Raw genomic sequence first — 57,671 nt, 5'->3', positions numbered from 1 at the left:
GTCCGTCGACGCGGCCGATCGAGCCCGCAGGACGAAGCGCGGCCAGACCGGCGGCGTGTCCGCCGGCGGAGAACCCCACCAGCAGCACCCGGTCGGCTCCGGCCGCGCGCAGCTGAGCGATGCGGGCTCCGATCGCGTCGTGCGCGGCAGGATGCGGCATCCCGACGGGGTACCGCAGGATGTCGGCGTCGATTCCGAGACTGCGCAGCCACGAGGCGACGGGCTCGGCCTCGTGCGGCGCATGCCGGCGATAGCTCCCACCAGGGAGGACCAGGGCTTTGGAAGTCATCTCACACCTTTGAAACCGGTTGTTGCTCCCACAGCGTTGCATGTACGCTCGGGGACGGGCAACTCCGATGCGAAGATGCGGGGCCCGGCAGTGAGGAGCAAAGGTGCACGACGACCGGTCGCACGTACAGGCACGCCTGCGGAGGTTCACCAGGGAACGGCTCGAGCCCGCCGTCCACCCCGAGTTCCAGCCACTGCAGGTCGCACACTGGTCCGTTCCCGACGAGCCGGTCCCGTTCACGGACGCGGTCGACCGCGAGTACGAGCCGACCCCGGTCGGCTGGACGTGGGGCCGCGCCTGGAGCTCGACGTGGTTCCGCCTCTCCGGGCGACTGCCGGAGGGGTGGAGTCCCGAGCACACCGAGATCGTCTGCGATCTCGGCTTCACCGCCGATCGTCCGGGCTTCCAGGTCGAGGGTCTGGCATTCCGCCCGGACGGCAGCGTCCTCAAGGCGGTGTCGCCGCGGAGCCACCATCTGCCGTTCGAGGCGGATGCCGAAGGCGATGTCACCCTCTACATCGAGGCCGCCGCCAACCCGGACGTCGCCGGCGAGTGGACGTTCGCGGCCACGCCCTTCGGCGACAAGCTGACATCGGGCGACGTCGCGCTCTACCGGCTCGGCGCCATCGGCTTCGTCCGGAGGGATGAGACGGCCTGGGAGCTGCTGCAGGACATCCGAGTGCTCAGCGGACTGCTGCTCGAGCTCCCGCAGGACTCCCCCCGGCACCACGCCATCGTGCGGGGACTCGAGCGGATGCTCGACATCGTCGATCCCGACGACGTCGCGGGGACCGCGACTCTTGCCCGCGAGGCCATCGCACCCCTTCTCACCTCCCCCGCGCACGCGTCGAGTCATCGCATCGTCGCGGTGGGCCACGCACACATCGACTCCGCGTGGCTGTGGCCCACCCGCGAGACGATCCGCAAGGTCGCGCGCACCTTCGCGAACGCGCTGGAGCTCATGCAGCGGCATCCGGATTTCGTCTTCGCCGCCTCTTCCGCACAGCAGTACGCGTGGCTCGAGGAGCACCACCCTGCGCTGTTCGCTCGCGTTCGCGAGCAGGTGCGGGCCGGCAGGTTCGTGCCCGTCGGCGGCATGTGGGTCGAGTCCGACACCAACATGCCCGGCGGCGAGTCGATGATCCGGCAGTTCCTTCACGGAAAGCGGTACTTCCGCGAGCGGCTCGGCGTCGAGACCGAGGAGGTGTGGCTTCCGGACTCGTTCGGCTACTCGGCGGCGCTGCCTCAGATCGTCCGCGGGACGGGCAACCGCTGGTTCCTGACGCAGAAGCTGTCGTGGAGCCAGGTGAATCAGCTGCCGCACCACACGTTCTGGTGGGAGGGTATCGACGGCACACGCGTTTTCACCCATCTGCCACCGGCCGACACGTACAACTCCGAGCTGACTCCCGCCGAGCTGCTGCACACCGAGCGCAACTTCAAGGACGCCGGTGCCGCCACGACCTCGCTGGTGCCCTTCGGGTTCGGCGACGGGGGCGGAGGACCGACCCGCGAGATGCTCGCCGCGGCCGAGCGGTCACGCGACCTGGAAGGCCTTCCTCGCGTCGAGATCGCAGCGCCGAGCGGGTTCTTCGCGGATGCCGAGGCGGAGTATCCGGACGCACCGGTGTGGTCCGGTGAGATGTACCTCGAGTTGCACCGGGGCACCTACACCTCGCAGCTGCGCACCAAGCAGGGCAACCGGCGCAGCGAGCGACTCCTGCACGAGGCGGAGCTGTGGTCGGCGACGGCCGCGGTCCGCACGGGTGAGCCGTACCCCTACGACGAACTGCGACGAGCCTGGGAGAACGTGCTGCTGCTGCAGTTCCACGACATCCTGCCGGGCAGCTCCATCGCCTGGGTCCACCGCGAGGCCGAGCGCGACCACGCGCGGATCCAGGAGGAACTGACGACGATCATCGATCGCAGCGCGGCGGCCCTCGTCGGCAGAGGATCGACGCCGCTCGTCGCCAATCCGATGCCGCTGCCCGGCCACGGCGTCGACGCGTTCGCGATCGCCGCACCTGACGAGACGGCATCGGCGGCGACCTGGGAACGCCGACCCGACGGCGGCGTGCTGGTCGACAACGGCGTGCTGAGAGCCGTCATCGACCCGCGAGGTCTCGTCGTCTCGCTCGTCGACGCGGTCTCGGGCCGCGAGACGGTGGCTCCGGGCGGTGCGGCGAACCGGCTGGTGCTGCATCGCGACACGCCCAACGAATGGGATGCCTGGGACATCGACGACCACTATCGCCGCAACGCCACCCCGCTCGACGCCGGTCACCCCGATTCGCTGGACGTGGTCGCAGGCGACGACGGATCGGCGGCGGTGGTCGTGGTCCGCTCCTTCGGAGCGTCGCGGGTCACGCAGCGGCTCACACTCGCGCCCGGCGCGCCCGCGCTGGATCTCGAGCTGGTCATCGACTGGCACGAGAGCCAGAAGCTCCTGAAGCTCTACACCGACATCGACGTGCATGCCGACGTCAGCGCGGCTGAGACGCAGTTCGGCCACATCAACCGCGTCACGCACGAGAACACCTCGTGGGAGGCCGCGCGCTTCGAGTTCTGCGCGCATCGCTGGGTGCACATCGGCGAGCCCGGCTACGGCGTCGCGGTCGCCAACGACTCCACCTACGGGCACGACGCGCGCCGGACGCCGCGCACCGGCGGCGGGCGCTCCACCACGCTGGGCATGTCGCTCATCCGCGCGCCCCGCTTCCCCGACCCCGTGGCCGACCAGGGCACGCACACCCTGCGGATCGCGTTGCGGCCGAATGCCGGCATCCGTGATGCCGTCGCCGAAGGGTACCGGCTCAACCGGCCCGTGCGACGCGTGGTCGGCGACCACGCCGCCGAAGCCCTCTTCGCTCTTCGCAGCGAGACGGTCGTGGCGGAGACCGTCAAGCTGGCCGACGACGAGTCCGGCGACGTCATCCTCCGGCTCTACGAGTCGGCCGGCGGACGCGGATCGGTGTCGGTGACGGCGCTGTTCGATTCGGCGGGCTGCGAGCGCACCGACCTCCTCGAACGCCCGACCGGCGATGCGCACGACGCCTCATCGGCGACGCTCGAGCTGCGGCCGTTCGAGATCGTCACGCTCCGCTACCGACGCCGGCGCTGAGAGGAGAGGAGCTCGGACCCTCTCTCGTCGCGCATCTCCGGCCCCCGATCCCACGTCATCGCGCCACGCAGCTGCACCGGGAGCGGGATCGTCAACCCAGTGCGCGTGCCATCGCGGCGATGGTTGACGGCCCGATGCGACAGCATCCACCGATGAAGTGCGCGCCCGCCTCCGCCCACGCCGTCGTGAGGGCCAGGTCGAACTCCGCGTCGCCGGTCCATCGGCGTGCTGCGCCGTCCCATGTCTCGCCCGAGTTGGGGTAGGCGATGGCGGGTTTGCCGCTCGCGGCGGTCGCCGCCCGCACCGCCGGCAGCACATCGTCGGGTGCGCAGCAGTTCACCCCGACGGCCACGATGGAGTCATGGCCGCCGGCGAGGGCGAAGGCTTCGACTGCCGGCCGGCCGTCGCGAAGTCGATCCCCCGAGACCGTGCACGACAACCAGGCGGGGATCGCGAACTCGTCAGCGAGATCCAGGAGCACCGAGACCTCGTCGAGGTCGGGGATCGTCTCGAAGGCGAGCATGTCGGGCCCCGCGCTCGCGAGCAGTTCGATTCGCGGGGCGTGGAAGTCGCGAAGCGCTGCGCGGCTCAACCCGTACCGGCCCCGGTACTCCGATCCGTCGGCGAGCACCGCACCGTAGGGACCGACGGATGCCGCCACCAGACGCACGACGTCGTCACCGGCTGACTCGGCGACGTCGTCGCGCACCTCGCGGGCGATCGTCACACTCCGTGCGATGAGGTTCTCCGCCTCGGCGCGCGTCATGCCGCTGTGCTCGAATCCGGCGACGCTCGCCTGATAGCTCGCGGTCGTGGCGACCTGCGCGCCCGCGTCGAAGTACGCGCGGTGCACGGCAGCCACCTCGCCCGGAGCATCGCGCAGCAGTCGGGCAGTCCAGAGTTCGTCGGTGAGGTCATGACCACGTTCGGCGAGCGCATTGGAGAGTCCGCCGTCGAGCACGATCACGCGAGGTGTCGTCGGGTTCATCACCTGCTCATCCTCCCCGATCGGGTCAGGGCGGAGTCTGCGGCACGAGGCTCGACGAGGCACCCCGACGACGGGAACGTCGCATCGAGGGCCGCCTCGAGATCTGCGAGCAGGTCGGAGGTCTCTTCGATGCCGACCGAGAGACGCAGATGACCGAACGTGCGGAAGGGCAGCGGGTAGGTGGCGACGCGAGCGCCATCGGTTCCGGTGTGCACGATCAGTGAGTCGTCGTGCCCGAGAGAGAAGCCCGACGTGATGAGGCGGAGGTTGGCGACGAACCGGTTCTGGGTGTCGGGATCGCCGGCCACGGCGAAGGCGATCATCCCGCCGTACCCGCGACCGCCGAACTGCCGCGTCGCCAGGTCGTGTTCGGGGTGTGACGGCAGGCCGGGATAGTAGACGTACTCCACGCGCGGATCGCTCTCCAGGAACTCCGCGACGGCGAGCGCGGATGCCAGGTGCTGCCGGAGGCGCAACGGGAGGGTCACCGAACCGCGGTGGATCTGCCAGGCGTTGAAAGGCGAGATCACTCCCCCGACATCGACCATGGCGTCGGCCTTGATCGGCTCGATGAGTTCGCGCGAGCCGATGACGGCGCCGCCCATGGCGTCGCCGTGACCGTTGATGTACTTCGTCAGGGAATGGACGACGAGATCGGCGCCGTCGGCGAGCGGGCGGTAGAAGGGCGGTGGAGTGAACGTGGAGTCGACCATGAGGATCGCCCCGGCGGCATGCGTGATCTCCGCGATCGCACCGACGTCCGCCACCTTGGTGGTGGGGTTCGCGATCGCCTCGATGCAGACGATTCGGGTGTTGGGGCGCAAGGCTGCGCGCAGTGCGTCCAGATCGCCGACGTCGACGAATGTCGCCTCGATGCCGTATCGCTGCGGAAGGAGTTCGGTCCACAGTCTCCAGGTCGCCTCGTACGTGACGTCGCTCACGATGACGTGATCGCCGACGCGGACGTGCGTGAAGAAGACGGCGTGCAGGGCGGCGACGCCGGAGGCGAGCGCCACGGCGTCTTCGCCGCCGTCGAGGGCGGCGAGTTTGTCCTGGAGGCCTGCCTGATTGACGCCGGTGTTCCGGGTGTACAGCCCTGGCGCGGAGGCGGACCAGCTGATGTCGCTCGGATCGTCGGGAAGCTCGTAGGAGTTCGCCATCACCAACGGTGTCCGCAGCGCCTTCGTGGAGTCGAGGCGATTGCCGCCGTGCACGGCGAGGGTGAGGTCTGACAGGGTCTCAGCCCGTCGGCGGTCCGGCCGTTGCGACATTTCGTTCCTTACTCTCCCGCGAAGAGACGTGCCATCAAGGGGAGCCGTCTGCGACAGCATCCCGGTCTACGGTACTGTGTGACATTGACACTTGCAATTGCCAATCGCGCACGGAGGCATCGTGGCCGCATCGCATCTGGACGACATCGACCAGCAGCTGCTCGCAGCCTTGACCGCGGACGCGAGGATGCCGATGGTCGCTCTGGCGAGCAAGGTGCATCTCTCGCGCAATGCGGTGCGTCAGCGCATCGAGCGCATGGAGCGCGACGGCGTCATCGCCGGCTACAGCGTCATCAGGGGAACCGCGTCGCGGCCACGCGTGACCGCGCTGGTCATGGTCTATCGCGTCGACAGGATGCGCGACGATCGGGTGATCGCCGCGTTGCGAGGCATCCCGGAGGTCACTCGCTGCGACGTGCTGTCGGGAGCGTACGACCTGTTCGTGACGCTGGAAGCCGACTCGATGGATCGCGTGGGTCAGATCTGGGAGCAGATCGCGGCCCTCCCCGGCGTGGCCGACACCGTGACCGCGGTCTCGCTGTCGCGCGCGATCGATCGCCGGTGACGCTGCCGCCCGGGCATCCGGGCGGCAGCGCCTCAGTGCGCGAGGAGCGCTGCCGCCTCTTCCCGAGTGAGCTCCGTGTGCTGCGCCACCGCGTCGGCGATCGGGATGCCGGTGCGAAGCGCGTGCTGAGCCGCGTGGGCGGCCGCCTCGTAGCCGATGGACGGCACCAGGGCGGTCACCGTACCGACGGACGAGGCGACGTAGCGCTCGAGCACGGTGTCGTTGGCTTGGATGCCCTCCACGCAGAACCGCCGCAGCGCCGAGACGCCGTTGGTCACCCAGCTCAGCGACTGCAGGAGCGAGTGCGCCATGATCGGCTCGAAGGCGTTCAGCTGCAGCTGGCCGCCTTCGGCGGCGACGCCGATCGTCACGTCGGCGCCCATGACCGCGAAGGCGATCTGGTTAATGACCTCGGGGATCACCGGGTTCACCTTGCCCGGCATGATCGACGACCCGGCTTGCCTCGCTGGCAGGCGGATCTCACCCAGTCCCGCCTGCGGACCGCTGGCGAGCAGCCGCAGATCGTTGCTGATCTTCGACAGCTTGATCGCGCTGCGGCGCAGCACCGCGGACGACTGCAGGAAGGCGCTGGCGTCCCAGCTCGCCTCGAACAGGTGCGCCGCCGGGGTCATCGGGAGTCCGGAACGCTCACTGAGCCGTTCCAGAGCGATCTCGCGATAGCCGGCCGGAGCGGTCACTCCGGTTCCTACGGCGGTCCCGCCCAGGCTGCACTCCAGCAGCAGCGGCACCGTGTCGCCGATGCGCGCCACGTCTTCGCGGATGGCGACGGCGAACGCGGCGAACTCGTCGCCGAGCGTCATCGGCACGGCATCCTGCAGCTGGGTACGGCCGATCTTGACGATCGAGCCGAACGCGACGCTTCGCTCCTCGAACGCCGCGGCGAGCTCCTCCAGCGCCGGCATGAGCCGCAGCAGGCCCTTCGCCACGGCGATCTTGACCGCGGTCGGGTAGACGTCGTTGGTCGATTGGCTCCGGTTCACGTCGTTGATGGGGTGAACCAGGTCGTAGCGGCCGCGCGGCACCCCCAGGTGCTCCAGGGCGGCGTTGGCGATCACCTCGTTGGCGTTCATGTTCGTGCTGGTGCCCGCGCCGCCCTGCAGCACGTCGACACAGAACTGGTCGTGCAGTTCGCCGTCGCGCACCCGGCGGCAAGCGACCGCGATGGCGTCCGTCACGCCTGCCGGCAGCAGCCCGAGCTCATGGTTGGCGGCGGCGGCGGCATCCTTCACGATGACGAGCGCATCGATGAGATCGGGATGCTGTGAGATCGGCGTGCTGCTGATCGTGAAGTTCTCGAGGGCCCGGGCCGTGTGGATGCCCCAGTACGCGCCGGCAGGCACCGCCAGCTCGCCGAGCGAATCGCGCTCGAGTCGGGTCTCGGGGCGGTTCATGTGTTGATGCAGACGACCTTGGGCTGGGTCATCTCCTCGTACGCGAATCTCACGCCTTCGCGGCCCATGCTGCCGTACTTCGAGCCGCCGAACGGCATGCTGTCCACGCGGTAGTCGGAGGAGTCGTTGATCATCACGCCGCCGGCGTCGAGCTGCTCCGACACGCGCAGCGCACGTGTGATGTCGCGAGTGAAGGTGGCGGCGTGCAGCGCGTAGTCGACATCGTTCGCCTGCGCGATCGCCTGCTCCTCGGTGTCGAACGGCGACAGCACGACCACCGGCGCGAACGCCTCGTCGGCCCACAGCTCGCACGAGAACGGCACTCCCTCGACGACGGTCGGCCAGTACACACCCCCGTCCCGCCGGTGCCCTGCGAGCACACGCGCGCCCACGGCGACGGCATCCTCGACGAGCCGCTCAGCGGCCTCGGCCGACGCGATGGAGATCATCGGGCCGACATCGGTGGTTTCGTCTCGCGGGTCGCCGGCATTCAGGGCGACGGTCTGCGCCGCGAAACGGTCGCGGAACTCCTCGTACACCTCGCGCTGCACCAGGATGCGCTGCGCGCCCACGCAGTTCTGCCCGGCAGCCCAGAACGCGCCCGACACGCACGCCTCGACCGCGGCGGGAACGTCCGCGTCCGAGAACACGATGACCGGTGCGTTGCCGCCCAGTTCCATCGCCAGCTTCTTCAGACCGGCGTTGCGGGCGATCGCCTCCCCCGTCGCGAACCCACCGGTGAAGGAGACCATGCGCACCTCGCGGGCCGAGATCAGCGCCTGCGCCAGTTCACGGTCGCCGTGCACCACAGTGATGATCTCGTCGGGCAGGCCCGCGTCGATGAGCAGGTCCACGAGGAACCGCGCGGTCAGCGGGGTCAGCTGCGACGGCTTGAGGACGACAGAGTTGCCGCCGGCGATGGCCGGCCCCAGCTTGTGCGCGACGAGGTTCAGCGCGTCGTTGTAGGGGGTGATGGCGACGATGACGCCGAGCGGCTCGCGGGTGAACCACCCCCGGCGGTTCTCGGACCCCTGGAACGCATCGAAGGGGACGACCTCCCCGGGGTCGGAGCGGGCCGCGTCGGCCGACAGCGAGAGTGTCATGACCGCACGAGACACCTCTTTTCGTGCCTGCCGGACTGTCTTTCCCGCCTCACGCACGATCAGGTCGGCGGCGGTCTCCGCGTGCTCGCGCAGCAGCGCCGACGCCCGCTGGAGAATCTCGTGCCGCGAGAACCGCGACAACGACCGCGACAGCCGGAACCCGGTGCGAGCACGCTGCAGGATCTGCTCGAGCTGGGCCGGACCGCTCTGCGGCACGGCGCCGATCACCTCACCATCGAACGGGCTCGTGACGATCAAGTCGGGGTACCCGGAGATGATGGCCTGCGTGTCCTCCACCGTGCTCACCGGCCGGCCTCGACGCGAGCACGCTGGTGCGCGTCGATCGCGATGATGTCTGACAGCAGGGCGTAGGCGGTCTCGATGCGCCCCGCACCGGGGCCGGAGACGGTCACGGTGCCGAGCAGATCGGTGTCGAACGACACCGCGTTCGTCGGGCCGGTGACGCTGGCCAGCGGGTGCGTCAGCGGCAGCGCCACCGGCTCGACCTTGGCGGTGACCGTCCCGGCGGCGTTGCGGAACGCCGACCCGATCAGCTTGTAGCGCTTGCCCTGCGCCGCCGCGTCGATGATGTCGGCGGCCGAGACCTCGGAGATCCCCCGCCGGGTCACGTCGGCCGTGGTGATGTCGGCACCGAGGAGCTCGTTGGCGAGGATCACGACCTTCAGCTGCACGTCGGAGCCTTCGATATCGGCCGTCGGATCAGCCTCCGCGTAACCGAGCGACTGAGCCTCCGCCACCGCGACGTCCAGCGTCATGCCCGACTCCATCTTACCGAGCACGTAGTTGCTGGTGCCGTTGAGGATGCCCTCGACCGCGTCGATGCGCAGCCCCTGAAGCGTCTCGGAGGCGAACCGCAGGATCGGCGTGCCGCTGACCACCGAGCCCTCGTACTGGAACGTGAGGCCGTTCGCGGCCGCGAGGCGGTTCAGCTCGAGCCCGGCCAGCGCGACCGGGCCCTTGTTCGTCGTGGTGACACTCTTCCCGCTCTCCAGCGCGGCGCGCACGTGCGAGATCCCCGGCTCCCCGTCGATGGGGTTGGTGAAGGTCGCTTCGACCACGATGTCGGCCGTGCTGTTGCGGATCACGTAGTCGTTCTGCGGCGCCGCCGTTCCCCCGGGGCGGCCGGCGAAGGTCTCGCCGTCGCGCATGGCGAACACGTCGGCCAGGTCGATGCCGTCGGCCTGCATGAGCGATCCCAGACGGAGGTCCGTGATCGCCACGACGCGCAGAGCGAAGCCGAGGTCGGCGGCGAGTTCGTCGCCGCGGTCGAGGATGATCTGCGCCAGCGCACGGTTGACGCCGCCGAAGCCGATCAGCGCAATGTCATGACGGTCCACGTCGAGCTCCTTCAAAGAATCGGGAAGAGGTTCGACTCAGCATCCCCAGCGGTCGCGTCAGTCCGCGCCTGACGGATCGCTCGCACAGGATGTCAAACTGACCACCGCGGAGAAGGTCTGCCCGAATCGCCCCCGCGCGCCGCGAATTCCCGCGGATGTCTTGTGCACCGACCCCCGCGCCCCGTAATCTGCCCGACACGCGCGTCGTGCATCATAGACACATGGTTGTGATGATGTAGCACGGCGACATCCCCACACCGACTCCCGACTCGAATGCGAGAAGTCATGAGCCCGCTGCCCAAAGAGAGTGCGCTGCCGAACGCTCTCCCCCACACCACCGCGACCCAAGTGCCGCTGCGACGACTGCAGCGCTCGATGGACGCCCGACACCTGATCATGATCGCCCTCGGCGGGGTGATCGGCTCCGGACTCTTCTTGAGTTCGGGCTACACCATCAGCCAGGCCGGCCCGCTGGGCGCGATCATCGCCTACCTCATCGGCGCGTTCGTGGTCTGGCTGGTGATGGCCTGCCTCGGCGAACTGGCGCTGGCCTATCCCGTCTCGGGCGCGTTCCACATCTACGCGGCACGGTCCATCGGCCCCGCCACCGGCTTCACCACCGCGTGGCTGTACTGGCTGTGCTGGGTCGTCGCCCTCGGCTCGGAGTTCACGGCATCCGGCATCCTGATGCAGCGCTGGTTCCCCGGCGTGGACGTGTGGGTCTGGTGCCTGATCTTCGCGTTGGCGCTGTTCACCATCAACGCGATCTCGGCGAGGGTCTTCGGTGAGACCGAGTTCTGGTTCTCGCTGATCAAGGTGGTCGCGATCGTCGCGCTCATCGTGTTCGGCGGCATGGCGATCTTCGGCTTCACCCCGCTGTCGAGCGAGCACCCGGCTGCTCCGCTGTTCAGCAACTTCGTCACCCCTGAGGGCCTGTTCCCGGGCGGCGTCGCCGGCGTCGTCGTCACCGCCCTCGCCGTCTTCTACGCGTTCAGCGGTTCCGAGCTGATCGGCGTCGCCGCCGGTGAGACCAAGGACCCCGGCAAGAACATCCCCCGGGCCATCCGGTCGACGGTCCTGCGCCTGCTGATCCTGTTCGTGGGGTCGATCACGGTCATCGCCGCGCTTCTCCCCTACGAGGATGCCGGCCTGACCAGCAGCCCGTTCGTGGACGTGTTCGAGTACGTCGGCATCCCCTACGCCGCCGACATCATGAACTTCGTCATCATCACCGCACTGCTGTCGGCCGGCAACAGTGGCCTGTTCTCGTGCGCCCGCATGCTGTTCTCCCTCGCCGAGGAAGGGCACGCGCCGCGGGTGCTGCAGCGCCTCACCCGCCGAGGGATCCCGCTCGTGGCCCTCACGGTCAGCCTGGCGCTCGGCCTCGTCTCGCTGATCTCCAGCGTGATCGCGCCGCAGACGGTGTACCTGGTGCTGGTGTCGATCGCGGGTTTCGCCGTGGTCGCCGTGTGGATGTCGATCGTGGCGTCGCAGTTCTTCCACCGCCGCCGGTTCGTGCGCGAAGGCGGCGACATCACGACGCTGCCGTACCGCACCCCGCTGTACCCGGTGCTGCCCATCCTGGCGTTCGTGCTGCTGTCGATCTCGCTGGTGGCCATCGCGTTCGACCCGAACCAGGTCGCCGCCCTGTACTTCGGGGTTCCGTTCGTGGGGCTGTGCTACCTGTTCTTCTGGTGGCGCTACGGACGCCGCGGCGCGCGCCCGGTCGTCGCCGTGTCGGAGGAAGCTCCCGTGGACCTGGTCGACGACCCCGCCGCCGAAGAGCCCATCCGTCAGCCCCGCGGGTAGACCACGCCGACCAGGCCACCGCCACGCATGAGCACCACGAGTCCCGTCTGGGTCGAGATCGACGCCGGCGCCATCGCCCACAACCTCGACGTCGTTCGAGGCGAGGTCGGCATCACGACGCGGCTCTGCGGGGTGGTGAAAGCGGATGCCTATGGCCACGGCATCCCGGTCGTCCTGCCCATCCTGATGGCGGCCGGGGTCGACACAATCGGGATCACCTCGAACCAGGAGGCCGAGGAGGCCCGCCGGCGGGGATTCTCGGGACGCATCATCCGCCTCCGGGCGGCACTGCGCGAAGAGATCCAGGAGGGCGGCCGGCTCGATATCGAGGAGTGGGTGGGAGGCGGCGATCACGCAGGTGTCGTGATCGCAGCCGCCCGCTCGCTCGGGCGTCCTCTCAGCGTCCATCTCTCCCTCAACTCCACGGGCCTCAGTCGAGATGGAATGGACTGGGACGAGCCTCAGTCGCAGCCTCACCTCCGACGCATCGCCGCGAGCCCTGAGCTCGCCATCGTCGGAATCTGCTCTCACTTCCCCTGCGAAGACGCCGACGATGTGCGGGCCGGCACCCTCACCTTCCGGAACCAGGCCGGCGCGGCCGAGCGGGTGCTGGGTGCTCCGCGCGGCCGCTTCGAGAAGCACTGCGCCACCTCGTACGCGGCGCTGACCATCCCCGACTCGCGCATGGACATGGTCCGGATCGGTGCCGCGCTCTACGGCGACACGTCAGCCGCAGTCCCTGGATTGCGTCCGGCCATGAGGCTGGTGTCGCGCATCGCGGCGATCAACCCGTACCCGGCGGGCAGCACGGTCGGATACGACAGGGCCGCACGCATCGATCGCGCCAGCCGGCTTGCCGTCATAACCGTCGGCTACGCCGACGGGTACCCGCGCACGCTGGGCGGCCGGGCGCACGTTCTCGTCCACGGCACCTTCGCGCCGGTGATCGATCGGCTGGCCATGAACAGTCTCGTGGTCGACGTGACCCAGGTGCCGTCGGCTCAGATCGGCGACGAAGTGGTACTTTACGGGCGGCAGGGATCCGCACAGATCCGTTCCGCCGACATCGAACGGGCAAGCGGAACCATCGCCGCCGGCTCGTACACCGCGTGGGCTCGGCTGAACCCGCGCGTCGTCGTCGACGTGGCGGCTTCCGAAGCGGTCCCCACCCTGTGACCGGCTCCGCGTCCATCGGCCCAGAAAGCACCCCAGATCATGAGCGCCCCGTCCTCACTCCTGCAGGGTCTCGCGCTGCTGGACGCGGCGGTGGCCCAGGAGCGATCGGGAAGGCAGGGCCACAACGCCTCACGCCTAGCCGAGACCACCGGCATCGAGCGCAGTCGCGTCTCGCGCCTCACACGCGAGCTGCGAGACCTGGGCTACCTCGATCGCGACAACGCTGCGGTGCTCAAGGCGGGCGACGGCTTCTTCCGCGCCGCCGGGGCCCTGAGCCGTCCGTGGCTCCGAGCAGCACGCGAGAGTCTGCGCGTGCTCGCCTCCACGTTAGGGGTTCCGGCGCAACTGGTCGCCGCCGAGGGACCGGGCGCGATCCTGCTCCGTTCCGAGAAGGGCCCGGGAGTCTCCGCGGACTACCTGCGCCCCGGCATCCTGACCCCCATCTGGTGCACCGGACCCGGACGGGCCCTCCTGTGGGACCACACGCGCGATGACCTCGAAGCCCTCCTCGCCGACGTGCAGTTCGTCGGAGTCGGCGGTCCCGGCGCGGCAAGATCGGTCGATCAGCTCCAGCAGCTGCTCGAGCGGGACCGCGACCTCGGCATGGTGGATGCCCGCGAGGAATACGTCGAAGGCGTGCGGGACTTCGCACTGCCGATCCGCGATCAGCGCGGCATCGTGGTGTCTATCGGCATCAGCAGCGGCGCGATCTCGGAGCGCCGCACACGCGAAGCCCAGAGTGCGCTTCGCGACGCCTGCGCACGGCTGAGCCGGCTCATCCAGGAGCCGTGAGCAGCCCGCTCCGGGTCACTCGCCCCGAGCCTCGCCCGCGCCGAGCATCGCCGACAGACGCTGCGCAGCGTCGACACACGCCGCTCCCAGAGCCTCCGACCTCGACTCCAGGCGGTGCCGTTCCCCCACGATCTGCAGGCCGGCGATGACTTCGCCCCGGAAGTCCCACACCGGCGCCGAGACCGAGTAGAGGCCCGGCTCGGCCTCCTCCGCCACGATCGCGTAGCCCCTGGCCCGCGCCTCCCGCAGGCGCACGAGGAACTCATCGACCGACGCCGCCGCATTCGGGCCGGCGCTGCGGAAGCTCGTGCGGCTGAACACACCGCGGACCTCCTCATCGGAGGCATCCCACAACACCGCCTGGCCCGCGTCGCTGCAGAACGCCGGATACGCTCGCCCGATCCACGAACCGATCAACCGGGCGGCTGGCGGCACGCTCTCGACGATCGTGACCGTCGCATCGCCCTCGAGGACTCCGAGGAAGCACGCCTCCGCCACGGACTCTGACAGCTGGTCCAGGATCGTGAGACCCTCGCTGCGCAGCCGTCTTTCGACCAGCTGCTCCGCAGAGGCGTACCAGCCCCACGCCAATCGGTAGCGACCGTCGGGACCTCGCGACACCAACCGCTCATCCGCCAGCGCAGCAAGCGTGCGCGAGACCTGCGACCGATCGCGCTCCAGCGCTCGGGCGATGGCCTGCACCGACACGCCCTCCCCGCTCGCCGCCGACATGTCAGCCACGCAGGACACCACGTCCATCCCGCGGCCCATACTGGTCCGCTCGAGAGCGACATCGTCACGCGGGGTCACAAGGAGAGGATATCGAGGTGGGCCGTTGCGGCTCGGCTCACCAGGCGGGTCATGAAACACGGAATCGGGGATGCCGCGCACGCCGGATGCATTCCGCTATGGTGCTGAGGTGCTTCCCCCGGACACGGCAAGACTTCGCTTTCGCCAGATGGGGCGGGCCGACCTCGATGCAATGGCGGGCCTGCTGAGCGACCCCGATGTCATGCGGTTCTACCCCGCGCCGAAGACCCGCGAGCAAGCCGCGGCGTGGATCGAGTGGAACCAGCGCAACTACGCGGAGCACGGGTACGGGCTCTGGATCATCGAGACACACGAGGGCGACTTCGTCGGAGACTGCGGACTGACCTGGCAAGAAGTCAACGGAGTCAAGAAGCTCGAAGTGGGGTACCACGTCGCCACTCAGTGGCAAGGCCAGGGCATGGCATCCGAGGCTGCGCTTGCGTGCCGCGACTTCGCGCGCGAACACGTCGAGGCACGGGAGCTGGTCGCCATCATCCATCCAGACAATCGCGCCTCCGAGCGAGTGGCCGAGAAGGTCGGGATGCACCGAGTCGATGATGATCAGCAGGCGAACGGCTCACGCCGAATCGTCCTGAGCATGCGTCTCTGACCGCACGTTGCCGCGCAGCTGCCGTCCGCGACGTCGCGGCCCGGGCAGAAACGGGCTGACCCTGTGAGCGTGCTGCGTTCAGCGCCGGATGACGTCCCCCGAGCCCGACACGCGCACGTCCGTACCCGGGTCACCCGAGTACGTGACCTGACCGCTGCCCGAAAGGTCGACCGAAAGACTGTCGCTCGCAGCGACGTCGACCTCGCCGGATCCGGAGAGGTTGACGACGGCATCCTGCGCCTCGAGCTCCTCGGCGTCGACGGATCCGCTGCCCTCCAGGTCGACGGAGAGCTCGGCGGCAGAGCCCGTCAGCGTGACGTCGCCCGAGCCCGAGAGGCGCACCTCGACGCGATCAGCCGCGATGCGCGACCAGTCGACGTCTCCCGAACCGTCGATGTCGAGGCGCACGGTGCCGTCTGCCGACACCGTCGCCTCGACATCGCCCGAGCCGTTCAGTTCGATCAGCTCCAGGCTTGGCACGGTCAGGTCGTACCGCACGTCTCCGAACCCCATCGTGAAGCCGGGCTCAGCGGCCAGCACGAGGGTGTCGCCGTCCACCTCGGAGGTCAGGCGATCGATCGCCCCCTCCGGCGCGTGCACCGTGAGCGCCGGCTCCCCCTCAGACACGACGAGATCACCGGAGGTGTCGAGCACGACGCGCGACACCTCGCCGATATCCCGCTCCTCGGAGGTCATCGGCCCGACGGGGATCATCAGTGAGCACCCCGACAGGGCGAGGACCGACGCCGCGACGGCGAGGGCGCCCGGCAGTCGGCATCCGTTCTGGTTCATCGGTGACTCCTTCCGCCATCGAAGGTCTGCCGACAGGTCCTCAGCGGCCGTCGACCTCCCGTCGCCGGGCGAAGGGCGAACGCGTGGAGCCTGAGCGCTCCCAGCCACGCCCATCCTCACCATGATGGAACGACGAGCGGTCTCGCGCCACCCACCTCGGCACCGGCGCGCCGTCCTGGACGAAGTGGATGCTTCGCCGAACCGCGGCCTCGCTCCCCACCACGACGACCGACCCCGCACCTGATCGTGCGAGTTTCAGTCGGATTCAGCCGAACGCGACGTAGCGAGCGGTGGCACCGCGGAAGGTGCTCGCCGGGCCGGCGTCCGCATCTGCAGACGCAGCAATCGGAGCGGGCGGCATCGTAGAGCCGCGACCGACGAGTGTGCGGTGCACAACCTGACGGTCGCCTCGCAGACGGAAGAGCGCGCCTGCTCGAACGATGACCCGGGCGGGAAACGACGGCGCGGGTGCTTCTCCGGGATGAGCGCCTGCGGCCAGGACTCGTGCGACCGGCGGCACGGACGGGATATCGACCGGCTTGCGGCTACGCGGCTTCGGCATGGCTCTGACACTCGATGCAGGCGGCTGCGTGCGGGAGAACCTCGAGTCGCGCGGGTGCGATCTGACTTCCGCACCGGGTGCAGCGGCCGTACGTGCCGAGGGTGATGCGATTGAGCGCCGCGGTGATCTGCTCGATCGCGATCCGGTGGGATGCCGCCGACTGGTACGCGACGGGATCGACGCTCGGCAGAGCGAACGGCTCGAGCTCCTGGAGAACGGCGAGCCGTTCCTCGAGCTGCCGCTCGAGCTCGCGCTGCACGTCGGGGAGAGGGACGGGTTCGTGGGTTTCGATGGGCATCGATGCTCCTCGGGGTACAAAAAAAGCGCCGCAGGTGCGACGCGCTGGGTTGTCCGGTTGAACCGATCGATCGGATGGGTCATCACGGCGGCGCGACGCGACGGGTGGACTGCATGTGCAGAGCATCCGCGTCGCTCCGCCGGGGCGGCAGCACCTCGTGGCGAGCGCCCGCGATGTCGACCACAGCCGTCACCACGGAGGCGTCGGCGAGACGCTCCGTGCGGTGCGGGCGGGTCATCGGGGTCATGGCCATCACCCTAGCTCGCTTCCAGAAAAAGGCAAGTCAGCGGTTTTTTCTGCTCTCTGGTTACGCGAGTTGACTTTCCCAGGAAGACGGCTATGGTCGTGGGTTCACCCGCCAGCCAACAGGGGAAGCGAGTCCGCATGTCAGGCCGATCACCGCGAGCACGCGACACGAAGAAGGTCGCTCAGTCGTCACCGAAGGAGAAGCGCGCCGAGAAGCGCGCGAGCCAGGAGCCACGAGCGTTCATCAAGCCACGCAAGGGCGCGTCCGGTTGACGAACAGCGCGGGCTCCTCGCTGTGGGGGGCCCGCGGAACTCTTTCGATCACGTGGCGGCGATGCGGGTCACCACCACCACGAGCGGCCCTGCAGCATGTCGCCGAAGTCCTCCGGCTTCCCGCGCCCCGTGGCCCTCGCCCCGAGATAGCTGTCGACCACCGCGCGACCGAGGTCGTCCAGCTCCGGCGCCACCACATGACCGCCCGCCCGTCGCGCCAGCGCATCGATGAACCGGGCCAGCCCCGGATCCTCCCCCAGCCGGAAGAAGGTCGTCTGGGCGCCCATCCGCTGCACCGCATCCAATTCGCGCACCGTGACCGCCACCGTCCGCGAGTCCGGCGGATACGCGAAGAACACACTCCCGTCCGGACGCAGATGCGACGTCGGCTCGCCATCGGTGACGATGAGCAGCACGGGCTGCGCCGTGGGATTCTTGCGGAAGTGCCGCTGCGCGAGCAACAGCGCGTGCTGCAGATTGGTGCCCTTGTCCCACACCGAGTCCTTCGCCGTGAGCTGCTCGATGTCGATCACCTCGGCGTGACGCGCGAACGCGATCAGCTGCAGCTTGTCGCCTCGGAACCGCGTCGAGATGAGGTGGTGGAGGGCGAGCGCCGTGCGCTTCATCGGCACCCAGCGACCATCCAGCGCCATCGAGAACGACGTATCCACCAGCAGCGCGACGGCGGCCTGCGTGCGCTGCTCGGTCTCGACCACCTCGACGTCGCGGGTGTCGAGCCGCACGCCGTCCGCGACATCACCCCCGTCGAGCACGGTCCGCAGCACCGCGTTCGACACCGTGCGGGGGATGTCCCAGGGCTCCGTGTCGCCGAACGCCCACTCGCGCGTCGAGCCGGTGCGGTCGCCGGCGGCGCCGACGTTGCGCGTTTCCCGACGACCCGTGCGACCCGACTGCTGCGTCGCGATGTCACGCAGCAGCGCCCGCCCCAGCTGCCGCATCGCCCGCGGGGTCAGCCTGAGCTGCCCGTCGGACGCGCGCTGCAGCATCCCGGTGTCCCTCAGCTCCTGCTCCAGCTCGCGCAGCGTGCGAGCACTGACGGCGGCGTCCTCGCCCATCAGCCGCTCGAGCGCGTCGAGATCGATGTCGTCCATGCGCGCGCCCGGATACATCTGCCCGAGCTGATCTGTCAGCGAATCGAGGTCCGAGAGGTCCTGCATGATGCCCGTCGCCTCGCCGAGACCCGTCGGCTGATCTCCGGAGAAGGATGCTGAGCCCGACCAGTCCTCGCCGGGTCGAAGTGAGCGCAGATTGTCGTCGAGACGCGACAGCGACTGCATGAGATCGGGCGAGCCGAACGCCTGCTCGGCGAGGCTCATCAACTCCTCCCGCTGCTCGGGGGTCATCGAGTTGAGCATGCGCTGGGCAGCCGCAGCACGCTGCGCCAAGGCATCCATCAGCTCATCGAGATTCTGCGGATTCTCGGGGAACTGATCCCCGTGCTTGCGCATGAACTCGTCGAAGTCCTCGGGCGTGTCCTCGCCGAGCCGGCGCTTCTCGAGCAGGTCGTTGAGATCGTTGAGCATGTCGCGGATCGCCTGGCGATCAGCATCCGTGGCGTTCTCGAGCGCGTTCTTCATGCCGGCGAAGCGCTGATCCAGCAGCTCACGGCCGAGCAGCTCGCGGATGCGGTCGTAGTCGGCCCGCGCGGTCGGGCTCTGCCAGTCGTAGTCGGCGAGGTCGTTGACCGCCGCGGCGGTGCTGGTGGGGAGGTTCTCGAGCCGCATCTCGGCGAAGGCTCTGGTGTCATCGTCGAGATCGACGTCGCGGACGAGGTGCTTGCGCTCCTCGAGCACGGCGTGGTCGAGCAGGCGACGGACCTCTTCGAGGGTGCCGTCGAGGCGGTGGCGCTGGGTGAGTTGGGCTCGACGCTCACGGACGCGGCGGGCGAGCTCGTCGAGGCCGAGACGGTTCTGGTCGCCGCGGCGGAGGTACTCGCGCATCGCGCGCTCGGCGGAGGTTCCTTCCATGACCTCACGCCCGATCGCCTCGAGAGCGGACTGGATGGGGACGGGGGGCGCGAGCGGGTCACCCCCGGCGTAGCGGCCGTAGCGGGAGGTGTGCGCAGGGGTGCGGTGGAAGGAGCGGGGCATTACGGATGCCTCGGAACTCGGTTGAGCGGGGGGCGCTGCGGCGCCAGAAGTCGAAACGCCTGGGGAATGCGGGCGTCGTCAGCCATAGACCGTCTCACCGCCTGCGCTGTCCTTGCCGATCTTCTTCTCCAGGTACAGCGACTCGAGGAGCAGCTCCAGCGCACCGGCACGCTCCCCCGGCGTCACCGCCTCGAGGCGATCCGCCACCTGGTCGTACAAGTCCGACTCGCCCAGCACCGGCATCGCGGACAGAACCTCGGCCGCAGGAATCTGCTCGCCGGTCATCACCGTCGCACCGGTGTGCAGGGCATCCGCCAGCGCACGCGAGTCCAGCCCCCGCAGGTGCGCACGAGCCGTGTCGGCCACCGCCGTACGCAGCAGGTGCTCGAGGATGGCGCGCTCGCGGCCCTCCTCCCCCGTCTCGAACTCGATCTTGCCGCCGAGCACGTCCACCGCGGTCTCGAGGTCGACCGGACGCGCCACGGCGACCTCCTCGTGCTGGCGCGTCGCGCGATGCAGAGCCGCCGCGGCGATCGTCTCGGCGCCGGCGATCGCGAACCTCGCGGATACGCCCGCGCGCTGGTCCACAGCATCCGATTCCCGAAGGTTCCGCGTGAAGCGCGCGAGGATCTCGAGGAGGTGCGCGGGCACCTCGGCCACAAGGTCGGCCTCCTGGCGGATGACGGCGATCTCCTCGTCGATCGTCTGCGGGTAGTGCGTGCGGATCTCGGCGCCGAAGCGGTCCTGCAGCGGCGTGATGATGCGGCCGCGGTTCGTGTAGTCCTCGGGGTTCGCGGTGGCGACCACGAGCACGTCGAGATCCAGGCGCAGCACGTAGCCGCGGATCTGGATGTCGCGCTCCTCCATGACGTTGAGAAGCGACACCTGGATGCGCTCGGCGAGGTCGGGCAGCTCGTTGATCGCGACGATGCCGCCGTTGCTGCGCGGCACGAGCCCGTAGTGGATCGTCTCGGGATCGCCGAGCGAGCGCCCCTCGGCGACCTTGATCGGATCGACGTCGCCGATGAGGTCGGCCACCGACGTGTCGGGGGTCGCGAGCTTCTCGGCGTATCGCTCGCTGCGGTGGCGCCAGTTCACGGGCAGGTCGTCGCCCAGCTCGTTCGCACGACGAATGGATGCTGGGGCGATGGGGTGGAACGGATGCTCGCCGAGTTCCGACCCCTCGATGACCGGGCTGTACTCGTCGAGCAGCCCGTTGAGGCTGCGGAGGAGGCGGGTCTTGCCCTGGCCGCGCTCACCTAGCAGGACGATGTCGTGTCCGGCGAGGATCGCGCGCTCGAGCTGCGGGATGACGGTGGTGTCGAAGCCGTGGATGCCGGGCCACGGGTCGGTGTTTGTGGCGAGCGCCCGGAGGAGGTTCTCGCGGAGCTCGATGCGGACCGGGCGATAGGTGTGACCCGATGCGCGCAGCTGGCCGGCCGTCGTGATTCCGGAAGGCGAAGGTGTCATGCCGGGAGGCTACGCCTGGTGCGCCGGGCTCGGGGCCGCATACGGGAAATCCATCGCGACGCGAGTCCGCGCCTCGTGCGAACCCGTTCCAGCCGCGCCGCGGCGCGCGCCCGCGTCAGTTGAAGTTCACCCGCACCAGGGGGCTGCGATCGATCCACTCCTCGACGGGCGCGAACTCCGGACGCGAGGCGCGCCCTGAGTAGATCGCGTCGATGCCGTCCACGATCGCGCTCAGCACCTCGGTGCGCTCCTGCGGGTCGATGATCGCGGTCGCCGTCGCCGGAAGGTCGGCCCGCACCTCGTGCTTCAGGTGGAAGGTGAACTCGGGGTGGGCGAGCAGGTTCGCGTACCACGACCGGGCGCCGGGAGTGCCGGTGATGTACACCTCGCCGTCGACATTGTGGAACCAGATCTCGATCCGGCGGAGCTGCTGGGAGCGGGCTCCCCGCGTGGTGATGTCGACCACACGCTGCGCGAAGGGCGCGTCGTCGGTCAGGGCGAGGGCGGTCTCGATCGCGGCATCCATACTCGTTCTCTACCGGGGATTCCGCCGGAACGGAACCGACCGCGACTTCCATCGTCATGCAGGCCGACCTGTGCGGCCCATGCTCCCGGAGGCCACGGCGCCGAGGCGATCTCCTGGGGCTCGGCGGCCGCCGAACCCTCCTCCGGTTGCGCCTCCGGACGGCGCTGAGGCCAGCGTCGATATGGATGCAGGATGCGTCCTTTTGTTCGAATGTCGGAGGTGTTTGACACAATGAATCATGGATATTTTCTCCGACATGCAAGCGGCGCTCGACGCGCTGCGCGCGGCGTTCGGAGACGGTGACGCGGCCGGCATTCCGGCAACGGCGCAGGAGCTCGATGACGACGATCTGCTGTCGGTGATCCGGAGTGCCACGACACTCGTCCGTGCCGGGGAGTCCCTCCGGATCGCGGCGTCCGGGGTCGTGGCAGCTCGCTCCACGAGGGATGCCGGGCACGGCGGACTCGCCCAGAAGCGCGGGCACCGCTCGGCGGTGTCGCTGATCCAGGACCTCACCGGCAGCACGCGCGCAGACGCCACGAAGCAGGTGCGCATCGGCGAGGCGCTGGCCGCGGCATCCGTTCCTGCTGAAGCCGATGCTGGTGACGGCGAGGCCACCACGGCCCCCGTCTCAGCAGCGCCGGCGCCACACCCGTGGCACGCGGCGCTCGGCGCGGCGCTCATGTCGGGCGCGCTCACGTCTGCGCAGCACGACGCGATCTTCCGTGGGCTCGGGGTGCCGCCGACCGGATCGGATGCAGACGACGAGAACCACGCGCGCGATGCGTGGGCCACGGCGGCGACGCACCTGATCGATGAAGCGCAGGTGCGTACCGTCGAAGAACTGGTGACCGCCGCGAGAGCCCTGCGCGACTTGCTCGACCCCGAGGGTGCGGAGCGCCGCTTCGACGAGCGGTTCGAGGCACGTTCGTTCCGCACCTGGACCGACCGCGATGGGGTGCGGCGCGGCAGCTTCACGTTCGACGACATCGGCGCGGCCGGCATCGAGACGATCATCGGCACCGCACTGCGTCCGCGTCGCGGCGGACCGCGCTTCGTCGACCCCGACGAGGCCGCGCGGGCTCAGGAGCTGCAGAACGATCCGCGCACCAACGACCAGCTCGCGTACGACCTGATGATGGACATCGTCCGTGCGGGCGCGCTCGCCGACGCCCAGGCCGTGTTCGGCACCCGCCAGGCAGGCATCCGCGTCGTCGCCACTCGAGCCGCCCGGGACGACCCGTGGGACGGACGCCCTGCGGTTGCGCTGGCCGAAGACACCGGCGCGACGCTGCCGGGCTGGATCATCGGTACCCGGGCCTGCGACACCGCCACCATGACCGTCACCCTCGATCCGGCGGGCAATCCGCTCGATCTCGGACGAGAGGCGCGGCTCTTCACCCCCAAGCAGCGCATCGCGCTCGCGATTCGGGATGGCGGATGCCGCATCCCCGCGTGCGACCGCCCCGCATCGTATTGCGAGGCGCATCACATCGATCCGTATGCACAAGGCGGCCGCACCGACATCGACCGCGGCATCCTGCTGTGTCCGTTCCACCACATGAATCTGCACCACCATGGGTGGCGGATCACGAGAAACGGGAAGGAGGACTTCGTCCTCCATCGCCCCGGACTTCCACCCACCGCGCTGCCGACTCGGGTGGCTCGCCGATACGATTTCGGCGACCTCCGACCAGCGCCGCGAAGACTCATCCCCGCCGGGTAGCGGCGGGGCGCGACGCACCCATCACCGGGCGGCGGGTCCGGACTGTCCCCGACTCGTCCCGAGCGGTGCGCGTCGCGCCCCACTCCCGCCTGCTTCTGCGGGCAGGGCGGCGGCATTCGTCCTCAGCGGTTCTCCCCCGAGACGTCGACGAGCACCTTGCCCACGGCGCCCTGCTCCACGGCGTCGTGGGCCGCCGCGGTCTCCTCGAGAGAGAACCACGTCAGCGGAAGCCCCGCCGCCTCTCCCACGGGGAGTGCGCCGTCGCGCAGCGCGGCGGTGATGTCCTCGGCGGCGGCTTCCAAGGCGGCTGCGCCGACCGTGTACAGCAGCAGCCCCTGGATGCGCACGTTCTTCGCGAAGGTCGGCCGCACCGGGACGGTTGCCTGCTCGCCACCGTTGTCGGCGTAGTACGCGATCGAACCGTGATTCGCGACCACCTGACCATCGAGCCCGGCGTTCTGCGCGATCGACACCTCGACGATGTGGTCGACGCCGCCGGGCGCGATCGCGGCGATCAGGCCGGCGGCATCCTCATCGCGGTAGTTCACGATGTGGTGAGCACCCGCGGCACGCGCGAGCGACGCCTTCTCTTCGCTCGAGATCGTCGCGATCACCGTCGCACCCGCCCAGACCGCGAGCTGGATCGCCGCGTGTCCGACGGCACCGGCTCCCCCGGCCACGAGTACGACACGTCCGCCGAGCGAACCCGGCGCCAGCCGCGCGGGTCCGAACTCGTGCACCGTGAGCGCCCGGTGCGCCGTCATCGCGGGCACACCCATGCTCGCTGCCACGTCGAAGCCGACACCATCCGGCAGCTTCACCGCCCGTTCGGCAGGAACGACGGTGTACTCCTGCGCCGTGCCCGTCGGGCGCTGGTGCTGGGCGAGATACAGCCACACGCGGTCGCCCACGGCGAGTTCGGTCACCCCGTCGCCGACGGCGTCGACGACACCCGCACCATCCTGATTCGGCACGACCTCGTCGAACGCCGGCTTCGCTCCGCTTCCGGCCCGCGCCTTCCAATCCGTCGGATTCACGCCCGAGACGGCCACCTTCACGCGCACTTCCCCGGGCCCGGGAATCGCGGGCTCGCGCTCCGCGAGCGAGAGGACGGACGAGCTTCCGGTGCGGGAGTAGACGATCGATCGCATGCCACACGCCAACGCGTCCGGTGCCGTCGGCATTTCCGATCCGCGTTGCCGTGGAGACCGGCACCGTCCATGCGGTGGTGCGCACTCCCTGCCGAAGACCCGCCGCAACCCGTCGGCCCGGTTCCTCAGGAGGGCGAGTGTCAGCCCACCGATCCGGCGCGCGGGGGGCGCGCCCGTACGATCCAGCTGATCGCGAGAAGGACGGCCAACGCGCCCGCGATGATCCAGAGCGCTCCTTGCCCGATCCAGGCGGATGCCGCGGCGCCGAGCACCGCGCCGGAGGCGATCGACGCCCACAGCAGCAGATGCCGCGGCCACCCGGTGCCGGCCTGGCCGCGCATCGCGCCGACCAGACCTTGCCCGACCTTCACGAGCGCACCCGTCATGTACGTGACCCCGAAGGCGACCTGGCCACCTCGGGCGAAGACGGTGTTGAGCGCGCCCATCGCGAAGGCGAGGCAGCATCCGCTCGCCCAGCGCCATTCGAATCCGGCGAGGATCGCGGCGGCGCACACCAGGCTGAGGATCAGAAGCAGCACGCGCAGCTGCCCGCGCGCGCGATCCCCGGGCACGAGCGTGCCGGCCATCACGCCCATCACGAACGCAACGATCAGCGTCAGCGCGAACGCTGCGCTCACGAGCGAGAGCTGCGACACGTCGACGCTCGCGCGGGTGGTGTTGCCGGTCATGAACGACACGAAGTACCCGCCGAGGAAGACGAACGCGAAGCCGTCGACGTATCCGGCGAGACCCGCGAGCATCACAGCCGCCGCGAGCCCCCTCCTGCTCAGGCCCCTCACCATGACAGCGAGCGTATCGACCGGGGCCACCGAACGCCGACGGCCGCCGGACGAGAACGGAGTCCTCGCCCGGCGGCCGCGTCGCCCGGGTGCTCAGTCGAACGGGTCGAAGTACGCCACGGTCGCGGCGTCGATGTTGCTGTCGAGCCCGACCGCGTCGAACGCGGTGGTGCTCGCTCCCGTGACGAAGACCCGCCGCGTTCCGTCGGCCCGCTGGTCCACCGCCACGCCGTTCGCCCCGTCGCTCGCGCCGGTCGCGTCATAGGCGGCCGACCACACCTGCTCGCCCGTGACCAGGTCGTAGGCGAGCGTGACGTAGTCCCAGGCCGACTCGGCACTGCGGGACTCACCGGTGACGACGGCGCGGGTGCCGTCGGCGGTCAGCGCCACGTCGTAGGCGACGTCCAGCCCATGAGCGGTGCCGTCGTACCGCGTCGCCCAGAGCTGCGCGCCATCGGCTACGTTGTAGGCGACGGACGCGTAGTCCATCTCAGCGCCACCCTCCACGTTGCCGACGACCACCAGGGTGCCGCCGTCCGGGCTGATCGCGAGCGCCTGCGGCACATCCGTGCCCGCGTCGCCGTAGCCGGCCGCCCAGCGCTCCTCGCCGGTCGCGAGGTCGTAGGCCACCGTCTCCCAGTCGACCTGGCGGTCCGTGTTGCTCACGACGCCGGCCACGATCACGGAGTCGCCGACGATCGCGATGTTGTCCGCGATGTCGATCTGCCCGTCCGAACCGTTGCGCAGCACGTCCCACTTCTGGGCGCCGGTGGTGGCGTCGTACGCGACCGTGCCCCAGTCGGTGAGACCCGTGCCGTCGCCCCGGCTCTGGCCGGTGATGACGACCGTGGAGCCGTCCTCGCTCACCGCGATGCTGCGTGCGTCGTCGGTGCCGTTCACCGGATCGTCGTACCGCGTCGCCCAGCGCTCCTCGCCTGTCGCCGCGTCGTAGGCGACGGTGGCGTAGTCGAGCTGCGCCTCGCCCGTGGTCTGGTACCCGGTGACGTAGACGGTCGAGCCGTCCGGGCTGACGACGAGGTCGTTCAGCGCGTCCCCGGCCTGAGCCGGCCCGTCCAGACGCGTGGTCCACCGCCGCTCACCGGTCGCTCCGTCGTAGGCGACCGTGAGGTAGTCGCCGCCGCTGGTCCCGCCGACGTACAGCGTCTCGCCGTCGGGGCTCATCCCGAAGCCCGCGGGCTCGTCGGAATCGCCGTCCGAGGCATCCCACTGCTCCTCCCAGATCACGTCGCCGGTCTCCGGGTCGTACGCAGCAGTCAGGAAGTCGCTCACGAGTCCACCTGCCGACGGCGGCCGGCTGTAACCGCTCATGTAGACGCGCCGGCCGTCGGGGTGGAGCAGGAGCTCGCTGCCGACATCGGAGGAGGTCCCGAACTGCCCGCTCGCTCCGTCGTACCGAGCGGCCCAGTCCTCGTCACCCGGCTGCTTGGCTCGGAGCACGATCGGCGACCGCACCGTGTGCGTGCCATCGGTCCACGACAGCTGGCCGGCGAGGTAGTCGAACAGCTGCGTCTCCTCGCCGACGGCGAACGTGACCGAGTACGACGCGGTCTCGCCCGGCGCCACAGTGAGCGTGCTCGGCTCGACCGTGACACCCACTCCGGCGAGTCCGCTCACCGTCGCCGAGTAGGTCGCGGCCTTGTCGTCGACGTTCTTGACCGTGCGCGTGACGGTCTGCGTGCCGTCGAGCAGGCCGATGCCGATCGACGGGGTGTTCAGATCGCTCGGGTCCAGCGAGCGCCCTCCTGCCTCGAGATCGTCACAGGCGGCGTCGGCCACACTGCGGGTCGACCCGCAGAGGAACGCGGTCCAGTCATCGACACCGCTCTCGTAGACCAGCCCCGGGTCGGCCGCGCTCGTGGGCTGCACGTGCCCGGCACCCTGCTTGAAGATGAGGTTCGGGTCGGTGTTCGCCTCGCCGTCCAGGACGTCGGACCCCGTGGTCATCAGCGCCGACTTGATCGCCATCGGCGACCAGTCCGGGTGAAGGCCCTGCAGCAGGGCGGCGAGCCCGGCGACGTGGGGCGCCGACATCGACGTGCCGCTCATCAGGTTGAAGTCCATCCCACCCTGGCCGGGAGGGGCGACCGCGGCGAGGATGTCCTGCCCCGGAGCGATCACGTCGGGCTTCAGCACATCGCCGTTGCCGGCGACGAGCGGGCCGCGCGAGGAGAACTCCGCGGTGAAGGGCGCCGTGCCGCCGTTCGCGATGACCGCCTTCTCGATGGTCGCGGTGGCTCCGGCCGTCGCCGCGTAGGCGCTGATCGCGCTCCACTCGGTGTCTTGCAGGTGCACCGTGGGCACCGAGTGGAAGTCGGCGTTCAGCGAGTTGCCGAAGGCGTTCACGAAGATCATGCCGACCCCGCCCGCCTCCGCGACGGCGCGCGAGGAGTTGACACGGGCGATGTCGCCGCCGCGCTCGCAGAGCACGATCTTCCCGGTGACCTTGGCGGGATCGAGTGCCGGCTTGCCGTTGTTGTCGCTCGCGGGATAGCAGCGAGCACCCGCGCCGATCGAGACACCCGAGAGCCGCGCGGCGGCGCCCGTGATGACCGGGGCGGGCCCGACCGCCGCGTTGCTGAGCGACACGCCCTCGTAGCGCGCACCGTTGCCGAGGACCACGGCGCCCGTCGTCGTGCGGTCGTGGGTGCCGGCAGCGACGGTGGTCAGCCAGGGACCTGGGTGGGCGACGGTCCCGGCGTCGGGGCCCGAATTGCCGGCGGACGCCGCGACGAAGATGCCGGCTGCGGCAGCGTTGAGGAACGCCGCCTCCGTAGGCTCGAGGAAGTCGGTGCTGGAACCCGAGACCGAGTAGTTGATGACGTCGACGCCGTCGGCGACGGCCTTGTCGATCGCGGCGACCATGTCGGACGTGTAGCCGGTCGCGGTGGAGCCGTCCTCGACGGACCACAGCGCCTTGTACGCCGCGATGCGCGCTCGCGGCGCGATGCCCGAGATCTCACCGAAGGGCGCCGCCGGGCCCGTCACGTCGACGCCGTAGTTGCCGCCCGCGGTCGAGGCGGTGTGGGTGCCGTGGCCGTTGTAGTCACGCGGCGAGAGGAACTCCCACGGCAGCTGCTGCGCGACGCCCTCGTTGCCTCCCCACGCGGCGTTGAAGTACTGGGCGGTCACGAGCTTGTTGTTGCAGAGGTTGGCGTCCCACGAGTCGTCGCCCACCTTCTCGGCCGACGCGCACGTGCCACGGAAGCCCTTGGGCTTGCCCTGGTACACGAGCTTCTTGTCGCTGCGATCGGAGAAGCTGGCGACCTCGGGCCAGATGCCGCTGTCGATCACGCCGATCACGATGTCCTCACCCGCTCCCGGCGTCTTCTTGCCACCGGTCGGCCCCCCGAGCTGTGCCCACAGTCCGTCCTCACTGTCCAGCCCGAGGAATCCCTCCGTGGACGACGTGTCGGTCTCGACCGCCTCGTCGGGGTGCACCGAGACGACACCTGGCTGCGCCTCGAGTTCGGCGGCCTGCGCCGGGGTGAGCTCGGCCGCGAAGCCGTTGAAGCTGTACACGTAGCTGTACGAGGGCTTGCCGCCCTTCACCTTCGCGAGAGCCGCCCGCTGCTGCCCTTTGAGGTGCGTGCTGTACGCCTCGACCGCGGGGTCGGCCGGGTCGACCTTCGCTCCGCCGCGAGGCTTCGTCGACGCGAGGCCCTTCTCACCGCCCTCGTACGCGACCACGGGCGCCGGCGCCATCTGCACGATGTACGTCTGCGGCTGCGCGGCTTCGCTCACCAGGGCCTCCGCGTCCTCGGGGGTCGTGACCGTCACGCCGCCGGTCCGGTCGCCGAGGTCCTCCACCGCGACCGGCGCCGGGTCCACGGCGAGCGCCGCAGGCGGCGCGGCCGGCGCAGCGGTCGCCACGAGGGCGAGGGCGGCGGCCGCCGCGATGGCCAGCCGCGTGGAGGCGTGCCTCCGCGGTCGTTGTCTGAGATGTCTGGGCACTGTCTCTCCTCGCGCACGGATGATTCGTTTCACACCTTGCGTTGCAGGTTACGGACGGGTGAACGGGGCGTGCATCCGTGACCTACACTGACTTTTGCTCGCGCCCCACGAGACGAATGGCAGTCATGCCTCAACCCCCGGCTCCACCTCCCGGCGGGGTGTCGCCTGTCCTCGTCGGTCGTCGCGCCGAGTTCGACGCGCTGGCGCGTGCGATCGCGTCACCCCCGGCACTCATCGTCGTCCAGGGCGAAGCCGGGATCGGCAAGAGCCGACTGGTGCGCGAACTCCTCGCCGCTGCGCCGGGCGGCGCGGCGGTGCTGATGGGTCAGTGTCAGGCACTGCATGATCCGTTCCCGCTCGGACCGGTGCTGGACGCATTCCGGCAACAGCGTGATCGCATCGGCGTCCGCGGCCTCAGCCCCGTCGTCGGCAATCTGGCTCCGCTCGTGCCCGAGATCGCCGACCGCCTCCCGGCGCCACCCCCACGCCCGGCGGATCAGCGCGACGCGCGACACCAGATCTTCCGCGCGGCGACCGAGCTGATCGAGCATCTGTCGCCCGCCGTGCTGGTGCTGGAAGACGTGCACTGGGCGGACGCCGTCACTTTCGACTTCCTCACCTACCTCATCGCCCATCAGCCCGCCGACGTGACGATCGTCGTCACGAGCCGCACGGACCTCGGGGCGACTCCGGTCGGCGAGTCGTTCGCACGGGCGCCTGAGGGCCGGACCCGGACGGCACGGCTCGTGCCGCTGGATGTCGCGCAGGTCGGCGAACTGTCCCGGCACCTGCTCGGCGTGGATGTCCCCGATCCGGTCGCGGCGGCGTTGCACGAGGTCACGGGCGGCGTGCCCTTCGTCGTCGAGGAAGTCCTCCGCACTCTGCTGGCGCAGATCCCCGCCGCGGACATCCCCACCCACACGGAAGCCCTCGCGGCGCTGTCCGTGTCGACGGCCCTCCGCGATGTCGTCATCCAGCGGCTGATGACGCTGGACGCGACCGCGCGGGAGGTCATCGAGGCGGCCGCCGTGGTCGGGCTGACCGTCGACCCCGGCCTCACCGCGGAGCTCACCGAGCACGACGCCCGGCACGTGGCGAAGGCGCTCACGTCGGCCCACGCCGCTGGCCTGCTGCATGAGCAGGACGGCCGCAGCCGGTTCCGGCACGTGCTCGCGCAGCAGATCGTCTACGACGCCACACCCTTGCCGACCCGTCAGTGGTGGCATGCCCGCGTCGCGCGCGTGCTGGAGGAGCGACACGACCCGATCCTCTCCGCGCGCATCGCCCACCACTACCGGCGCGCCGGTCTCGTGAAGGACTTCGTCCGCTGGGCGGAGACCGCCGCCGATGAAGCCGTCCGCCACGGCAACGAGGCCGCGGCGGCCGAGTTCCTCCGCGAGGCGACGGCCGACATGGCCGAGCTTTCGATCGACGACCGCGTGCGGATCGCGACGAAGCTCGGTCGTGCCGCGGTGGACGGACTGGCCCACGCCGAGTCCGCCCCGATCCTCACTCGGCTGCTGGAGAGCGAGCAGCTGACGCCGGCCGCCCGCGGCGAGCTGCGCTTCGCCCTGGGCAGGCTCTACCGTCAGCAGGGGTTCGCCCGCGACGGGTACGGCGAGATCGAGCGTGCGGTCGACGAGCTCGACGATCGTCCCGACCTCCAGGCGCGGGCGCTGGCCGTGCTGGCCGCACCTGAGACCGTCGTCGACGTGCCGCTCGAGGCGCATCTGGCGCGGTGCGCACAAGCCGTGGCGGCGGCTCAGCGCGCCGGATCGGTGGACGTCGAACTGGGGGTGCGGATCGCGCGCGCATCGCTTCTCCTCGAACAGGGCGATCCGGCCGCGTGGGGACTGATCGACGCCGCGCGACGCGACCCCGTGGTGCTCACGCAGCCACGGGAGCACGCTCGCGCCGCGATCAACTGGGCGCAGGGCGCCCTCCACATCGGCAACGTGCGCCGCGCCGACGAGCTGCTGGCCGAGGGGCGTTCGATCGCCGAGCGCTCGCTCTCGCCGCGCCTGCTGGAGGTCTTCGAACTGGTCGGCGCGATGGTCGACCACGCCGCAGGGCGATGGGACGGCCTCGCCGAGCGGGCGCAGGACCTGGCCTCGCGCGCGTTCGGATTCGGTGCCGCGTCGTTCGAGGCACGCTACCTGCACCACCTCGTGCAGGGCTCTCGCGGCAACGCCGCGGAGGCGGTCGAAGGACTCACCGACCTCATCCGCGACTGCGAGAGGGTCGGTGCGGTGTGGCCGCTGGTGCCTGCGCGCGCGGCCCTCGCTCGTCTCCGGCTCACCCTCGGCGATCCGCAGGGGGCCTTCGACGAGGCATCCGCCGCCCTCGAACAGCTCCGGCGCAAGGGGATGTGGGCGTGGTCGGCCGACGCCCTGGTGTGCCACGTCGAGGCGGCATCGGCCCTGGGCGCGGTGGACGACGTCCGCGCACGGATCACGTCCGTCGGCGACCGCGTTCGCGACGCGCAGGCGCCCGCGGTCGCCGTGGCCGTGATGACGTGCGAAGCCCTCATCGCGCATCACGACGGCGACACCTCCACCGCCGAGGAGCGGCTGTCTCGAGCACGTGCGGCGGCGCACGACGCGGGGTTGGTCGCCGTGGCGGCTCGATCGACGGAACGACTCGGAGACTGGCGCTGCGAACGGGGTGCGGCCGACGGGCCGAGCCTGCTCACGGAAGCCCTCACCGCGTACGGGCGCCTCTCGGCGCGACAGGACATCGCCCGCGTCACCCGCACCATGCGCCGGCACGGCGTTCCCGTTCCATATCCGTGGCGCGGCGGTCGCCCGACGCACGGCAACGACCTTTCGCGGCGCGAGCAGGAGGTCGTGCAGCGAGCGGCGGCGGGTCGCACGAACCGCGCGATCGCCGCAGAGCTGTACCTCTCTCCCCGCACCGTCGAGACCCATATGTCGAACGCGCTTCGGAAACTGGGGCTCACCTCGCGCGACGAGCTCGACGCGGGCGCCCTCGAGGCCTCGCCGAACGACTGAGCGCGGCCGTCAGACGCCCCGCGCCATGCCATCCGGAGCGAGCCCCGACAGAACCGAACGGCGGCCGTCCTCGCGGGCGACCGCCGTCTTCTCACCGACGCTCAGTCGTCGGTGTCGGTTCCCGTGGACACCACCGCGAACCCGGCATCGAGGTCGAGCTCGACGAAGTCCCCCGCGGCGGTCAGGACCGTGACGTCCCACGGGGACGTGCCGTCGTCATCTGCCTCGATCTCGACGATGCGGCCGTCGGCCTCGGCGAGCGCTGCGTCCACGATCGCGGCGATCGCGTCGGCATCGAGGACGTACAGCGGGGCCCCGTCGTCGTCGGCGGACTCCGTGGAGACGACGGATGCCTCGCCGCCGGCGTCGACGCGCACCTCGGTCTCGGCGCCGTCCGCGGCCTCGAGCGTCACCTCGGCGCTGCCGTCGCGCTTCAGATCGATCGAGGTGGGCTCGCCCTCACCGGCGGCGGACGCCGCGTCGATCATCGCGACCAGGTCGTCGGCGGAGGCGGTGCCCAGGTTCGACAGGTCACCGCTGGTGCTGTCGTCGCTCGAGTCGTCGGCGTCACGCGAGTCGTCGCTGTCGTCGGACGACGCCGATGCGGCGAGGTCGGCCGCCTCGTCGGCCATCTCCGCGCCGAGGGCGATGCCGCCGCCGGTGAGGATCGCGGCGGCCAGCACCGCGCCGCCGCCGATCAGCCAGCCGCGCGTGCGGCTGCGCTTCGGGGCGGGAGCGGCAGGCGCACTCGCCTCGGTCGCGTCCGCCCGACCGGCGTGACCGGGGGCCGGAGAAGCAGCGAGCGCCTCGGGCCGACGATCGTCGGCAGGCTGCGCTGCAGCGGGGGAAGTCTCGGGGGTGCTGTTCTTGTCATCCATGCTTCGATGGTGCCGAGCGGTCGCTGAAGCAGACCTGAAGCATCCTGAAGCGGCGTTCAGGGTGACGCCGGCAACGCGACGGCGAACCGGGCGCCGCCCCGTGGCGAGTCCTCGACGCGCACGCTGCCCCCCTCGGCCTCCGCGATCGCACGCACGATCGCGAGCCCCAGCCCGCTGCCGCCCGCATCGCGCGCACGCGCCTCGTCGAGCCGCACGAACCGTTCGAAGATGCGCTCGCGCTCCTCCGCTGGAATACCCGCGCCGTCATCGTCGACCGTCAGCAGCACCTGCCCGTCATCCTCGACCACCCCGATCGCGACCGCGCTTCGCGCGTGACGAACGGCATTGTCGGCGAGGTTGCGCACGAGCCGGCCGAGCAGGCGGGCATCGCCGCGCACCCGCGCGGCGTGGACGCCGGACGCATCCACCACGACGCCGCCGGCGCGCAGCCGCTTCACCTCCGCCAGCGCGAGGTCGTCCACATCGACCTCGTCCCGCTGCAGCACCGCGCGCTCGTCCAGTCGCGCCAGCAGCAGCAGCGCGTCGACGAGCTCCTGCATCCTGAGCCCCTCGTCGTGGACCACGCTCGCGAACTCGTCGACGGACGTCGCCTCGGGATGCAGCTGTGCCAGTTCGGCGTGCTGGCGGATCGTCGCCAGCGGCGAGCGCAGCTCGTGGGAGGCGTCGGACACGAACCGGCGCTGCGCGGTGGCGGCAGCATCCAATCGGTCCAGCATGCGATTCATCGTCCCCGCGAGCGCCGCGATCTCGTCACCCGAGGGCGGTACCGCCACGCGGCGGTCGAGGCGCTCGGCCGTGATGTCGTCGACCTCTGCGCGGATGCGCGAGACCGGGCGCAGCGCACGCCCGACGACCCACCACGTGATCCCGGCGACCAGTGCGACGACGGCGACGACGGCGAACGCCAGCAGCACTGCCACGGTCGCGAGGGTCTGCGCGTCGTCCTCCACCGGCAGGGCCAGGAGCAGCGTGCCGTCGTCGAGGTCTTCGGCCACGACCAGCATCGGCTCATCGTCGTAGATGACGGTCCCCTCCGCACCCGGCAGGTCTCCGCTGTCGGCCTCCTCGGACGAAGCGACGACTCTCCCTGCGCCGTCGCGCACCTGCACGATGTCGTCGTCCAGCTCAGCCACCGCCGAAGGGCCCTCGGCGTCGATCCGCGCCGCGAGCTGCTCGGCCCGCGTCTCGGCCGCGCGAGCGGTGGCGTCATGGATGCTGACCGACAGGATGCCGTAGAAGGCCAGTGCTCCGACCACCAGGGCAGCGGCGACGACCAGCGTCGCGGCCGCGGTGATGCGTGTCCGCAGCGAGCGGCGGCGCCGCGGCTCAGCCACCGTCGGCCGCCAGACGGTAGCCCGCACCGCGGACGGTCTGTATCGCGTCGCGCCCGAACGGCCGGTCGACCTTGCGCCGCAGATGCCCGACGTACACCTCGATGATGTTCGGGTCTCCCTCGAAGTCGTCGTTCCACACACCGGCGATGAGCTCACGCTTCGACAGCACCTGCCCGCGATGGCGGATGAGGTGCTCGAGGACCGAGAACTCCCGCGATGTGAGGGCGATCTCGGCGTCGCCGCGCCACACCATTCGCGCTCCCGGGTCGAGACGAAGGTCCCCCGCTTCGAGCACGGCCGGCCGCTCGATGCCGCCGCGGCGGATCAGCGCACGCAGCCGCGCGACGAGCACGGCGAACGAGAACGGCTTGGTGACGTAGTCGTCGGCCCCGGTCTCGAGCGCCTCGACCTGGTCCCACTCCCCGTCCTTGGCCGTGAGCATGAGCACGGGCGTCCAGTTCTCCTCGGCACGCAGCGCCTCGCAGACCTTCCAGCCGCTCATGCCCGGCATCATCAGGTCGAGCACGATGGCGTCGTACGTCGTCTCGCGGGCCCGCCACAGTCCGTCCACGCCGTTGTGCGCGACATCGACACCGAAGCCTTCGGCCTCGAGCCCGCGACGGATGCCGTCGGCCAGGCGCTGCTCGTCATCCACCACCAGAATCCGCATCGGGTCCAGTCTGGCCCGCCGCGCCTGAATCCGACCTGAAGCGCGAGACTGGGCATATGGTCACGGTCACTGCCGTTCGCGGCGATATCACACGGCAGCGCGTCGATGCGATCGTCAACGCGGCGAACAACGCGATGCGCGGCGGAGGCGGGGTCGACGGCGCGATCCACCGCGCGGGCGGCCGGGCGATCCTCGATGACTGCATCGCGCGCTTCCCCGACGGCCTGCGCACGGGCGACGCCGGCTGGACGACGGCGGGAGACCTCCCGGCGACCTGGGTGATCCACACGGTCGGGCCGAACTACGCCGCCGGCGAGCGGGACCGCGGGCTCCTCGAGTCCTGCTACCGGCGAGCGCTCGAGGTCGCCGACCAGATCGGCGCTCGCAGCGTCAGCTTCCCCCTCATCAGCGCCGGGGTGTACGCCTGGCCGCTCAACGACGCGATCGATGCGGCGGTCACCACGATCGCCAAGACCCCGACCCGCGTCGAAGAGGTCGTCGTGGTCTCGTTCAGCGAGGACACGCATCGGCGGGTGCAGCCGCAGGTGCATCGCCTGTTCCCGCCGGCGACGGAGCCGGGCTCGGTCGGCCGGCTGTTCGAACGCGCGCCCGCACAGATGGGCATGCGGGGAGACTCCTACCTGTGGCTCGCCCTCCGCGCGGAGTTCGCTGCGACGCCGCTCCCGTCCACGTGGTTCGACCTCCGCCCGATGGTCGTGCAGGCAGCGGAAGGGATCATCGGCGCCCCTCTCACCCACACCGATGACCCGATCCACGTGCCTGAGTTCGATCCCGGTCATGGAATGTCGGCCGGCAACGTGCTGCCGTCGTGGTGGCTCGACACGGGCATCCCGATCCTCATCGACCGGTTCGAGGCGGCACGGCAGGCGAACGGCCCGGAACTGTCCACGCAGTGACCGCCGCCCCTCTTGCGGGTGCCGCCTGCCGGGAGTATCTGTGAGGTGTTCGTGCGAGCGATCGCGCGATGCGGGGAATCGCGGATACAGGCGGGGAGCGTGTGCGATGGCCGATGAGCAGTTCCTCACCATCTCGTCGATCCCCGGCGAGGTCGTCGACGACCGCCACCCGGGCGCCATCGAGGTCCTCAGCTGGAGCTGGGCGGTGTCGAACGCGGCTCCCGCCGGCGGAGGTGCGGGCGCAGGCCGGGTCGGCAAGCCCACGCTCACCGATATCGCTGTCTCCCTGCGATGGGATGCCGCGACCCCGCGTCTGTTCGATGCCTGTGCGCGCAGCATCCGTCTGCCGGAAGCGCTGCTGTCGGCACGACGTGCGGGCATGATCGGCGATTACGTCACCGTGCGGCTGCAGGACGCCGTCGTGACCTCGGCGACCACCGCGTTCGCGGGCGAGGAACCCGCCGTGCAGATCACCCTGGGGTTCGCCACCGTGACCTTGACCTACCAGACGACGCTGCCGGACGGCTCGCTCGGCGATCCGGTCGCGGTCACGATCGGTCGCGCCCAGAGGTGATCGGCGCGGGTGTGACGGTACGTGCAAGTGCAAGCCACCGATCGAAGGAGTCACAGATGAGTTGGAACGAGATCAGCAGCACCGTTCGCATGCTCTCCCTGCTGGGGCGCATCAGGCCGGAGATGTTCGACGTCTTCCCGCCGCACAGCCACCGGGCGCACCTGGTCAGCAGGTTCGACGCGGTGGCGCTCAACCCGCAGCCGTTGCCGCCCCGGTGGATGCTGGCGGCCTCCGAGCTCTCGGGCTACATCGCCGAAGCGGTGCTCGAGGCCGACCTGCGGGGTGAGGACCAGCCCGGCTGGGTGACCGAGGTCGTGGACGACTGGTGCGGCACCGGCTGGCCGCGGCGGCTGCCGATTCCGCTGCCCGGTCCGCGCGGCGAAGGCCCGCAGCCGGAGCCGTGGGATGTCGCCGCGGCGCAGATCACGGGTGCCGTGGCGTTCGCGTCGCTCGCGTCGCGCCTCGCCGGCGGTCATGCGCAGGCATCGTTCGCCAAGATGGCCGAGAGCCTCGCGGAGGCGTCGAGCCGGGAGATGTAGCCACACGCGGCAACGGGTGGGAGCCCTGCGCGACACGCGGCCCCCACCCGTCGATGGCTCACTGAGCGGGGCTCACGCTCCCGAACAGGTGCAGCTCGGCGACGCCGAGGATCTGCCCGTTGACGATGCGGACGTACCGGTATCCGGTGTCGCCTTGCACCGCCCAACGCTGCCATTCGAGCGTCTTCGCGGGTGCCGCCGGCGTGAGACGGGTCCACGACTGGAGGTCGTTCGAGCCTTCCAGCCGCATGTCCGCGATGCGGGACGTGCCGTACCCGTCCTGCCGGACGAGGATCTCGGCGCCGGTCAGCGTGACGCGATTGTCAGGTCCGAGGTCCCACACGTTGCCGTAGGTGCCGGAGTTCAGACGGGTGTCGGAGTGCGTCGCCGCATCGCCGTCGAACATCTTCGCGGCGTACTGGGTCCATGCGGTGTCGGTCACACCGTCCGGGCGAAGCACCCGTGCGGTGCGGAATGCGTCGTCCAACAGCCCGGCGTCGGTCGAGAGGAAGAGCTTGGACCCGTCCGACGTCGCGGCGATCGCATCCGCCGACCTGCCGTCGGGCGTAGTGAAGCGGATGTCGAACGTGACCGACCCGCCGACCGGTGCACTCGAGGGGATCACCGCCGTCGCGACCCATTCGCCCGCCGCGGGCGACGTCACCTCGGCCGGTTCGCCCAGCACGGTGACCGCCACGTCGGTGTTGCCCGCCGGCCCCGTCATCCGCACCTCAACGCGGTCGCCGGGCACGACCCGGCCGCCCACGCCGTCCGGCGACCGGAGCGAGACGGTGTCCATGGCACCGGTCGCCTCGCCGCGCGCACCGTCGATCCGGATGTCGGCGATGCTCCAGATGCCCGGGTACGCAGGGTCGGACGGCACGCCCGGCTCATCGACCTGGAACTTGAGGAACCGGAACCGCTGGTCGCGCACGTCCGCGCGCACAGGAATCCATTCGATCGCGGCATCCTGTCCGGCATTGGGCCGCTCGGTGAGCAGGGTCCACGTCACGCCGTCGTCGGAGCCGTACACGTTCGTGCCCTCTGCCCGGTTGGGAAAGGTGTCCCGCGCCTGGAATCCGAACGCCGACGATGTGACCCGGAAGCCCGGGCCGAAGTCGAAGACGATCCCCGCCACGCGCTGGTCGCCCCAGGACGTCTGGTTGTCGCCGTCCACGAGCGCACGCACCTGCGCCGACGTGAGTCCCGGTGCGCTGGCGATGCCCGAGAAGTCGAGCGTGCCATCCGCCAGGCGCGGGCTGAGCACCTCGAGCCCGTCGACCGCGTCCCCCAGCTGCTGGAGCAGGGCGGCGAAGGTCGCGGGGTCCGCGGTCTTGCGCACCTTCTTCGCCTGCGCGTGCAGCTCTTCCACCCGCAGCCAGGATGCGGTGGTGTAGAGCTCGCGCGTTCCCTCGATGCGGTCGAGCAGCTTGCCGATCGCGGAAGCGCGGTTCGGGGCGACGGTCACCGCCACCGGAAGGGCCGTGACCGACGCGTCATCGGACGCGACGAGCACCAGCTGCGCACTCCCCGAACGTGCGGGCGTCCAGCTGGCCGTGTTCCCGGAGATCGACGCACCCGCCGGAGCGTTCTGCAGCTCGATGCGGGTCTCGCCGCCGGACGCGTCGGTCGTCGCGAAGGAGCGCGTCCACGGCTCGCCTGCCACTGCCATGACGTCGACCGCCGACGCGTCCTCGAAGATCGGCGGGGTCAGCACGCCGTTCGCCTGCGCGAGCACACCCGCGACATCGACCGAACCGTCGCCGCCGGTCGCCTTCACGAACACGATGTTGTCGCCGACGGCGCCCGGCGTCTTGTCGAGGTGCAGATCGACCCACACGTAGCGCCACTGCTCGCCGGTGTCGGGGACGACCACCTCGGCGAACGGCGCCTCGCCGCCCGTACGTGCGAGTTCGAGGCGCGCCACGCCGTCGCTGCGCACCCGGATCCCGACGAGAGCGGTCTTGCTGCGATCCGACCACACCGTGCGCCGGATGGCCACCTGGGCGTCGGCTGCGGCGGCGTCGAGCCGCACGAAGGCGGTTCCGTCGACATCCGCGTCGGCGTGCGCTCCCGCACCCAGCGGCTTGCCGAAGGTTCCCACCGACAGCTCCGCGCTCGGTGCGAGTGGGGCGGCCGCCCCCGCCACCTCGGCGAGCTGCGGCGGGAACGCCACCCAGTACTCGGCGCCGGTGTAGTCCGAGCCACGGTCGTTCCAGAAGTTCTGAATGCCCGAGCCGTAGTAGTACAGCGGCCCGTCGCGGTGCTCGTAGAGTTCGGCGACGTGGGGCGCCTCGGTCTCCACGTCGACGCCGGCGACGTAGCGGTACTGCAGGTACGCCTCACTGAGTGGATCCTGCAGTCGGCCGCGATACGCCTGCGAGATCGCGCCACCCTCGTTCGCGGGGATGTACGGCACCTCTTCGCCCATCATGAAGGCGTCGAACGTGTCGGCGCCCGCGAGGATGCGGTTGTCGAGGAACCGGTACGGCGAGACCGCGTCCGGGGCGTCCGAGACGGTGCCGGCCACGGGGTCGAGCGTCGTGCCCTGGTTGTGGACGAGACGCGCGAGGGCGACGAGCAGATCCACGTCGCCCTGACCGTGGGCCTGGTCGCGCAGCATCTCCATGTGCTGGACGAAGGACTGCCCAGTGGTGTTGCCGGGGGCGTCTGCGGGGATCTCTCGGAAGATCGAGGCGAGCGCGCCGTTGACGTCTCCGCCATACAGATCGTGCTCGCTCTGGTAGCCCGCGTTGACCGTGAACCACTCGACGCGCTCGGCATACAGCTCGGCGTCGTCGAGGAAGATCGCCGCGGCGACCATGCCGATCACGCCGTAGAGGTGCTGGTTCCACAGCCGGTTCGCGGAGTAGAGGAACGTGTCGAGCACCGGGCGCACGAGGTTGTCCTCGATGCGCTGCTGGTCCTGGCCGGTCCACCGCAGGTCGTACCCGCCGAGCGAGTCGTTGACCGGCTCGGTGCCGCGCAGCACCTCCGCCGCGATCAGCATGTAGTACAGCGGCACGCCGGTGTGGATGTGGGCGTCGGCGAAGTACGCGTACTTCGCCGGGTCGAGGCCGCTCCAGGTCCGCAGCACGTGGAGCGCGTTCGCCCGGTACTGCTCATCGCCGGTCACCACGTACTCGAGCGCCTGGGCCATCGCCCCCAGGCTGTCGCGCAGCGCGCTGGAGCGCATGCCCGCGCTCGCGTACGCGTCGTTCTTCGGGGTGTCGGTACCGGGCTGGGCGTTCTCCGCCCGGAAGTCGCGCGCCGCGTACCGGGTCTGCGACATCGCCTCGTAGTAGCTCGCCCACGGGTCGACCCCGGCGAGCACCTGCGTGCGCATGTTCTCGAGGTGGTCCGCGGTGAAGCCGAGGCCCGGGTGCGAGAACCCGGCGTCGCTGACGGTGCGGACGATCTCGGGTGGTGGTGGCGCCACGTGCGCGGCTGCCGGCTGAGCGGCCACGAGGGCACCGCCGAGCACGAGCAGCCCTGCCGTGAAGGCCCCGACCACCTGGTGGAAACGACGTCGTCGTGCGATCTTCATCGATCTCTCTTCTGTGTCTGCGCCGCGTATGAGAGACGGCGCGGGCGGATGGATAGCGTTTGCCACTTAACGAATGTCACAAGGACGGGAGTCGCGTCAACCCCTGATCAGGAACGGTTCACGGTATGAAGCGCAGGCGCGCGGACGCGATGTCGGCGGTCCAGCCGCGCCCGTCGAGGTCATCGGCGCGTACGCCGAAGAAGAGTCCCGTGAACCGCAGGCGCGGGCCGTGGTCGTCCGACAGCGTCCACGCCGGATGCACGCCGGGAAAGGCCGTCCACTCCTCTCCGACACCGGCCCAGGCGAATCGGAGATCCGGCCCGTCCAGCACGGTCCGCAGCCTCAGCGGGCCGTCCGGCACCGCCACAGCAGCCGATCGCGTCGTGGTCGAGCCATCGCGCCGCACGACGCGCAGCTGGCGGCCGTCATCCCGATCGTGCGTGACCTGCAGCCAGATCCAGCCCGACCTGTCGTACCAGGCGATGGGCCCGGCAGCCTCCCGCGGTGAGCGGGGCTCGGCGTCGACGACGACCTCGAACTCGGCGCGGTGCTCCTCGACGCGGGTGAGGAGCATGGATTGATCGAACACGGAGGCGGTGGAGTGCCCGCCCCGCAGCCTCAGCCATCCGGGGCGCGCCGTGAGGTCGGCCACGTCGTGCGGCAGCGGCGCGCGTAGAGTCGTCCAGCGTCGCGAGTCGAGCGCGGCCCCGTCGAACTCGTCGATCCACTCGCGAGCGCCGGGAGAGTCATCCCTGCCGTCGTCCGGCGGGGAGCCGAGCACCACCTCGACCGCCGCGTGATGCCCGCCGTCGGCCAGCCGCAGCCAGCCGTCGGCGTCGAACTCGACCCGCTGCAGGCACGTTTCGCGCCCGAGCGTGCTGTAGCGCTCGCCAAGGTGCAGCGTCGGGCGGCTCGCCAGGTGCACGAGCAGCCAGTCGCCGTCCGGAGTCTGCACGAGTTCACCGTGACCGGCCTTCTGCAGCGGATGCCCCGGCGCATCTCGCGTCGTCAGCACGGCCTCGCGCGCGTCGCGCTCGTACGGCCCGAGCAGATTACGCGAGCGTGCGAGCGTGATGCCGTGGTTCCAGCCGGTGCCACCCGCCGCGATGAGCAGGTAGTACCAGTCGCCGAGGCGATACAGGTTCGGTCCCTCGACGAGCCCGTCTTCGCGGTGGATGACCGTGGCGTCGCCCGTCGTGCGGCGCTCGTCAGGCAGGTACTGCTCGATGACGAGCCCCGAGAACGACGGATGCTCGGGGCGCTGGTCCCACTGCACGCCGACGATCCAATGAGTGCCGTCCGGGTCGTGGAAGAACGAGAAGTCGAAGCCTCGCGAGCCGAGATGGACCGGCGCGCTCCACGGCCCCGTCACGGCATCGGCGGTCACGAGATAGTTGTCGATGTCCTTGTCGTCGCCGTCCATCGTGCGGACGATCGAGTAGGCGAGCCAGAACTTGCCCTCGGCGTACGACAGGCTCGGCGCCCACACTCCGCCGGAGTCGGGGATGCCCCGCAGGTCGAAGCCGTCGTCGAGCGCGTGCCCGATCGTGGACCAGGTGGCGAGGTCGGTCGAGTGATGCAGCCGGACGGCAGGGTGGAACTCGAACGTGCTCGTCGCGATGTAGTAGTCGTCGCCCACACGGAGGATCGACGGGTCGGGGTTGAATCCCCGCAGCACGGGGTTGTGGATCACGGCCATGAGAACGGGTGCTCCTCGCGAGGACTCAGGACGGGGGTGCGGGCGTCGGCGACGACGTGGTGGGCGGAGCGGGGTGGGCGAACGGCTCGCCCGCGACGAACCGTTCGACCTCGGCGGTCGCCGCCTCGCCGAGGCGTCGCAGCTCGACGCCCATCGAGCCGGCCAGGTGCGGCGTGAGGAACACGTTGGGCAGCGAGTACAACGGGTGCCCAGGCTCGAGCACATCGGGCTCGGTCACGTCGAGCACTGCCCGCAGCCGGCCGGCCCGCAGTTCGGTGACCAGCGCGTCCTGGTCGATGAGCGCGCCCCGTGCGGTGTTGATCACCGTGGCGCCGTCGCGCAGCGCCGCGAGCACATCGCGCGAGATCATCCCGATGGTCGCGGACGTCTCCGGGGCGTGGATCGAGAGGATGTCGCTGCGCCGCGCGAGCTCGCCGAGTCCGTCGACGAGCTCGACGCCGAGCGCCGCTGCGGTCGCCGGCGTGGCGTACGGGTCGTACAACAGCACGCTTACGTCGCTCGCGGCGAGTTTCTCGATCACGAGCGTGCCGATCGCCGAAGCGCCGACGATTCCGATGGTGGTGCGATACAGGCCGGCCCGCGGGGCGGCCACTTCACGGGGGACGAACCGCTGCTCGGCCCCGTAGCGGCGCGAGAGCCAGAACGCGTCCTTGGCAGCGAGCGTGATCATCGCCTGGGTGAACTCCGCCACGGGGATCGCGTTGGCGGCGCGGGCGGTCGAGACACGGATGCCGCGCGCCGACGCGGCCTCGTCCAGGAATCCGATCCCCCCGCCCCAGTGCACGACGGCGCGCAGTGCCGGCAGCGCGTCGAGCTGCTCCGCGCCGAGTCGCACCACGCCCCAGCCGGTGAGGAGCAGCTCGAGGTGGGCGGCGTCGCGAAGCTCGTCGAGGCAGGTCGCGGCATCCGTCATGTCGATGTCGAGGATCTCGGCCAGGCGCAGCGCCTCCTGCTCGCCGAAGACGAACGGCACCAGGGTGGGGTCCATCAGCAGCGCGGCCTTCATGCGCCCAGCTCCTCGATGCTCCAGGCGTCGCGCCACTCGAGGCGCACCTGCCCGTCGTCGATGCGAAGCGGGAGCCAGACCGCGGCGGACTCTGCAAGGTCGTCGGGCGTCCAGCGGTCGCCGATGTAGACGAACCCGTCGCCGACGGAGGCGACGACACTCACCTGGGACTCGAAGGTGTTCGTGGCGTGCGGGGCGATCGGGCGCCAGTCCTCCCATGGCCCCGACAGGCTCGCTGCGCTCGTGTACATGTTGTCGTTCATGCTCCACCCGGTGAGGTCGGAACCGAAGAGCCAGTAGCGGCCGTCGCGGTGCACGAGCGTCGGCGACTCGTAGCCGATGGCGGGGTTCGCCTGCTGCCGCAGAGTCGCCACGATGCTGTCGACACCGAGATGGTCGTCGCGCAGGCGATAGATGTGGAGGCCGTGATCGCGGTCCTCCGACAACAGGTAGCCGACGCCGTCGTCGTGGAACACGCCGATGTCGCGGCTGAGGTTGCCGAGCGGCCGCTCGCTGCGGACGTACTCGTACGGCCCCTCTGGGCGATCGGCGATCGCGTACCCCACCCGGGCGTACGCGTAGTCGTCGGTGTCGATGTGCAGGAGCATCACCCACCGTCCGTCAGGCCGCTGCAGCACCTTCGGGCGCTCGACGATGCGGTCCGCGCCGATGTCGCCGTCGCCCGGGGTGAGGGCGTCGCCCTCGAACCTCCATGTGGCCAAGTCCGGCGAGGAGTAGCATGCGACGGCCGTGAACCGGTCGCCGGCCGTCTTGTCCTCACCCCACGCGTACCAGCGGTCGCCGACGCGGTGCAGACCGATGCCGTGCAGCTGCGCGGTGCGTCCTCGGTCGTCGGTGAACGTGCGGCCGGGCCGGATCTCCGCAGGCTCAGCCACGGCGCACCCGGAGCACGCGGGCGCCGAGCCCCGCCGGCGTCGCCAATGAAAGGCCGCCTTCGGCGGACTGCAGCCGCCATTCGCGACGGTCCACCGAGTCGGCGGCGGGGAAGAGCACCTCAACCTCGCCGTGCACGCCGGGCAGCTCGAATGCGGCGGGCGCAGCATCCCGATCCCACACGAACAGCAGGTCCCCGTCCGTCGTATGCAGCCCGAGGCATACGGTCACCGCATCCCACGCGGGCAGCCCCAGAGGCCAGAACGGCACCGCGTCGGCGAGGTGCTCGCGCAGACCCTTGTGAAGCGCCACCGCCTCGGCGATGCGCGCCCTCTGCGCAGGACGCAGCTCATCGAGGAAGCCCGACAGGTACAGCCGCCCGCTCAATCCGCTGACGAGCGTGAACACCGTCTCTTCGTCGCTCATGGCGCGCGCCGGGTACGCCCAATTGCCGCACTGCTCCGGAAGGATTGACACGGGCGCGGACGCGGCAACAGGCGGGTAGAGCCGGAAGTCCTGCTGGTCGCTCGTCGACTGCAGATGGGTCACCGCGAGCAGCGCGTAGTCGGCGCGCATCGCCCCCGAGCTGCAGTTCTCGAGGCGCAGGGAGGTGTGCCGCTGCTGCACGCGCTCCAGCCAGTCGCGGAACGCGCGGGTATGCGCCAGCAGTCCGTCCGCCGCGGTCGTCGCGTGATGGTCGGTGCCGGCGCCGGGATTGATGTTGTAGTCCAGCTTGAGATAGCTGATGCCGTACTCCGCGACGAGATGATCGACGGTCGCGTCGAGATGCCCGCGAGCGGCCGGATGCCGGAAGTCGAGGTGGTAGCGGCGATCCTCCTGCACCCGTCGACCGAACCGCTGGAAGAACGCCTCGTCGGGCAGCTGCGCCGCGGCCGGGCTGTCGATGCCGACAACCTCCGGCTCGAGCCAGAGCCCTGCCTCCATGCCGAGTGCGCGGATCTCGTCGATCACGCGACGCAGGCCCCCCTCCGCGAACCGGGCGGACGCCTCGCGCCACTCGCCGACCGTCGACCACCAGTCACCGATGGCAGGATCGGCGAACCAGCCCGCATCGATGCAGAACACCTCGACACCCGCATCGGCCGCGCGCCGGATGAGCGGCAGGAGCTGCTCGGTCGTCGGCTGTCCCATGAGCGTGTTCATGAAGTCGTTGTAGACGACCGGGAGCGCCTGGTCGCGCGCCGGGCCGCGCAGCCACCGCCGGTAGCGGGTCAGCTCGGCGATCGCACCGTCGCGGGCGGAGGGCGATGCCGTGATCGCGACGGGCACGACGGTGAAGGTCTCGCCCGGCAGGAGCTCGTGCGCGAACTGGTGCTCGAGGTCGGTCGGGCCGAGCAGCGAGAGCACTCCCCCCTCGCGCGTCTGGCTGAGATCGGCGTGCCACCCGGCGCTCGTCTCGATCTGCCATGCCAGCGCCTCACCATCTCCGCGTGTGAGGTAGCCGCACGGCACATGTTCGCCGCTGGACCAGGCGCCGTGGCTGGTGATCGCCGCGTGGCCGCGCGCATCCTGCCCATGCAACGACAGCGAGATGTCGGGAAGCAACGTCCGCAACGACGTCTCGCCCCAACGGTTCTCGGCGAGCCATTCGCTCGCCGCGGTGCCCCACACGACGTCGTCCAGGTCGTCCTGCGACCGGCCGAAGCCGATCGTCGCCGACGACACCGCGGTCAGCAGGACCGTGTCGCGCCCGGCGTTGCGCACGTCGTGCTCGACGTGGACGGCCCTCGTGCCCACCGGGGCGGTGACCGTCGTGCGCACCTCGATCCCGCTGACCGCATCCGTCTGCACGAGGACGGCGCGCGAGGCCTCCGCGTCGGTCGTGACGTCCGAGCCCTGCACACGCAGGCGCTCGCCCAGCGCCGAACGCCAGTACGCCTGGCTCGTGCGGGCGCGCTGCTCGACGGCGGTGAACACCTGGACGAGTCCGACGCCTGGGCGGCCCGCGTGCGTCGACGTCGGGACACTCAGCGAGGCCGGTGCATCGGCCGACCAACGCAGCTCGAACGCGCCGACCTGGGCGCGGAAGTCAGTGGGCGCGGATTCCCGGTTCGCGGTGAGGGTCGCGGCGATGGTGGAGGATGCGGCTTCGGTCACGGAGTGTGTCTCGTCTCGTCGATCAGGGGAAGACGCAGCGCGTCGTTGCAGACGTGGATGCCGACGCCCAGGAGCGCGGGCAGGAACAGGGCGAGCGGCGGTCCGACGACCGGCAGCGCGAGCGCTGCGGCGCCGGAGCCGGTCAGCAGCAGCCAGCTGAGGACCACGTGCGGCCGGCGGGCGATGACCGTGGCCGCCGCGGTCGCCAGCGCGACAGCGCCCGGTACGTCTTTCGCGGCGGCAGCAAGCACTGACACGGCGATGAAGAAGGCCAGTGATCCCGCGCCGGATGCCGCGACGAACAGCAGCATGGCGTCGGAGCGGCCGAACAGCGCGAAATCGTACGCGAGCAGCAGCACCACCGCGCTCGCTGCGATCGCGACCCAGGCCAGGGTGCGGCATCCGCTCGCGAAAGAGCTCCAGAACAGACGGCCGGCCCGTGCCTCGCCACGCTCGGCGAGCAGGCGTCGTGTGCTCCGCAGCAGCGCGTACGTCGCGGGCGCGAGAGGCAGGAGGGCGGCCGCTCCCAGCCAGATCGCCAGATGCGTCGACTGCCAGCCGACCAGCGCTGTGAACACGAGCGCCGGGCCGAGGCATCCGAGGAACGACACCGACACCACGAAGTACTGGAAGATCGCGAGGGCCGTCCCGGCGACGGGACTGTCGAGTGCGAGGATCGCCCGCATCCGAGCGGCGACGCCGGCCGTGCGCGACGACGTGTTCGACACGGTCATCCCTTCACCGCCCCCACCGACATGCCCTTGATGAAGTAGCGCTGGAACGCCGCGAAGATCGCGACCGAGGGGATGATGGCGAGGATCGCGCCGGTGTAGATCAGCTGCCACTGCGACGTGAGCAGGCCCACCATCCGGTTGATGGCGACGTTGATCGTGCCCGCCGACGACGAGTCGAGGAACACCAGCGGGATGAAGAAGTCGTTCCACAGCCCGAGCGCCTGAATGATCACGAATGCCGAGGTCACCGGAAGCAGCATGGGGAAGACGATCGACCAGAACGTCCGCAGTCGGCCGGCGCCGTCGACGTGCGCTGCCTCCTCCACCTCGATCGGGATGCCCTTGATGAAGCTGCAGTACAGCAGGATGCCGAAGCTCGCCGCCCCGCCGAGGTGGACCAGGATGACGCTCGTGAGCGTGCTGTACAGCCCGACATCGTCGAAGCCCTTCACGAGCGGGATCATGCGCACCTGGAACGGGATCATCAGACCCGCGATGAACAGGATGTAGAGGAACCGCGAGGTTCGTCCACCGATCCGTTCGATGCCGTAGGCGGCCATGGGCACGATCGCGACCAGAAGCACGACGGTGGCGACGGTGATGATGAGGGTGTTGAGGAGCGCCTCGCCGTAGTCCGTCTGCTGGAACAGCTGGATGTAGTTGTCGAGCGTGAACTGTGTGGGCAGGCCCATCGGGTCCACCGTGATCTCGGCGTACGACCGGAACGAGTTCAGGAACGCGTAGACCACGGGGCTCGCCACGATCAGCACGAGCACGGCGAGCACGGCCATGACGACGATCTGGCCCGCGGTGAGCTTCTTCGGCGTCGTCCGTGGCCGGCGCGGCTTGGGCGCCGGGGCGACGAGCAGTTCGGTTTCGGTGCTCATGCCTGGATCTCCCTCTTGCGCATGTAGGCGTTCGCCGCGACGGTGCTGACGATCACCACGAGGAACAGCACGATGGCGGCGGCGCTGCCGAAGCCCGCGCGGTACTCGCCGAACCCGACCTTGTAGATGAAGAACGCCATCGTCTCGCTGACGAACCCTGGCCCGCCGGCGGTGAGGACCATGACCTGATCGAAGATGGTCCAGCCCGCGATCATCGCGAGGGTCATGTTGACGGTGACGGCGCCGGCGAGCATCGGCCACGTGACGTGCCGGAACACCTGGCGGCTGTTGGCTCCGTCGATGCGTGCCGCCTCGGTGAGCTCCTGCGGCACGGACTGCAGATTCGCGAGGTAGATGAGCGTCGTGTTGCCGCCGAGCGTGAAGCACGTGATGAAGAGGATGACACCCACCACGATCGAGCTGTCGCCCAGCCAGTCGCGAGCCCACTCGGGGAAGCCGGCGTCGCGCAGGAACGTGTTCACCGCGCCGAAGTTGAAGTTGAGGAGGTACTTCCACACGGTCGCGAGGATGAAGCCGCTCACCAGTGCCGGCAGATAGACGGCGGTGCGGAAGAAGCCCTGCCAGCGACCGACTTTGTCGAGCATGAGCGCGACGCCGAGCGAGATCGCGTTGATGATGACGGCCGAGCCGAGCCCCAGGATCAAGGTGTTCTTGACCGCGTTCCAGAACCGCCCGCTCGTCAGGATCTCTTCGTAGTTGCGGGCGCCGACGTACTCGTAGTCGGGGCTGATGCCGTCCCAGTTCGTGAAGCTCAGCTGAAGGGACTGGATCGACGGCACGATCACCATGAGCAGGTAGATGACGAGCGCCGGAGCGACGAAGCCCAGCATGACCCACCGCGCGGAGCGGAACCGCCGGGTGCGGCGCTGCTCGCGTTCGGGCCCGACCGGCACGAACGACACGTCGTCGGGGGCACCCTCCGGCGCTCCGTCGAGCGGACCTCCGCCGCTGAGGCGGACGGCGGCGCCCACGACCTGGGTCTGCCCCTGCGAGGCACTTTGATCTGTCATGGAGACCTCCTCGGCTCCTGGTCGCGGTGCCCGGCACGACCCGGGCACCGCGACATCCGGCGTGGATCAGCCTGCGGCGACCGTCTTGTCGAACTCGGCCTGCACTTTGGCGATGGTGTCGTCGATCGACGACTGCCCGTCCTGCATCTCGATCCGCGCTTGGCGGAAGAAGGTGTTGAAGGCGCTGAACGTCGAGAGGTCGGAGACGTTCTCGTACCAGACGAGGTTCGGGCTCTCGAGCAGGGCGAAGTAGTCCTCGGCGCCGGGGATCGAGGTGTTGCGCTCGATCTCGTCGGCCGCGACGATGTTCGGCGCGAGCCAGCCGTTCGCCTCCATGAGGTCGGCGGTGTCGACCTGGTAGAAGAACTCGAGGAACTCGGTCGCCGATGCGTACTCGTCGTCGTCCTCCGCGGCCTGCGACGAGATGGCCAGGCCACCGGCGGTGTCGCCGTTGACGGCGTTCTTCAGCACGTTGATCGAGCCGTCCTCACCCGGGACGATGAACAGGCCGGCGTTGAAGTCCGGATCGACCTTGTTGATGTCGTTCAGGCGCCCGATGCCGGCGGACGACGTCGCCATCACGGCCATGTCGTTCACCAGCAGCGTCGTGGTCTGCGCATCCGCGGTGGACTGCCAGCCCTCGAGGACGTACTCGTTCGTGATGTCGAGGAGCTCCTGCAGCGGCTCGCGCAGGTCTTCGATCGTGGCATCGCCGTTCTGAGCAGCCGTCCAGAACCCACCCTCGTCGCCCCACTCGGCGAAATACGGCGAGGCGAGCTGCTTCCACAGCTGGTCGCTGGGCCAGACCTCGGCCGCCGCGGTGGCCAGCGGCTCGTCGCCGTTGGCCTTGATGTCCGCGAGGAGGTCCGTGAAGTCGTCGTACGTCTCGGGGACCTCGAGGTCGTTCTCTTCGAAGTAATCCTTGTTGTAGACGATGTTCAGGCCGATCTCGCCGTTGAGCGCGCTGTACGGCACGGTGTAGACGTTGCCGTCTTCGGCCGATCCGACCGCCTCCGGCTCGATGAGCTCGGTGACCGACTCGGGGATCGGCGCGAGCTTGCCGGCATTGATGTACGTGAGGGTGTCCCGCATGTCGACGACGGCCGGCCAGTTGCCCGTGGCATCCATCGTCTTCAGCGCTGTCGCATAGTCGCTTCCCGCCGGCAGCGGGTCGAGCTGAACGGTTGTCGTCTCGCTCTGCTCGTTGAAGGCTTCGACCACCGCGTCGACGACCGAGTTCCAGGTCTCGTCGCCCGTTGCGTAGAGGAAGCGGATGGTGGTCTTCGGAGCGGTGCCGGCGTCATCGCCGTCGCCTCCCGAGCTGGTGCAGCCGGTGAGCGCGAGAGCCGCGACGGCGACACCCGCTGCGCCCGCGAGCCAGGCAGAACGGCGCCGCTGCGCCCCTGCCCGCGTCGTTGCGTCGTGCATGTGATCTCCCTTGATTCGTGCCGGAACGATTCCGTCATCGAGAGAGTACCTCAAAGTGGACAACGTTTGCCACTCCTTTAGGAAGACGCTTTCCTGGCCCGATCGAATGCCGCAGCCCACACGCCGGTCTCAGCGTTCGAGGGCTGGGATCGCCTCGCCATGGATGATCGGCGTGCCGCTCAGACCGACCGTGTCGACGCCGTCGGCATGCTCGTCCAGCACCAGGGCGAGCGCCGCTTCGCCGAACTGCTCGAGCGGCACCTCGACCGTGCTGAACCCCGGCAGGACATCCCCCAGCATGGGGACGTGGTCGAATCCGGTCACCTCGATGCCGTCGGGAACCGGTACGCCGAACTCGCGCAGGCGAGCGATCACACCGACTGCCATCGCGTCGCTCATGGCCGCGATGACGTCGACCTCGTCGAGCCGCTCACGCAGTTGGTCCACCGCTCGGTGACCCCCATCGCGAGAGAAGTCGGTGTGCACGATATCGCGCTCGTCCACGGCGATGCCCCGGTGTGCAAGCCCTTCGACGAAACCGCCGACGCGCTCGAGCGCCGTGATCTCACCGGCAGGACCGGACACGAGTGCGAACCGCCGGAGCCCGGCGTCCACCAGTCCTTCCGCCAGCAGGCGAGCGGCGTGCCGATTGTCCACGGTCACGGTGGGGAAGCCGAGCTCGTTGTCGCCGATCACGACGATCTTCGCGCCGTGGTCCCGCAGCACCGCGAGGTGCTCCTTCACCGCCGCCTCGCGCGCCGCATCCGTCGTCCGGCTCGTCGCCATCACCACCGCGAGATGGCGCTCGCCGCGCAGCTGCGTCAAGAGGGCGAGCTCTCGGGTGGGGTCGTCGCGCGTCGTGCGCACAGCGACCGAGATGCCGCGTTCCTCGGCGGCGTGCATGATGCCCGAGATCATGGTCGCCGAGCCGAAGTCGTCGATGTCGCCCACGATGAACGCCACTGTGCGCGCCCGGCCGCCTTTGATGGTCTGAGCCGCCGGGCTCACGGCGTAGCCGAGTGTGCGGGCCGCCTCTTCGACGCGTTCGCGCAGCTCCGGCGACCCGCTCTTCTTGCCGCGCACCCCGCCGTTGAGCGCACGCGACGCCGCCGGCACCGACACACCCGCCAGGCGTGCGACGTCGGTGAGGGTGGGGGGCTTGGCGGGTTTCGGCATCGACTTCCTCTCACACGGGCGACCGTGACGAGATAACGCTATCCAACAATGACTTTCGGGGCGGACAGGCGCCGAGGACAGCCACCGGCGAACGGGGCGCGCGTCACGCCGGCTGCGCGGGCTTGGTGCGCACCGGGCCCATCCACGTCGCGACCAGCACCGATGTGATCGCGCCCGCGGCCATGATGGCGGCGAGCACGACGATCTGGAACCGGCCGGCCTCGATCGGCGAGATACCGCCGAAGATCGCACCGACGAAGGCGCCGGGCAGCACGACGAGCCCCGTCGTCTTCGTCTGGTCGATCGCCGGCACGAGCGCATCGCGCACGGCGCGGCGAGCGAGCAGCAGCGTCGAGGCTCGCGGCGTGGCTCCGAGTGCGAGCCAGCCTTCCACCTCGTCCCAGTGGTCCACGATCGCGGTCGTGAACATGCGGCCCGTGAGCGTCGCGATGCTCATCGCGTTGCCGATGACGATCGCCCCGATGGCGAGGGCGTACCGCGACGTGAGCTCCAGCGCGCCGGTCGCGAACACGACGGTCGCGGCGACGAGGACGCCGACCGCCATCGATGACGACATCACGGCGAACCCGCGCGTCGACCAGCCGATGCGGCCCGTCGCGACGGAGGTGGCGATGGTGAACATGACGACGAGCGCGACAGCGATCCACACCGGGTTCGCGATGACGCCCGTGAGGATGACGCTGATCACCGCGAGCTGCACCGCCCCGCGCAGGATCGCCACCACCGGTGCCCACATGCTCGGGATGCGGAACGCCGCGAGGACGACGGTCGTGACGGCCGCGAGCACCAGCACCCCGACGAGCGTCGGGGCCAGGTCGGCGGGCACGTTCACGGTCGGAGCCTATCGACCGGGCGGCGAGCGCCGATGGGCGGACACGCGTGGGGAGGTTCTGCCAGGCTCGTCGTGTCGGAACGCCGCATGAGGGGATGGATGACATGGCTGAGCTGCGCTTCTTCTGGGTGGACGTCTTCGCCGAGACTCCGCTGACCGGAAACCCGCTCGCGCTCGTGCCCGGTGCCGACGGACTGAGCGAGCGCGAGATGAGGGCGATCGCGCAGGAGTTCAATCAGTCCGAGACGACATTCCTCGTCGCACCGTCGGCTGAGGGCGCCGACCACCGCCTGCGGTCGTTCACCGCGGCCGGGGTCGAGGTGCTGGGTGCCGGCCACAACGCGATGGGCGCGTGGATCTGGCTCGCCGACACCGGTGTGCTGCCGTCCGACCGCCACGAGTTCGCCCAGCAGATCGGCGACGACGTGCTGCCGGTGTGGATCGCCCGCCCCGAGGCCGGCCGGTCGAGGGTGACGATGCGGCAGGCCGCGCCCCGGTTCCTGCACTCGACGACGGAGCCAACGGGCTTCGCTGAGGCGCTCGGCCTCACCCCGGCGGCCCTTGCCGACCGCTCCGCCGAGGTGGTCTGGACGGGTGCCGAGCACCTCATGCTCGGGCTGCGCACGCGCGCGGACGTCGACGCCGCGGCGCCGGAGCCGGCACGACTGCGGGTCCTGCTCGCCGGGGTGGGTGCGGAGGGGTGCTACGTCTTCACCACCGAGGGCGGCCCGGACGGCGCCGACGCGTACGCGCGCTTCTTCAACCCCACCGTCGGCATCGTCGAAGACCCTGCCACGGGCACCGCCGCCGGACCTCTCGCTGCGCTGCTCGCACTCGACGGAGAAGCGCGAGGTGGCAGCATCCGTATCCTCCAAGGCCACGCGATGGGAAGGCCGAGCATCCTCGACGTCGCCGTGGACGGCGACCGCGTCGACCTGTCGGGCAGCGGGCTCGTGGTGGCCGACGGCGTGCTGCGCCTCTGACCCGCTCAGTCGCCGCGGTGAGCCGCGCGCTCCAGCTCGGCGGCGACGTCGGGGACGTAGTTCTCGAGGTTGCGGGGCGGGCGCTCGTACCCCCGGGAGCCGGGGCGGACCGGAATCTCGACCTCCTCCCGCGGGACGAGCTCGTAGGGGATGCTCGCCAGCAGGTGAGAGATCATGTTGATCCGGCTGCGGCGCTTGTCGACCGACGGCACCTCGAACCACGGCGCCTCGGGGATGTCGGTGTGCACGAACATGGTGTCTTTCGCGCGGGAGTAGTCCTCCCACCGGGTGATCGAGAGGGCGTCGTTCGGGCTCAGCTTCCAGCGTCGCATCGGGTCGTCGGCGCGTGAGCGGAATCGGGCCTCCTGCTCATCGGGAGACACGCTGAACCAGTACTTGAGCAGGACGACTCCGTCCTCCACCAGCATGCGCTCGAAGATCGGCGCCTGGTGGAGGAAGCGGTGATACTGCGCATTCGTGCAGTAACCCATCACGTGCTCGACGCCGGCGCGGTTGTACCACGAGCGGTCCATGAGCACGATCTCGCCCGCCGCCGGCAGGTGCGGCACGTAGCGCTGGAAGTACCACTGGGTCTTCTCCCGCTCCGTCGGCGTCGGCAGGGCGACGATGCGGGTGACCCGCGGGTTCAGGTACTCCGCGACCCGCTTGATCGTCGAGCCCTTGCCAGCGGCATCCCGTCCCTCGAAGATCACGACGATCCGCGCACCGGATGCCTGAACCCAGGCCTGCATGTCGACGAGCTGCGCCTGCAGTCGCCGCAGCTCCTGCTCGTAGATCTTCTTCGACAGGCGCGAGGGGCTCATCTCGGTGACAGTACACCAGACCCGAGCCGGGACGCCCTGCGGCGACCCGCACGCGGCGAGGTCTCAGCGGCGCACGGGATCCGCGTCGCCGCGCTGGAAAGCCTCGACGTCGCGCAGCGAGGGTCCGGCTTCCCAGTCCCCCGGGGTCAGGCACGCCATCGCACCGCACGTGTTCGCGCGACCGAGGGTATCGGCGACCTCGAGGCCGGCGAGCATGCCGCTCAGGTACCCGGCGACGAACGCGTCCCCGGCGCCGACGGTGTCGACAGCGTCGATCCGAAAGCCCGGCCCCTCGACGACGGTTCCGGGCTGGAACACCGTCGCGCCATCGGCTCCGAGCTTCAGAACGACCTGCGAGCACCCCGTATCGAGCAGCCGCCGCGCGGCCGCGTCGGGATCGTCGCCGGGGAACATCAGCACCAGTTCCTCGGCGCCGCCGAACACGACGTCGGCCCGTTCCGCGAGCGCCCGCAGCTTCGGCCCCGCAGCATCCGGGTCCGCGAGTGCCGACCGGTAGTTGACATCGAAGCTCACGCGCACGCCGGCGGCGCGGGCGCGGTCGATGGCCGCGTGGAGGGTCGCGCGACCCGACTCCGAGATCAGGGCAGTGATCCCCGAGACGTGCAGCAGGTCGGCCTCTTCGATCCATCCAGCGGTGACGTCCCCCGGCGTCAGCCGCGAGCCTGCGGAACCCGCGCGATAGTAGAAGACGGCGGTGGATGCTGCGGTCGGACGCTCCTTCACCATCAACCCCGTCGGGGCCCCGCAATCCACCACGGCGCGGACGTCGACACCCTCCGCGCGGATCTCGCGCACCACGCGCTCGCCGAGCGAGTCGTCGCCGACGCGGCCGAGCCACGAAGAGTCGACGCCGAGCCGGCGCAGGCCGATGGCGACGTTGCTCTCCGCGCCGCCGATGCCCAGCGCCACCGCGGGCGCATGCCTGAGTGAGCCGACCTCGGTGGCGCGCACGAGCGCCATCGTCTCGCCGAGGGTGACGACGCGGGGGTCGCGGGCGTCAGCCATCAGGCCGCTTCCTGCGCGGCCACCGCCACGAACGCGGCGGCGCGATCCCGCAGAGCCCCGAGGTCGCCGCCTCGGAAGGCGTCACCGAGCAACGGGCCGCCGACGCTGACCGCGACCGCGCCGGCCGCGAGCCAGGCGCCGGCCGAGTCGAGGTCGACGCCACCGGACGGCATCGCGACGATGTCGGGGAACGGCCCCCGCAGGTCCTTGAGGTACGACGGCCCGACCACACCTGCCGGAAAGATCTTCACCGCGGAGGCGCCCGCCGACCAGGACGCGAAGAGCTCGGTCGGGGTGAGGCCACCGGGGATGATGGGCACGCCGGCTTCGGTCGCCTGCGCGACGAACGCCGTCGAGGTGATCGGAGTGACCACATAGTGCGCGCCCGCGTCGACGGCCCGTGCGAGCTGATCCGTGTCGGTGACCGTGCCGACGCCGAGGTCGGCGGAATCGCCGTAGCGCTCGAGCAGTCGCGGGAGGCGGTCGAAGGTTCCTGGGGTGGTGAGGGTGAGCTCGACACTGCGGATGCCGGCCTCGAGCAGCACGTCGAGAACGGCGTTGTAATCCTCCGCCCGCTGAGCCCGCGCGACCACGACGACCCGGGACCCGACCGTGCGCTCAGGGAGCGCGAGGCGACGGGCGGCGGCCTCACCAGTCATGGACGGTCCCGTCGAGCAGGCGGTTCACCGGCAGGTAGGCCTTCGTGTACTCGAACGCCGCGGCGGCGTCCTCGTCGAGCTCGACGCCGAGGCCGGGCGCTTCGCCCGGGTGCAGGAAGCCGCGGTCGAACGTGAACGACGTGCGGAACACGTCGAGCGTCTGCTCGTTGTGCGGCATGTACTCCTGGATCCCGAAGTTGTGGATCGCGAGGTCGAGGTGCAGGGCGGCGGCCATGCCCACCGGCGAGATGTCGGTGGGGCCGTGGATGCCCGACTTGATGCCGTAGATCGCCGCGAAGTCCAGCAGCTTCTTCATCGCCGTGATGCCGCCCGTGTGCGTCACCGCCGAGCGCACATAGTCGATGAGGCGCTCGGTGATGAGCGTCTGGTAGTCGAACACGGTGTTGAAGACCTCGCCGATGGCGAGCGGCGTCGTGGAGTGCTGGCGCACGAGACGCAGCGCCGACTGGTCCTCTCCCGGCGTGCAGTCCTCGAGCCAGAACAGGTCGTAGGGCTCGATGTCTTTGGCGAACCGCGCCGCCTCGATGGGCGACATGCGGTGATGTCCGTCGTGCAGGATGCGCAGGCCGGTGCCGAAGTCCTCGCGGATCTTGGCGAACACGTCGGGCATGTGCGCGAGGTACGTACGGGTGTCCCACGTCTCCTCGCTCGGCCGGCCGTCGACGGCGCGCTTGGCCGGCTCGTAGTCGTAGCGCACACCGGGGCCCGCCGACGAGACGCCGTAGATCTGGCCGAGGCCGGGCACCCCGGTCTGCACGCGCACGGCGGTGTAGCCGAGCTCCTCGTACCCGGTGATCGCGTTCGCGAGAGCCTGGTAGTCCGTGCCCGATGCGTGAGCGTAGACACGGATGCCCGAGCGGCTGGCACCGCCGAGAAGCTGGTACAGCGGCATCCCGGCCTTCTTCGCCTTGATGTCCCACAGGGCCATGTCGACCGCGGCGATCGCCGCCATCGTGACGGGGCCGCGGCGCCAGTAGGGGCCTCGGTAGAGGTACTGCCAGGTGTCCTCGATGCGGTCCTCGTCGCGCCCGATGAGCGTCGAGGCGACGTGGTCGCTGAGGTACGACGCGACCGACAGCTCGCGGCCGTTCAGCGTGGCGTCGCCCCACCCGACGATGCCGTCGGAGGTCACGATCTTGAGCGTCACGAAGTTGCGACCGGGGCTGGTGATGTTGACGGTGACGTTCTCGATCGCCATCTGTGTCTCCTAGGAAGTGTCGGTGCGGCCGCCGCGGACGGCGGCCGCACCAGGGTTCGGATCGGGTGCCCGACGGCCTACATCGCGGGACGCGGATCGGTCAGATCGCGACCGGTCCACTCGGGCGCGACGATGGCCGCGATCAGCGCCGACAGCGTGTACAGCGCGAGGAGCACGATCACCGGCATGATGCTGCCCGTGGTCGCGGCCACCCAGGCGGCGGCCAGCACGGGTCCGATGCCGGTCGCGATGATCGCGGCGATCTCGCGCACGATGGCCGTGAGCGTGTAGCGGTTGCGCGAACCGAAGATCTCGGGGATGGCGATGTTCTCCATCGAGGCGAGGCCCAGGACGGCCACGTTGTGGATCACGACGTAGCCGACGAAGATCC

47 protein-coding genes (2 of these 47 running past the window's edge) are annotated in these 57,671 nt (G+C 70.1%); 12 read left to right on the top strand and 35 right to left on the bottom strand.

Annotation, left to right across the window (positions count from 1 at the left end):
* Positions 1 to 289, bottom strand: partial view of an alpha/beta hydrolase gene (locus RS82_RS04340; RefSeq protein ID WP_045297156.1) — the beginning only. It extends 362 nt beyond the left edge of the window; 289 of the gene's 651 nt are visible here — the first part of the coding sequence; the start codon lies at positions 287 to 289; its stop codon lies off the left edge, out of view.
* A gap of 103 nt (positions 290 to 392) precedes the next feature.
* Here RS82_RS04340 and RS82_RS04335 point away from each other — a divergent pair, with 103 nt between their 5' ends.
* On the top strand, positions 393 to 3,410 hold the full coding sequence (locus RS82_RS04335) for an alpha-mannosidase (protein WP_045297155.1): 3,018 nt from the start codon (positions 393 to 395) through the stop codon (positions 3,408 to 3,410).
* Positions 3,411 to 3,501: 91 nt separating this feature from the next.
* Here the strand turns inward: RS82_RS04335 and mmuM are convergent, their stop codons facing one another.
* Together mmuM and RS82_RS04325 are read right to left on the bottom strand one after the other, a co-directional pair.
* Positions 3,502 to 4,398, bottom strand: a complete 897-nt coding sequence (gene mmuM / locus RS82_RS04330; protein ID WP_045297153.1) for a homocysteine S-methyltransferase — start codon at positions 4,396 to 4,398, stop codon at positions 3,502 to 3,504.
* On the bottom strand, positions 4,398 to 5,669 hold the full coding sequence (locus RS82_RS04325; protein WP_045297152.1) for a trans-sulfuration enzyme family protein: 1,272 nt from the start codon (positions 5,667 to 5,669) through the stop codon (positions 4,398 to 4,400). Before RS82_RS04325 ends, mmuM begins: the two co-directional genes overlap by 1 nt.
* Positions 5,670 to 5,790: 121 nt before the next feature.
* Here RS82_RS04325 and RS82_RS04320 point away from each other — a divergent pair, with 121 nt between their 5' ends.
* A complete protein-coding gene (locus RS82_RS04320) occupies positions 5,791 to 6,234 on the top strand; it encodes an Lrp/AsnC family transcriptional regulator (RefSeq protein ID WP_045297151.1) in 444 nt (147 codons plus the stop codon).
* Positions 6,235 to 6,266: 32 nt separating this feature from the next.
* On the opposite strand, the gene RS82_RS04315 is transcribed toward RS82_RS04320, so the two are convergent.
* The 3 genes from RS82_RS04315 to RS82_RS04305 are packed head-to-tail and all read right to left on the bottom strand — an operon-like array spanning position 6,267 to position 10,107.
* Entirely contained in the window at positions 6,267 to 7,646 is a 1,380-nt protein-coding gene (locus tag RS82_RS04315; RefSeq protein ID WP_045297150.1) for an aspartate ammonia-lyase, read from the bottom strand.
* Positions 7,643 to 9,055: an aldehyde dehydrogenase family protein gene (locus RS82_RS04310; protein WP_211255855.1), complete on the bottom strand. Its 1,413-nt coding sequence runs from the start codon at positions 9,053 to 9,055 to the stop codon at positions 7,643 to 7,645. The genes RS82_RS04315 and RS82_RS04310 overlap by 4 nt, the downstream gene beginning before the upstream one ends.
* Positions 9,052 to 10,107: a homoserine dehydrogenase gene (locus RS82_RS04305; protein WP_045297149.1), complete on the bottom strand. Its 1,056-nt coding sequence runs from the start codon at positions 10,105 to 10,107 to the stop codon at positions 9,052 to 9,054. Before RS82_RS04305 ends, RS82_RS04310 begins: the two co-directional genes overlap by 4 nt.
* A gap of 285 nt (positions 10,108 to 10,392) precedes the next feature.
* On the opposite strand from RS82_RS04305, the gene RS82_RS04300 reads away from it, so the two are divergent.
* The 3 genes from RS82_RS04300 to RS82_RS04290 are packed head-to-tail and all read left to right on the top strand — an operon-like array spanning position 10,393 to position 13,884.
* Positions 10,393 to 11,916, top strand: coding sequence for an amino acid permease (locus RS82_RS04300; protein ID WP_045297147.1), 1,524 nt, complete (start codon positions 10,393 to 10,395; stop codon positions 11,914 to 11,916).
* A 27-nt stretch (positions 11,917 to 11,943) separates the two neighbouring features.
* A complete protein-coding gene (alr, locus tag RS82_RS04295; protein WP_045297146.1) occupies positions 11,944 to 13,092 on the top strand; it encodes an alanine racemase in 1,149 nt (382 codons plus the stop codon).
* A gap of 39 nt (positions 13,093 to 13,131) precedes the next feature.
* Positions 13,132 to 13,884, top strand: a complete 753-nt coding sequence (locus RS82_RS04290; protein WP_045297145.1) for an IclR family transcriptional regulator — start codon at positions 13,132 to 13,134, stop codon at positions 13,882 to 13,884.
* Between the two features lie 15 nt (positions 13,885 to 13,899).
* On the opposite strand, the gene RS82_RS04285 is transcribed toward RS82_RS04290, so the two are convergent.
* Positions 13,900 to 14,694, bottom strand: a complete 795-nt coding sequence (locus RS82_RS04285; protein ID WP_084695449.1) for an IclR family transcriptional regulator — start codon at positions 14,692 to 14,694, stop codon at positions 13,900 to 13,902.
* Between the two features lie 70 nt (positions 14,695 to 14,764).
* Here RS82_RS04285 and RS82_RS04280 point away from each other — a divergent pair, with 70 nt between their 5' ends.
* Positions 14,765 to 15,304 carry a GNAT family N-acetyltransferase gene (locus RS82_RS04280; protein WP_211255854.1) on the top strand — a complete coding sequence of 180 codons (540 nt, stop codon included), beginning with the start codon at positions 14,765 to 14,767 and terminating at the stop codon, positions 15,302 to 15,304.
* 78 nt (positions 15,305 to 15,382) lie between these two features.
* Here RS82_RS04280 and RS82_RS20605 read toward each other — a convergent pair whose 3' ends face one another.
* The 6 genes from RS82_RS20605 to RS82_RS04255 all read right to left on the bottom strand — a co-directional run bounded on the left by RS82_RS20605 (position 15,383) and on the right by RS82_RS04255 (position 21,582).
* Positions 15,383 to 16,096: a head GIN domain-containing protein gene (locus RS82_RS20605; protein WP_052676691.1), complete on the bottom strand. Its 714-nt coding sequence runs from the start codon at positions 16,094 to 16,096 to the stop codon at positions 15,383 to 15,385.
* 545 nt (positions 16,097 to 16,641) lie between these two features.
* Entirely contained in the window at positions 16,642 to 16,956 is a 315-nt protein-coding gene (locus RS82_RS04270; RefSeq protein ID WP_045297144.1) for a TraR/DksA family transcriptional regulator, read from the bottom strand.
* 82 nt (positions 16,957 to 17,038) lie between these two features.
* A complete protein-coding gene (locus tag RS82_RS21305) occupies positions 17,039 to 17,203 on the bottom strand; it encodes a hypothetical protein (protein ID WP_169748670.1) in 165 nt (54 codons plus the stop codon).
* 340 nt (positions 17,204 to 17,543) lie between these two features.
* Positions 17,544 to 19,586 carry a vWA domain-containing protein gene (locus RS82_RS04265; RefSeq protein WP_045297143.1) on the bottom strand — a complete coding sequence of 681 codons (2,043 nt, stop codon included), beginning with the start codon at positions 19,584 to 19,586 and terminating at the stop codon, positions 17,544 to 17,546.
* Positions 19,587 to 19,664: 78 nt separating this feature from the next.
* The gene (locus RS82_RS04260) at positions 19,665 to 21,056 is read right to left on the bottom strand and encodes an AAA family ATPase (protein ID WP_045297141.1); all 1,392 of its coding nucleotides are present in this window, start codon (positions 21,054 to 21,056) and stop codon (positions 19,665 to 19,667) included.
* A gap of 115 nt (positions 21,057 to 21,171) precedes the next feature.
* Positions 21,172 to 21,582, bottom strand: coding sequence for a nitroreductase/quinone reductase family protein (locus RS82_RS04255; RefSeq protein WP_045297139.1), 411 nt, complete (start codon positions 21,580 to 21,582; stop codon positions 21,172 to 21,174).
* 238 nt (positions 21,583 to 21,820) lie between these two features.
* Here RS82_RS04255 and RS82_RS04250 point away from each other — a divergent pair, with 238 nt between their 5' ends.
* The gene (locus RS82_RS04250) at positions 21,821 to 23,308 is read left to right on the top strand and encodes an HNH endonuclease signature motif containing protein (RefSeq protein ID WP_045297137.1); all 1,488 of its coding nucleotides are present in this window, start codon (positions 21,821 to 21,823) and stop codon (positions 23,306 to 23,308) included.
* Between the two features lie 122 nt (positions 23,309 to 23,430).
* Here the strand turns inward: RS82_RS04250 and RS82_RS04245 are convergent, their stop codons facing one another.
* The 3 genes from RS82_RS04245 to RS82_RS21930 all read right to left on the bottom strand — a co-directional run bounded on the left by RS82_RS04245 (position 23,431) and on the right by RS82_RS21930 (position 29,231).
* Positions 23,431 to 24,459, bottom strand: coding sequence for an NADPH:quinone reductase (locus RS82_RS04245; protein WP_045297135.1), 1,029 nt, complete (start codon positions 24,457 to 24,459; stop codon positions 23,431 to 23,433).
* 140 nt (positions 24,460 to 24,599) lie between these two features.
* Entirely contained in the window at positions 24,600 to 25,262 is a 663-nt protein-coding gene (locus tag RS82_RS04240) for a YoaK family protein (RefSeq protein WP_084695447.1), read from the bottom strand.
* A 90-nt stretch (positions 25,263 to 25,352) separates the two neighbouring features.
* On the bottom strand, positions 25,353 to 29,231 hold the full coding sequence (locus RS82_RS21930) for a S8 family serine peptidase (protein WP_157005383.1): 3,879 nt from the start codon (positions 29,229 to 29,231) through the stop codon (positions 25,353 to 25,355).
* A 125-nt stretch (positions 29,232 to 29,356) separates the two neighbouring features.
* Here RS82_RS21930 and RS82_RS04230 point away from each other — a divergent pair, with 125 nt between their 5' ends.
* A complete protein-coding gene (locus tag RS82_RS04230; RefSeq protein WP_169748671.1) occupies positions 29,357 to 32,242 on the top strand; it encodes an ATP-binding protein in 2,886 nt (961 codons plus the stop codon).
* Between the two features lie 101 nt (positions 32,243 to 32,343).
* Here the strand turns inward: RS82_RS04230 and RS82_RS04225 are convergent, their stop codons facing one another.
* The 3 genes from RS82_RS04225 to RS82_RS04215 are packed head-to-tail and all read right to left on the bottom strand — an operon-like array spanning position 32,344 to position 35,145.
* Positions 32,344 to 33,120 (bottom strand): hypothetical protein, encoded by a 777-nt coding sequence (locus tag RS82_RS04225; RefSeq protein WP_052676688.1) that lies wholly within the window; start codon positions 33,118 to 33,120, stop codon positions 32,344 to 32,346.
* Between the two features lie 56 nt (positions 33,121 to 33,176).
* The gene (locus RS82_RS04220; RefSeq protein ID WP_045297133.1) at positions 33,177 to 34,475 is read right to left on the bottom strand and encodes a sensor histidine kinase; all 1,299 of its coding nucleotides are present in this window, start codon (positions 34,473 to 34,475) and stop codon (positions 33,177 to 33,179) included.
* The gene (locus tag RS82_RS04215; protein WP_045297132.1) at positions 34,468 to 35,145 is read right to left on the bottom strand and encodes a response regulator transcription factor; all 678 of its coding nucleotides are present in this window, start codon (positions 35,143 to 35,145) and stop codon (positions 34,468 to 34,470) included. The genes RS82_RS04220 and RS82_RS04215 overlap by 8 nt, the downstream gene beginning before the upstream one ends.
* Before the next feature lie 56 nt (positions 35,146 to 35,201).
* On the opposite strand from RS82_RS04215, the gene RS82_RS04210 reads away from it, so the two are divergent.
* The 3 genes from RS82_RS04210 (at position 35,202) to RS82_RS04200 (ending at position 37,175) form a co-directional block, all read left to right on the top strand.
* Positions 35,202 to 36,062, top strand: coding sequence for an O-acetyl-ADP-ribose deacetylase (locus RS82_RS04210; protein ID WP_045297130.1), 861 nt, complete (start codon positions 35,202 to 35,204; stop codon positions 36,060 to 36,062).
* Between the two features lie 106 nt (positions 36,063 to 36,168).
* On the top strand, positions 36,169 to 36,636 hold the full coding sequence (locus RS82_RS04205) for an Hcp family type VI secretion system effector (RefSeq protein ID WP_045297128.1): 468 nt from the start codon (positions 36,169 to 36,171) through the stop codon (positions 36,634 to 36,636).
* A 56-nt stretch (positions 36,637 to 36,692) separates the two neighbouring features.
* A complete protein-coding gene (locus tag RS82_RS04200) occupies positions 36,693 to 37,175 on the top strand; it encodes a hypothetical protein (RefSeq protein ID WP_045297125.1) in 483 nt (160 codons plus the stop codon).
* 58 nt (positions 37,176 to 37,233) lie between these two features.
* Here the strand turns inward: RS82_RS04200 and RS82_RS04195 are convergent, their stop codons facing one another.
* From RS82_RS04195 to RS82_RS04145, 11 genes are all read right to left on the bottom strand, one after another.
* On the bottom strand, positions 37,234 to 40,722 hold the full coding sequence (locus RS82_RS04195; protein WP_045297124.1) for an alginate lyase family protein: 3,489 nt from the start codon (positions 40,720 to 40,722) through the stop codon (positions 37,234 to 37,236).
* A 118-nt stretch (positions 40,723 to 40,840) separates the two neighbouring features.
* A complete protein-coding gene (locus tag RS82_RS04190) occupies positions 40,841 to 42,421 on the bottom strand; it encodes a glycoside hydrolase family 43 protein (protein ID WP_045297123.1) in 1,581 nt (526 codons plus the stop codon).
* Positions 42,422 to 42,446: 25 nt separating this feature from the next.
* Positions 42,447 to 43,448 carry a hydroxyacid dehydrogenase gene (locus RS82_RS04185; RefSeq protein ID WP_045297121.1) on the bottom strand — a complete coding sequence of 334 codons (1,002 nt, stop codon included), beginning with the start codon at positions 43,446 to 43,448 and terminating at the stop codon, positions 42,447 to 42,449.
* On the bottom strand, positions 43,445 to 44,344 hold the full coding sequence (locus tag RS82_RS04180) for a family 43 glycosylhydrolase (RefSeq protein WP_052676687.1): 900 nt from the start codon (positions 44,342 to 44,344) through the stop codon (positions 43,445 to 43,447). The genes RS82_RS04185 and RS82_RS04180 overlap by 4 nt, the downstream gene beginning before the upstream one ends.
* A complete protein-coding gene (locus RS82_RS04175) occupies positions 44,337 to 46,460 on the bottom strand; it encodes a glycoside hydrolase family 36 protein (protein WP_245619506.1) in 2,124 nt (707 codons plus the stop codon). The genes RS82_RS04180 and RS82_RS04175 overlap by 8 nt, the downstream gene beginning before the upstream one ends.
* Positions 46,457 to 47,194, bottom strand: coding sequence for a hypothetical protein (locus RS82_RS04170; RefSeq protein WP_045297120.1), 738 nt, complete (start codon positions 47,192 to 47,194; stop codon positions 46,457 to 46,459). Before RS82_RS04170 ends, RS82_RS04175 begins: the two co-directional genes overlap by 4 nt.
* A complete protein-coding gene (locus RS82_RS04165; RefSeq protein ID WP_245619505.1) occupies positions 47,191 to 48,081 on the bottom strand; it encodes a carbohydrate ABC transporter permease in 891 nt (296 codons plus the stop codon). The genes RS82_RS04170 and RS82_RS04165 overlap by 4 nt, the downstream gene beginning before the upstream one ends.
* Positions 48,078 to 49,112 (bottom strand): carbohydrate ABC transporter permease, encoded by a 1,035-nt coding sequence (locus RS82_RS04160; RefSeq protein ID WP_052676686.1) that lies wholly within the window; start codon positions 49,110 to 49,112, stop codon positions 48,078 to 48,080. The genes RS82_RS04165 and RS82_RS04160 overlap by 4 nt, the downstream gene beginning before the upstream one ends.
* 66 nt (positions 49,113 to 49,178) lie before the next feature.
* A complete protein-coding gene (locus tag RS82_RS04155; protein ID WP_045297117.1) occupies positions 49,179 to 50,540 on the bottom strand; it encodes an ABC transporter substrate-binding protein in 1,362 nt (453 codons plus the stop codon).
* Between the two features lie 129 nt (positions 50,541 to 50,669).
* Positions 50,670 to 51,716 (bottom strand): LacI family DNA-binding transcriptional regulator, encoded by a 1,047-nt coding sequence (locus RS82_RS04150; protein WP_045297116.1) that lies wholly within the window; start codon positions 51,714 to 51,716, stop codon positions 50,670 to 50,672.
* A gap of 103 nt (positions 51,717 to 51,819) precedes the next feature.
* Positions 51,820 to 52,569, bottom strand: coding sequence for an ABC transporter permease (locus RS82_RS04145; RefSeq protein ID WP_045297115.1), 750 nt, complete (start codon positions 52,567 to 52,569; stop codon positions 51,820 to 51,822).
* Positions 52,570 to 52,673: 104 nt separating this feature from the next.
* Between RS82_RS04145 and RS82_RS04140 the strand changes: the two genes are divergently transcribed.
* The gene (locus RS82_RS04140; RefSeq protein WP_045297113.1) at positions 52,674 to 53,552 is read left to right on the top strand and encodes a PhzF family phenazine biosynthesis protein; all 879 of its coding nucleotides are present in this window, start codon (positions 52,674 to 52,676) and stop codon (positions 53,550 to 53,552) included.
* Positions 53,553 to 53,557: 5 nt separating this feature from the next.
* On the opposite strand, the gene ppk2 is transcribed toward RS82_RS04140, so the two are convergent.
* The 5 genes from ppk2 to RS82_RS04115 all read right to left on the bottom strand — a co-directional run.
* On the bottom strand, positions 53,558 to 54,376 hold the full coding sequence (ppk2, locus tag RS82_RS04135; RefSeq protein WP_211255853.1) for a polyphosphate kinase 2: 819 nt from the start codon (positions 54,374 to 54,376) through the stop codon (positions 53,558 to 53,560).
* 63 nt (positions 54,377 to 54,439) lie between these two features.
* Entirely contained in the window at positions 54,440 to 55,402 is a 963-nt protein-coding gene (locus RS82_RS04130; protein WP_045297111.1) for a sugar kinase, read from the bottom strand.
* Positions 55,402 to 56,061, bottom strand: a complete 660-nt coding sequence (locus RS82_RS04125) for a bifunctional 4-hydroxy-2-oxoglutarate aldolase/2-dehydro-3-deoxy-phosphogluconate aldolase (RefSeq protein WP_045297108.1) — start codon at positions 56,059 to 56,061, stop codon at positions 55,402 to 55,404. The genes RS82_RS04130 and RS82_RS04125 overlap by 1 nt, the downstream gene beginning before the upstream one ends.
* On the bottom strand, positions 56,051 to 57,280 hold the full coding sequence (gene manD, locus RS82_RS04120; RefSeq protein ID WP_045297106.1) for a D-mannonate dehydratase ManD: 1,230 nt from the start codon (positions 57,278 to 57,280) through the stop codon (positions 56,051 to 56,053). The genes RS82_RS04125 and manD overlap by 11 nt, the downstream gene beginning before the upstream one ends.
* Before the next feature lie 77 nt (positions 57,281 to 57,357).
* On the bottom strand, positions 57,358 to 57,671 hold the 3' portion of the coding sequence (locus RS82_RS04115; protein WP_045297105.1) for an MFS transporter. It continues 1,087 nt past the right edge of the window; the window shows 314 of its 1,401 coding nt (coding positions 1,088-1,401); its start codon lies off the right edge, out of view; its stop codon occupies positions 57,358 to 57,360.

This window comes from Microbacterium trichothecenolyticum (genome assembly GCF_000956465.1).
GTDB classification, from domain to species: domain Bacteria; phylum Actinomycetota; class Actinomycetes; order Actinomycetales; family Microbacteriaceae; genus Microbacterium; species Microbacterium trichothecenolyticum.
Note: the sequence above shows the minus strand (reverse complement) of the source record. Positions and strands in the feature narration are given on the sequence as shown.

Coding starts and splice junctions, on each gene's coding strand:
- RS82_RS04195 (WP_045297124.1), bottom strand. CDS start 40,722: ATGAAGATCGCACGACGACGTCGTTTCCACCAGGTGGTCGGGGCCTTC.
- alr (WP_045297146.1), top strand. CDS start 11,944: ATGAGCACCACGAGTCCCGTCTGGGTCGAGATCGACGCCGGCGCCATC.
- RS82_RS04160 (WP_052676686.1), bottom strand. CDS start 49,112: ATGACAGATCAAAGTGCCTCGCAGGGGCAGACCCAGGTCGTGGGCGCC.
- RS82_RS04150 (WP_045297116.1), bottom strand. CDS start 51,716: ATGCCGAAACCCGCCAAGCCCCCCACCCTCACCGACGTCGCACGCCTG.
- RS82_RS04200 (WP_045297125.1), top strand. CDS start 36,693: ATGAGTTGGAACGAGATCAGCAGCACCGTTCGCATGCTCTCCCTGCTG.
- RS82_RS04130 (WP_045297111.1), bottom strand. CDS start 55,402: ATGGCTGACGCCCGCGACCCCCGCGTCGTCACCCTCGGCGAGACGATG.
- RS82_RS04315 (WP_045297150.1), bottom strand. CDS start 7,646: ATGAACCGCCCCGAGACCCGACTCGAGCGCGATTCGCTCGGCGAGCTG.
- RS82_RS04230 (WP_169748671.1), top strand. CDS start 29,357: ATGCCTCAACCCCCGGCTCCACCTCCCGGCGGGGTGTCGCCTGTCCTC.
- RS82_RS04215 (WP_045297132.1), bottom strand. CDS start 35,145: ATGCGGATTCTGGTGGTGGATGACGAGCAGCGCCTGGCCGACGGCATC.
- RS82_RS04240 (WP_084695447.1), bottom strand. CDS start 25,262: ATGGTGAGGGGCCTGAGCAGGAGGGGGCTCGCGGCGGCTGTGATGCTC.
- RS82_RS04140 (WP_045297113.1), top strand. CDS start 52,674: ATGGCTGAGCTGCGCTTCTTCTGGGTGGACGTCTTCGCCGAGACTCCG.
- RS82_RS04260 (WP_045297141.1), bottom strand. CDS start 21,056: ATGACACCTTCGCCTTCCGGAATCACGACGGCCGGCCAGCTGCGCGCA.
- manD (WP_045297106.1), bottom strand. CDS start 57,280: ATGGCGATCGAGAACGTCACCGTCAACATCACCAGCCCCGGTCGCAAC.
- RS82_RS04165 (WP_245619505.1), bottom strand. CDS start 48,081: ATGAGCACCGAAACCGAACTGCTCGTCGCCCCGGCGCCCAAGCCGCGC.
- RS82_RS20605 (WP_052676691.1), bottom strand. CDS start 16,096: ATGAACCAGAACGGATGCCGACTGCCGGGCGCCCTCGCCGTCGCGGCG.
- RS82_RS04210 (WP_045297130.1), top strand. CDS start 35,202: ATGGTCACGGTCACTGCCGTTCGCGGCGATATCACACGGCAGCGCGTC.
- RS82_RS04125 (WP_045297108.1), bottom strand. CDS start 56,061: ATGACTGGTGAGGCCGCCGCCCGTCGCCTCGCGCTCCCTGAGCGCACG.
- RS82_RS04170 (WP_045297120.1), bottom strand. CDS start 47,194: ATGACCGTGTCGAACACGTCGTCGCGCACGGCCGGCGTCGCCGCTCGG.
- RS82_RS04245 (WP_045297135.1), bottom strand. CDS start 24,459: ATGCGATCGATCGTCTACTCCCGCACCGGAAGCTCGTCCGTCCTCTCG.
- RS82_RS04185 (WP_045297121.1), bottom strand. CDS start 43,448: ATGAAGGCCGCGCTGCTGATGGACCCCACCCTGGTGCCGTTCGTCTTC.
- RS82_RS04155 (WP_045297117.1), bottom strand. CDS start 50,540: ATGCACGACGCAACGACGCGGGCAGGGGCGCAGCGGCGCCGTTCTGCC.
- RS82_RS04205 (WP_045297128.1), top strand. CDS start 36,169: ATGGCCGATGAGCAGTTCCTCACCATCTCGTCGATCCCCGGCGAGGTC.
- RS82_RS04255 (WP_045297139.1), bottom strand. CDS start 21,582: ATGGATGCCGCGATCGAGACCGCCCTCGCCCTGACCGACGACGCGCCC.
- ppk2 (WP_211255853.1), bottom strand. CDS start 54,376: ATGAGCCCCTCGCGCCTGTCGAAGAAGATCTACGAGCAGGAGCTGCGG.
- RS82_RS04290 (WP_045297145.1), top strand. CDS start 13,132: ATGAGCGCCCCGTCCTCACTCCTGCAGGGTCTCGCGCTGCTGGACGCG.
- mmuM (WP_045297153.1), bottom strand. CDS start 4,398: ATGAACCCGACGACACCTCGCGTGATCGTGCTCGACGGCGGACTCTCC.
- RS82_RS04225 (WP_052676688.1), bottom strand. CDS start 33,120: ATGGATGACAAGAACAGCACCCCCGAGACTTCCCCCGCTGCAGCGCAG.
- RS82_RS04270 (WP_045297144.1), bottom strand. CDS start 16,956: ATGCCCATCGAAACCCACGAACCCGTCCCTCTCCCCGACGTGCAGCGC.
- RS82_RS04250 (WP_045297137.1), top strand. CDS start 21,821: ATGGATATTTTCTCCGACATGCAAGCGGCGCTCGACGCGCTGCGCGCG.
- RS82_RS21305 (WP_169748670.1), bottom strand. CDS start 17,203: ATGACCCCGATGACCCGCCCGCACCGCACGGAGCGTCTCGCCGACGCC.
- RS82_RS04300 (WP_045297147.1), top strand. CDS start 10,393: ATGAGCCCGCTGCCCAAAGAGAGTGCGCTGCCGAACGCTCTCCCCCAC.
- RS82_RS04325 (WP_045297152.1), bottom strand. CDS start 5,669: ATGTCGCAACGGCCGGACCGCCGACGGGCTGAGACCCTGTCAGACCTC.
- RS82_RS04190 (WP_045297123.1), bottom strand. CDS start 42,421: ATGGCCGTGATCCACAACCCCGTGCTGCGGGGATTCAACCCCGACCCG.
- RS82_RS04280 (WP_211255854.1), top strand. CDS start 14,765: ATGCCGCGCACGCCGGATGCATTCCGCTATGGTGCTGAGGTGCTTCCC.
- RS82_RS04265 (WP_045297143.1), bottom strand. CDS start 19,586: ATGCCCCGCTCCTTCCACCGCACCCCTGCGCACACCTCCCGCTACGGC.